Consider the following 55,679-nt stretch of genomic DNA (forward strand, 5'->3'; position numbering starts at 1 on the left):
GCACTGCTCGGCCAAACCTGTGCGTTATGTGCTGGAGATGAACGTGGGCTGGTTCGCCAAAAAGGGCATCAAGGCGGGCAGCAAACTCGGCGGCAAGCCGTTTGAGGCAGCCCCATAAAAAAAGCCCGTCCAAGACGGGCTTTTTTAGAAGCTTTGGAACTTAGGCGAAGTTCTTTTCTGCGAATTCCCAGTTCACCAGCTTGTCCAGGAAGGTTTCGACAAACTTGGGGCGCATATTGCGGTAGTCGATGTAGTAGGCGTGTTCCCACACGTCCACGGTCAACAGGGCCTTGTCGGCGGTGGTCAGGGGCGTGCCGGCAGCGCCGGTGTTGACGATGTCTACCGAGCCGTCCGGCTTCTTCACCAGCCAGGTCCAGCCGGAGCCAAAGTTACCCACAGCCGACTTGACGAAAGCCGCCTTGAATTCAGCGTAGGAGCCGAACTTGGCGTTGATGGCAGCCGCCAGCGCGCCGGTGGGTTCGCCGCCGCCTTGGGGCTTCATGCAGTTCCAGAAGAAAGTGTGGTTCCAGATCTGGGCCGAATTGTTGTAGATGCCGCCGCTGGACTTCTTGATGATTTCTTCCAGCGTCAGCGCTTCAAACTCGGTGCCCTTTTGCAGGTTGTTGAGGTTGACCACGTAGGCGTTGTGGTGCTTGCCGTGGTGGTATTCCAGGGTTTCTTGCGAGTACGCGGGGGCCAAAGCGTCGATCGCGTAAGGCAGTGCTGGCAGGGTATGTTCCATATTTTTCCTCGTGGGGTTGGTGGTGGTTTGGTATCTAGCCGGGCAATTGTAGAAACTAATTGCGGCGCGTCTGTAGGACATGGAGATCAACCTCACCGTCGGCCAGGACGGCCGTGGCAGCCTGCCCTGGCACTGCCTGCGCCACGCTGGTCAGGGGCGCGCCCTGAGCCGTGCGCAGCAGGGCGTAGCCGCGTTGCAGCACCAGCAGCGGGTCGAGCAATGCCAGGCTGCGGTCGGCCCGCGCCAGGCGCGCGTGCTGCTGCTCCAGGGCGGCTTTGATCTTTTGCGGAAAAACAGCCTCTACCGCTCTATGGGTGGACTTCTTCCGCTCTACATTCGATAGCGCGGCATAGCGCAGCCGCTGCGCCTGCTGGCCCAGCTTCCACTGCTGGCGCGCCACCAGGCCCGACGGGCGGCCCAGGCGCTGCGCGGCGCTGTCCAGCCGCTGGGCCTGGGTGTCGAGCTGGCGCGTCACGGCATCCTGCAGGCGCTGTCCCACCAGGCCCAGGGCCCCCAGCCAGACATCGCGCGGCTGGGCCGCCAGCTCCGCTGCCGCCGTGGGCGTGGGGGCGCGCAGGTCGGCCACAAAGTCGGCGATGGTGAAGTCGGTCTCGTGCCCCACGCCACTGATGATGGGCACCGGGCTGCGGGCCAGGGTGCGGGCCAGTTGCTCGTCGTTGAAGGCCCACAGATCCTCCAGCGAACCGCCGCCGCGCACCAGCAGAATCAGGTCGATCTGCACATTTTTAGCCAAATCGGCCTCTGGCCCAGTATTACTAGGCGTGAGCAGATATAGTTTTGATAGCGCCTGGACAATCTCGCCAGGAGCCGCTGCGCCCTGCACCGAGGCCGGGGCCAGCACCACCGGGATGTGCGGCACGCGGCGTTGCAGGGCCGCCACCACATCATGCAAAGCTGCGGCACCCAGGGAGGTCACCACGCCAATCCCGCGCGGCAACAGCGGCAGCGGGCGCTTGCGGGCGGGGTCGAACAGGCCCTCGGATTCCAGCTGCGCCTTGAGCCGCAGGAACTGCTCGAACAAGGCCCCCTGCCCGGCCCGGCCCATGCTTTCCACAATGAGCTGCAAATCCCCGCGAGGCTCATACACGCCCAGGCGGCCCCGCACCTCCACCAGCTCGCCGTCGCGCGGCGCGAAGTCCAGCAAACTGGCCGCGCGGCGGAACATGGCACAGCGGATTTGGCCTTGCCCGTCCTTGAGGTTGAAGTAGCAATGCCCGCTGGACGCGCGCGAGAAGCCCGAAATCTCCCCGCGCACCGCCACCGGATTGAAGCGCGCCTCCAAAGTGTCAGCAATGGCGCGGCACAGCGCGCCAACTGGCCAGATTTGCGGCACCAATGCTGGGTTTGGGTGGCCCAGCATCAGGTTTGGCGCGGCAAAACGCAACGTTTGGATACGCAACGCTCCACAGGCGCGGGCCTTGTCTCTGAGGTGCCAAAAATAGGGCCAGCGATTGTCAACCGGCCTGATTTACTGTGGTAAGTGGTTGATTTCAATTGTAATTTTTCTGCTTAATTTTTCATCGAAGTGTCACAAGCCCGCATGGGCGCTGGATTTCCAGCGATCCCAGACAAGTTCTTCACAAAGTTATCCACAGGAAATGTGGGTGAAAGCCAGACGGCATGGGCACACCGAACAAAGCAGCGGGCAGATAGGCGGCTAAGCCATAATCAGCACGCATCTATCAACTTGAAACAACTTGTTGGCACCGCTGGCAGCCCGCCAGCAACGCCCCAGGTTCGTGCGGAGAGCTATATTGTTTTCGATCATACAAGCCGCAGGCTGGCCGATTTGGCCCTTGGTTGCCTGCTCCATCCTGGCCGTGGCCCTGGTCATTGAACGCTTTCTGAGCCTCAAAACCGCCAAAATCGTGCCGCCCAAGCTCCTCAACGAGGTGCTGACGGTATCGCAAACCAGCATCCCCGCCCCCGGCATCGTCAACCAGCTGGCGCAAAATTCCAGCCTGGGCGAGGTGCTGGCCAGTGGCCTGCGGGTGCTCAACACCCACCCCCAGTGCAGCGACGACGATGTGCGTGCCGCCATGGAAAGCGCGGGCCGCGCGGTCGCCCACAAGCTGGAGAAATACCTCAGCGCCCTGGCCACCATCGCCTCGGCCGCGCCCTTGCTGGGCCTGCTGGGCACGGTGATCGGCATGATCGAGATCTTTGGCTCGCAGGGCAACGGCGGCAGCGTGGGCGGCAACCCGGCGCAGCTAGCGCACGGCATCTCGATTGCGCTGTACAACACCGCGTTTGGACTGATCGTGGCCATTCCCGCGCTGATCTTCTGGCGCTACTTCCGGGCGCGGGTTGATGAATACCTGCTGACGCTGGAGCTGGCCGCCGACCAGTTTGCCCGCCACCTGAACGCCGTGCGCAAACGGGTCTAGGGGGCTGTCCATGAACTTTCGCCACCGCTCCCGCGAAGAGCCCGAAATCAACCTCATCCCGTTCATTGACGTGCTGCTAGTGGTGCTGATCTTTCTGATGCTGTCCACCACCTACAGCAAGTTCACCGAGTTGCAGATCACCCTGCCCGTGGCCAACACCGATGCCCAGCGCGACTACCCCAAGGAAATCATCGTGGCGGTCAGCAGCGATGGCCGCTACGCCATCAACAAGGGCGCGGTCGATGGGCGCAGCATCGAAGCCCTGTCGCTGGCCCTGGTCAACGCGGCCCAAGGTGGCAAAGACATGGTGGTCATCATCAGTGCCGATGCCAGCGCCACCCACCAGTCGGTCATCACCGTGATGGAAGCCGCCCGCCGCGCGAACCTGAACCAGATCACGTTTGCCACCCAGTCCACCCCCAAATAGGCTAGCCCGTAGCATGGAGCAGGCCCTGCTGCGCACCTGGCAGCGGCGCGGCTGGCAGGCCTGGCTGCTGTGGCCCTTGTCGCTGCTGTACGGCCTATTGGCCGGACTGCGCCGACTGTTGTACCGCATGCACCTCAAGAAGTCTGGCCGCGTGCCGGTGCCGGTCATCGTGGTCGGCAATGTGGTGGCGGGCGGCTCGGGCAAGACCCCGGTGGTGATGGCCCTGGTGCAACACTGGACGGCGCGCGGCGTGAAGGTTGGCGTGGTGTCCCGCGGCTATGGCCGCAGCAGCACGGATTGCAGGGAGGTGCGGCCCGACAGCCTGCCCGCCGACGTAGGCGACGAGCCCGCCCTTATCCAGCGCAGTTGTGGCGTGCCGGTGTTCGTCGCCAGCCAACGCCTGCAGGCCGCCCAAGCCCTGCTGGCCGCCTACCCCGCCACCCAGCTCATCGTCTGCGACGATGGCCTGCAGCACCACGCCCTGCACCGCGACCTGGAGATTTGCATCTTTGACGACCGCGGCGTGGGCAACGGCTTTTTGCTGCCCGCCGGGCCGCTGCGCGAAGCCTGGCCGCGACCGGTGGATCTGGTGCTGCACAGCGGTGCGAACCCCGCCTTCGCCGGTTGGCGCGCCCAGCGCACGCTGGCCGACGATGCCGTGCGGTTGGATGGCACCCGCGTGCCGCTGGCCACGCTGCGCGGCACCTCGGTGCTGGCCGTGGCCGCCATCGCCCAGCCGGAAAGCTTTTTCAGCATGCTGCGCGCGGCAGGCCTAACGCTGGCAGAAACCCGGGCTCTGCCGGATCACTACAACTTTAATAGCTGGTTACGCCCATCGGATAAGCACGGGAGCGTGATTTGTACCGAAAAAGATGCGGCCAAACTCTGGCAACACCAGCCCAACGCGCTGGCCGTGCCCCTGGTGCTGGCCATCGACTCCGGCTTCTGGGCCGCCCTGGACCAGCGCGTCGATCCCTGGCTATCATCCACACCCCACACCGACTGAGATTTCCCCATGGATAGCAAACTTCTGGAACTGCTGGTCTGCCCCGTGACCAAGGGCCCGCTGCAGTACGACCGCGAACGCCAAGAACTCACCTCGCGCAGCGCCCGCCTGGCCTACCCGGTGCGCGACGGTATTCCGGTGCTGCTGGAAAACGAAGCCCGTACCCTGAGCGACGAAGAACTCGGCCTGTAAACCCATGCACTTCACCGTCCTGATCCCCGCCCGCCTGGCCTCCACCCGCCTGCCCAACAAACCGCTGGCCCTGCTGGGCGGCGTGCCCATGGTGGTCCGCACAGCCCAGCGCGCCCGCCTGTCCCAGGCGCAGCGCAGCGTGGTGGTCACCGACAGCACCGCCATCCTGGAAGCCTGCGCCGCCCACGGCATCGAGGCCGTCATGACCCGCGCCGACCACCCCTCTGGCAGCGACCGCCTGGCCGAAGCCTGCACCCTGCTGGGCCTGGACGGCGACGACCTGGTGGTCAACGTGCAGGGCGACGAGCCGCTGATCGACCCCGCGCTGATCAACGACGTAGCCACCCTGCTGGAGCAACGCCCCGGTGCCAGCATGGCCACCGCCGCCCACGCCATCGCCAGCCTGGCCGACTTCACCAACCCCAATGTGGTCAAGGTGGTGCTGGACGCGCAGCAGCACGCCCTGTACTTCAGCCGTGCGCCCATCCCCTGGTGGCGCGACGGGGCCACGGCCAACAAAAGTTTCCAAAGCCTGCCCAGCCCGGCCCCACTGCGCCACATCGGCATTTACGCCTACCGCGCCGGGTTTTTGCGCCTGTTTCCCACCCTGCCACAGGCCCCGATCGAGGTCAGCGAAGCGCTGGAACAGCTGCGCGCCCAATGGCACGGCTACCGCATCGCGGTGCACACAAGTGCGCATGCACCGGGTGCAGGTGTGGACACGCCGGAAGACCTGGAACGTGTAAGCAAACTGTACTAAAGCCTCTGGTATCCTCACCCGCTATGAAGCGTTGCGGCTAGCACATCTGGGCCAGCAACGCCGCGCAGTTTTAAACACTTCGAGGACTTTTCCATGAGACTGATTTTGTTGGGTGCACCTGGTGCCGGCAAAGGCACGCAAGCCACTTTTATCTGCCAGAAGTACGGCATCCCGCAAATCTCTACCGGTGACATGCTGCGCGCAGCCGTCAAGGCTGGTACGCCGCTGGGCCTGCAGGCCGACGCGGTGATGAAGTCCGGTGGTCTGGTCAGCGACGACCTGATCATCAACCTGGTCAAGGAACGCCTGACCCAGCCCGACTGCGCCAACGGCTGCCTGTTCGACGGCTTCCCCCGCACCCTGCCGCAAGCCGATGCCATGAAGGCCGCCGGGGTCCAACTCGACTACGTGCTGGAAATCGACGTTCCCTTCGACTCCATCATCGAACGCATGAGCGGTCGCCGCTCGCACCCCGCCTCGGGCCGCACCTACCACGTCAAATTCAACCCGCCCAAAGTCGAAGGCCTGGACGACATCACCGGCGAGCCCCTGGTGCAGCGCCCCGATGACCAGGAAGAAACCGTGCGCAAGCGCCTGGAGGTGTACAGCGCCCAGACCCGCCCGCTGGTGGATTACTACTCCAGCTGGGCCCGCAATGAGCCTAGCGCCGCCCCCAAATACCGCGCCATCAGCGGCACCGGCAGCGTCGAGGAAATCACCGCCCGGGCCTTTGCCGCATTGGCAGCCTGAGTATTTTTGCTTTGGATCCAAGCCGCCCGATGGGGCGGCTTTTTTACGCCTGCAGCGCCAGTAGGTCCAGCAGCAGGCCGATCCGCGCCTTGACCGGCGACAAGCCTTGCGCATCGGGAATCGCGTCCGCCGCTGTGCCCTGCACCCGGCCAAACACACAGCGCGTAGAGCGCAGCACCCGCATCCCTTGCGCCATGGCCCGCAGCAGGGCCGCCTGCAGGTCCACATGCAGCGTGCCATTGCCCGTGCCGGCCACCACGATGCCCTGCACCCCCTGGGCCACCAGCGCGTCCACCAGCAAACCACTGGCCCCGGCGTAGTTCAGCACGATCTCCACCCGCGGCCACCCGCTGGCAGGCACCTTACCCAACACTATATTTTTAATAGCTGCTTGTGCTGATTGGATAAGCGCCAGAGGCCGATTTTCCTCATAAAAATCTACCGCCGACGGCCAAGGCCGCAGCAGGCGCACCCGGCCCTCCTCCACCAGCCCGACCAGCCCCGCGTCGCCCGAGGCAAACGCATCCACCTGGTAGCTGTGCACCTTTTGCACATCGCGTGCGCTGTGGACCTTGCCAGCACACACCGCCACCACGCCGCGTGCGCCCGGGGTGGCAGCCACCGCCACGGCATCCAGCAGGTTCTGCGGCCCGTCGGGCACCAGGGCCGTGGCCGGGCGCATGGCGCAGGTCAGCACCACCGGCTTGGCCGGGTCCAGCACCGCCTGTAGGAAGTACGCGGTTTCCTCCAGCGTGTCGGTGCCGTGGGTGATGACGATGCCCGCCACGTCGGCCTGCGCCAGCCAGTGCTCGCAGCGCGCCGCCAACTGCTGCCAAAGCGCAAAACCCATGTCCTTGCTGTCCACCTGCGCCACCTGCTCGGCCACCAGGTCTATTCCCGCAGCAAAGCCCCCTAGCGACTCCAGTAACTGCGCCACGCCCACTTCGCCAGCCGTATAGCCCAGGTTGTCGCCCGCGCGGCTGGCGCGGCCTGCAATCGTGCCGCCGGTGCCCAGCACCACGATCTTCGAAGAACTTGAATTCAACGCCATGCTTGCAAACTTTCAAAAACTGGTTAAAAATACAGTCACTGGATATTAAAACAGCCAACCACTTAGTTTCCGCCTAGGAGCCACCCATGGATCTGCCACTGTTCCCCGCCAAACTCACCGCCCGCCAGCAGCAGATTCTGGAGCTGATCCAGTCCGCCATCGCCCGCACCGGCGCGCCGCCCACCCGGGCCGAAATCGCCAACACCCTGGGCTTCAAGTCGGCCAACGCCGCCGAAGAGCACCTGCAGGCCCTGGCCCGCAAAGGCGCCATCGAGCTGGTCAGCGGCACCTCGCGCGGCATCCGCCTCAAAAGCGACACCCTGCGCTCCATCAACGAGTCGCGCCTGCACAACGTACTCACCCAGCTGGCCCTGCCCCTGATTGGCCGGGTGGCTGCGGGCTCCCCGATTTTGGCGCAGGAACACGTAGACCAAACCTACCACGTGGAAGCCAGCATGTTCCGCCACAAGCCCGACTACCTGCTCAAGGTGCGCGGCATGTCCATGCGCGACATCGGCATCCTCGACGGCGACCTGCTGGCCGTGCAGTCCGCCACCGATGCCAAGAGCGGCCAGATCGTGGTGGCACGCCTGGGCGACGATGTCACCGTCAAACGCTTGCGCCGCACCAAAAACCTGATCGAACTGCTGCCCGAGAACCCCGACTACCCCACCATCGTGGTCGACCCGGAAGAAAGCTTCGCCATCGAAGGCCTGGCGGTTGGGCTCATCCGCAACACCTTGCTGATGTAGCCCCGGCCCGCCCCCTACGCCAAGCTACGCCACGCCAAGCCACGCCGCTGTGCCAACCTAAGTTCAGGTAAAGCGCAGCAGGCTGCGGGAGCGCCCCGCCACCACCACTGTCCGGGTAAATCCAGGTTTACAGCCACCGTTTCGTCCGTATTCAACACGCTTGTTGGGGAGGTCCTATGGGAATCGCATCGTTTTCGCCCACCGGTTTACTGGGTTCGGTCCAGGGTTTGATGGGCTGGATGGGTTGGCTTACCGCCAGCGCGCCGAGCCCCCAGCGCACAGCACGCACACCCCTCGCAGCGCGGCCCGCCACGGCCTGGGCACCCGGCTGCAACAACCGCCCCAACCCGACCCCCGCCTGGACGGCCCGCCCCGGCTGCAGCACGCCGCCACCCGTCGCGCCGCGCCGCCCGGTGCGGGTGCTGCGGGTCATCGACACGCCCCAGTCCACCGCCAGCGCCGGGCGCATGCGCATCTCGGGCCGCATGGCCGATGTCTGCGCCGAGCTGGACCGCCTGGCTGCACTGGAGTCTGCGCCCCGAAGCAGCACCAGCGCCTTGCTGCAGTAAACCCGGCACAGCTATGGCGGTGACAGCCCTGCGGCCATAACGCTTTTGCACAGCGGCGGCGCAGTAGCCGCTGGCGCCAAGGCACAATCAGGGGATGAACATTGTGATCCTCGACGACTACCAAGATGCCGTGCGCAAACTCGACTGCGCCACCAAGCTGGAACCCTACGCCGCCAAGGTCTACACCAACACCGTCAAGGGCCTGGGCCAGTTGTCGGTGCGGCTCAAGGATGCCGACATCATCGTGCTGATCCGCGAGCGCACCCAGCTCAACCGCGCGGTGATCGAAAAGCTGCCCCGCCTGAAGATGATTGCCCAGACCGGGCGCATCGGTGCGCACGTGGACGTCACCGCCTGTACCGAGCGCGGCATCGCCGTGGCCGAAGGTGTGGGCTCGCCCACCGCCCCGGCCGAGCTGACCTGGGCGCTGATTTTGGCCGCGTCACGGCGCTTGCCGCAGTACATCAGCAACCTCAAGCACGGGGTCTGGCAGCAGTCGGGCATGAAAACCGCGTCCATGCCGCCCAACTTCGGCATGGGCACGGTGCTCAAGGGCAAAACCATGGGCATCTGGGGCTATGGCCGCATCGGCCAGATCGTCACCACCTACGCCCGCGCCTTCGGCATGAAGGTGCTGGTCTGGGGCCGCGAGACCTCGCGCACCCGGGCGCTGGCCGACGGCGTGGAGGTGGTAGACAGCAAGGAAGCCCTGTTTGCGCAGTCGGATGTGCTGTCGCTGCACCTGCGGCTGAACGAGGAAACCCGCGGCATCGTCACCCTGGAAGACCTGTCGCGCATGAAGCCCACGTCCCTGCTGGTCAACACCTCGCGTGCCGAGCTGATCGAGCCCGATGCCTTGCTGGCCGGGCTGAACCGCGGCCACCCGGGTATGGCCGCCATCGACGTGTTCGAGAGCGAACCCATCCTGCAAGGCCATGCCCTGCTGCGGCTGGAGAACTGCATCTGCACCCCGCACATCGGCTATGTGGAGCAAAACAGCTACGAGCTGTACTTCAATGCGGCCTTTGACAATGTGCTGAACTTCATCCAGGGCACGCCCACCAACATCATCAACCCCGGTGCCTTGCAGGTACGGCGCTGAACGCCTATTGCTATCAAATTTGTAAATAATTTGATAGCTGCTCGTACCCATGGCATAAGCACAAACGGCCTAGAAACCAATGGTTTCTGGGCCGTTTTTTATGGGCTTGGCGAGATCAGATTTTCTTCGGTGAAATCTTGGCCTCGATGCTGGGGTCGAACAGATCAAACTCCAGCATATTGCTGTCCACCACCGGAATCACCGGCGGCGCCACGGGAGCGGGTGCCGCCGCCGGGCCGGGCAATCCCAGGTCCAGATCCAGGTCGAAGTCCAGATCCAGGGGCGCAGGTGCGGGTGGCTTGGCCGGCGTCACCGCAGCGGGTACCGCGGGCAACTCCTGCATGGCCATGAGTTCGGAATTCGAGAAGTCCAGGTTCAGGTCCAGATCCAGGTCCAACGGCGGACGGTGTGCGGGGGCCAGCGGCTCGGGATGGGTGTCCTGGGCTTCCAGCGGGGCCATTTCCGACATCAGCAGCATCGGCTGGGTAAACACCGTTTCACGCGGGGCCGAGGCTTCCGACGGCTCAGGCTGCGAGATGTCCAACTCCAGGTCCTGGGGACGGCTGGCGCGGGCAGTGCGCGCCCGGGCCATGGCACCCTGCAAGGAGCCATCTGCCTGGCGCACGGTGCCTTGGGCCATGGCATAGAGCAACAGCAGTTCGCGGTAGGCAGCCAGATCGAAGGGCTTGCCCGCAGCGGTGTCGCGGAACAGGCAGGCCTCGATGGTATCCAGCACCTTGGGCGTAGCCCATTGGCTTTCGATACTGCTCAGCACGGCGGGATAAGCCTCCAGCGTCTGGCCCTCTTGGGTGAACGCGGGGAATGCGGGAATCTCGCTGTTGAAGATGCGGTTGAAGGCATCGCGCTGCTGCTGGAATTCGGCCTGGCGGCCCAGCGTGTGGTAGATCTTGAGCAGTTCCAGGTAGGCCAGGGGGCTGGACTCGGAGGTGCCGTGGAGACTCTTTTTCAGCACGTCAATCGCCTGGTCGTACTGGCCCAGCGAGACGAAGAAGTCTGCATGCTGCTGCACGTCCAGAAAATCTTCCGGGTAGATGCTGCGGGCCGGCATGGCCGTGACCGCAGAGCGCGGCGCGGCGGTAACCGGCGCGGTCGGCTTGGTGGGCAGGGTCGCAGCCGTCAGCTTCTTCAGGTCTTCAAACAGCGACTCGTCCACATCGGCATCGTGGTTGGGGCCGGGCAAGGTGTTGGGCGGCAACTGCGAGCCCAGCGGTGCCGGGCGGCTCAATGGCGGGGCACGGAGTTCTTCGGCGGTGGGTTCGCCATGGTGCGACCAGTCGGTGGTGGCCGTGGTGAGACGCTGGCGGGCGCGGTTCCAGAAGAAGGCGGCAGCCGCAATGGCGGCCAGCAGCAGGCCCAGCAGGCTGTAGACGAAGTTCTCGTCGTAGCGGTTGCTCTCCAGCCGGTCCAGGCGCAGTTTGAAGTCGGCTTCGTTCTTGGCCAGCAGGGCCTTGAGGGTCTTGGACTCGGCCTCCAGGGCCAGCAGGCGCTGCTTTTCCTGGGGGTTTTCCGCTGGCAGGTTGTTCAGCTCGCGCCAGGCAGCGGCGGCGGCTTCGCGCTTTTGCGGGTCGTCGGTGGGCGCCAGGACCACATCGCTGGCGGGTTTGAGCTGTACCAGGCGCTCGTCGGGGGTCTCGGGCGACTCCAGCTTCAGGCGGGGCTTGTTGTCGGGTACTTCCGCTTTGGCCTCGACCTTGGGTTCAACTTTGGGTTCGGCCTTGGCTTCTGCTTTGGGCACCACCGGCTTCGGCGCGACCACCTTGGGCTCTTTGGCCACAATCGGCTTGGACACCGGGGCCGGTCGGGGCGCACGCACCACGGGCACGGGGTTGGCAGCGCGGATGGGCGCGGAGCGCGGCGCGGCGACGGGCGCAGGGGCCGGGGCGGCCATGGGTGCATCCATCACGGGGGCCGGGGCGGCACTGGGCGCGGTGACGGTGGCCGGGATGATGGCAGGCACCGCTGCGGCCTGCATTTCCACCGGGAAGTCGGTGAGGAAATCGTAACGGCGCGAGGCTTTCTGGCTGCACACCGAGCGCAGGACCACTCCCACAATCGGTTCGTCCACCACGGCCGAAGAGCGGATCCGCACCACGGCATCCTGCCCTTGTGCACCCGACACCACGATGACCCGCACCCGGTTGGCGGCCACCTGCCCGTCACCATGGAACACGTCGGCTTCAAAACAGGCACTGGCGTTGTCATCGGCGGAATCGAGTCGGACATCGACCGCCAGGTCCAGCGGCTGACCCAACACCACTGCGCCCCTGGCACGTCCAAGAGACAGGGCTGAGCTACCAAATGCGGCCACCAACAGGGTGGAGCCAAGAAGGGTGTTGCGTAGTTTCACTGCAATTTTTTACGTGTGGAGGGGATTCGGACACACCATACCATTGGATTTCAGCATGTGATCATTTAAACAGCGGCAATTATCGGGCCATCTGGGAGGATTGTGGGTGCGAAGACACAGGCCCGGAAAACCCGGGCATGAGCCCAACCAGACACCCAGGCGACATATTTTGTGTGTTTGTGCGTCGCCTGCGTGACCGTGGCATGACAATGTGCGGCTCATCAGCCCACCCGAGACAGCCCATGGACGAACCCATCCTGACCATTGAAGAACGCGCCGCCATCAATGCCGGGCACTGGTTTGCATCCCTTTCGCCGTCGTTGCGGCACGACATCCTGCGCTGCGCCTATGTCAAGCGCTACCAGGACAACGGCCTGATTGCAGCCCGCGGCGAGCCGCCCGAAGAATGGGTGGCCTGTGCCCGGGGCGCGGTGCGGGTGAGTTCCACCTCGCTCTCGGGCAAGCAGATCACCCTGACCTATATGGAGCCCGGCACCTGGTTTGGCGACATTGCCATTTTTGACGGCGACCGGCGCACCCACGATGCCTATGCCCACGGCGAAACCACCCTGCTGTGCGTGGCCAAGGCCGACTTCAAGAAGATACTGGCCACGCATACCGAGCTGTACGAGGCCATGCTGCGCCTGCAGGCCCGGCGCATCCGCCAGCTGTTTGGCCTGGTCGAAGACCTGAACACCCTGCCCTTGCGGGCCCGGTTGGCCAAGCAACTGCTGCACCTGGCGCGCAGCTACGGCATCCCCAACCTGGCCAACCCCAACGAGATCCGCATCAGCCTGCAACTGGCACAGGAAGAGCTGGCGCAGTTGCTGGGCGCATCGCGCCAGCGCGTCAACCAGGAGCTCAAGGCCATGGAGCGCGACGATGTGATTGCCATCGAAACCGCGGGTTTGATGATCCGCGACCGCACAGCGCTGCTGCGCATCGTGGACGCGGACAAATAACCGACAGTTCAGCCGTTGTCCAACAGCTGGGCCGACACGCAGGCCTGGGTAAACACCGCCACCGCATGCCGCAGCGTGGGCACATCGGAATGCGGGTACTCCATGCGCAGGTAAACCCGTCCGCGTTGAACTTGCAGGATGAACGGCGTGTCCTGCTGCACCGCGCTGGTCGGCCAGGCTTGCAGCAGGTCCATCAAGGGGCCGTCCAGCCACTGCTGGGCCTGGGCGCGGTTGTCGGCCACCAGGGCGTAATGGTCCCAAAACTCCAGGGGTGCGGTGTTCCAGCCCACCTGGTCGTACAGCGCCAGCCAACGGGCTTCTTCGGGCAACGCCACATCCACCGTGGTCTGTACGCCGTGGGTGGCCTGCTCGTAGGCACGCTTTTCCAATGACTCTTTCAGCGGGCGGTTGATCAGCATGATGGCCAGGTGCTCGGGCAAACCCAGCTCGGCCCGGGCGCGCAGCTCGGCACCGACGATGAAGTCCCGACCCGCCGGGCTGCGCTCCAGCCGCCAGGGCCGCCCACCGACCGCGCCAATCACCGCAAAGCCACCGGCATCGTCCAGGCGGTCAAACGCCAGACCTTGCGAATCTGCCCAGCCACTGAAGGCATCCAGATCGGCATGGCTATGTCCCAGGCTGGTCGCCCGTCCTACCCAGTTTTTGATGCGCTTGAGCATGCGCGCCTGCTTTCTTTGGAGGGGCTGGTAGTGTGCTGCAGCCCGAAAGGAATAAGGGCAATTGCTACATAAAATATAGCTGCTTACGCTGATGGAATGAGCGCTAGAGACCGATTTAATGCCTAAAATAAGCCACTAAACAGAGTTGCGCTATGGTCTACCCGACAGGGATCGAACCTGTGACCCTCAGCTTAGAAGGCTGATGCTCTATCCAACTGAGCTACGGGTAGCAAGCTTAAGATTCTAACCTTACGCTTTCTCGACCTGCCTCTTTTGAAGACCTTGCCATGCCATCCCTGCACGCCAACATCCTGACCCCCAGCGGCTTCGTCACCGGAGACATCGCCTTCAGCCCCGAAGGCCGCATCGCCTTTATTACCGGCAGCCCGGTGCCCACCGCCAGCGTGCGCGATGCAGGCCTGCCACTGGTGCTGCCCGGCTTCATCGACCTGCATGTGCACGGCGGCGCGGGCCACGACATCATGGAAGGCGGCGATGCCGTGCAGCACGTGACCCGGCTGCACGCCCGGCACGGCACCACGTCGCTGCTGGCCACCACCATGACCGCGCCCATGGCTGACCTGGAAGCCGCGTTCAGCGCGCTGGGCCCGGTCTGCCGACAGCGCCCGGCAGGTGCGGCCCGCGTGATGGGCGTGCACCTGGAAGGCCCCTACATCAGCGAAGCCAAGCTGGGTGCGCAGCCGCCGTTTGCCCGGCCCGTAAGCCACGCCGAAATCCACCAGCTGCACGCCCTGGCCCCGATCCGCCTGATCACCCTGGCCCCCGAAGTGGGCGGCAATCTGGACATAATCGCCAAGCTATGTGCCGACGGCTACAAGGTGCAGCTCGGCCATACCACCGGCAGCTACGAAGACGGCGTGGCCGCGCTGCGCCAGGGGGCCACCGGCTTCACCCATTTGTTCAACGCCATGTCGGCCTTGCACCACCGCGAGCCGGGCATGGTGGGCGCGGCGCTGGCGCACGCCCGCTTTGCCGAGATCATTCCCGACCTGCTGCACGTGCACCCCGGGGCCATCCGCGCCGCGCTGCGGGCCATTCCCTGTCTGTACTGCGTGACCGATTCCACCTCGGCTGCAGGCATGCCCGACGGCGAATACACGCTGGGCCGCCACAAGGTGTTCAAGTGCCTGGGCGGCGTGCGGCTGGAGGACGGTACCTTGGCCGGATCCTCGCTGGCCATGGACCAGGCCCTGCGCAACCTCGTAGACAGCGTGGGGCTGGACCTGGCGGACGCTTCCAACCGCGTCTCGCGCTTCGCCGCCGAGCACCTGGGCCTCACCGACCGGGGCCAGTTGGTTGCCGGTGCCTGGGCCGATGTGGTGGTGCTGGACCGCGACCTGGCCCTGCAGGCGGTCTACGTGGAAGGCGAAGCCATCCCTCTCTAGTCGGTCGCCTGGGGGATGGCGGGCAGCAGCACCGTCACCACCAGCCCGCATTCGGCGTGGTTGTGCAGCCGGATTTCGCCGCCATGCGCCTGGATAATGTTGCGGGCAATACCCAGGCCCAGGCCGGTGCCGGTGCGGTTGTTCTGCTGGCCGTGGCCCAGGCGCACATGCGGCTCGAAAGCCGCCGACATGGAGGCCTGCGCAATGCCGGGGCCGAAGTCGCGCACCTCCACCACCGCCAGCGCCCCCCGGTGGCCCAGGCGCAACTGCACCCGTTCGCCGTACAGCACGGCGTTGTCCAGCAAATTGCTCAGGGCCCGCTCCAGCGCCAGCGGCTTGCCCTGCACGCTCACCGGTTCGGAAACAAATTCGATGCTGGCGTTGGGGTGGATGGGCCGCTTGGCCAGCCGGGCCAGCAGGGTGTCGAGCCGCACGGGGGTCAGGTTCTCGTGGATGTCGGTGTCTTTGACGCTTTGCAGCGCGGCCTTGACCATCACGTCCAGGTCGTCCAGGTCTTCGTGGAAGTCGGCCTGCAGGGCCTCGTCGTCCAGCAGCTCGGTGCGCAGCTTGAGCCGCATGATGGGCGTTTTTAGCCCGTGGGAGATACCCAGAAACAACCGCTCGCGGTCCACCAGGTAGCGCTGGATGCGGGCCTGCATTTCGTTGAAGGCGCGGGCGGTGCGGCGCAGCTCGGCAGTGCCGGTTTCGGGCACGGGCTCGGGCGCGCTGTCGCTGCCAAAGGCGTTGGCCGCCGAAGCGATGCGGTTCAGCGGGCGGATCAGGCCGCGCACCAGCAACACCGCCAGCACCAGCACCGTCAGCAGCGTCACCAGTTGCAGCGCCACCCGGTCCAGGGTCAGCGGGTTGGCGTTGTCCAGAAAATACGGGTCGGGCATGGGGGCGGCCAGGTACAGCCAGCGCCCGGGCTCAAATTCAGACTGGATCACCAGCACCGGCGCGGGGCGGGGGCGCAGCAGCAAGGTGGCCTCGACCCAGGACTCGGGCAGGTCGTTCACCGTGCGGCCATCGTCCGACACCCGCAGGCCATCGGGCCAGGCAAAGGCCACATCCGGGGCCTGGGCGGGGCGCAGATTGGCCACCAGGTCGTCACGCACCACGGTCACTACCGCGTCCACCAGAGCGTTGCCGCCCAGCGGGGTGATGGGCACGCGCTCGCGGTTCACATTGACGAAAAACCGCGTGCCGCCCATGGTGCGCAACTGCTCGATCAGGATGGGCCGGTATTTGGGTGGCAGGTCGCGGAAAAAGCGCAGCGTGCCCGCCGCATTCACCGCCAGGTGGTGGGCCGCGCCCAGGGCCTCGGTGCGGGCGCTTTCGCGCAACTGGCGCGCCCACAGCAAGGTACCCACCAGCTGCGCACTGACCACGCCCAGCGCCAGCACCAGCACGATGCGGCCCAGCAGGCTGTCGGGCAGCCAGCGCCATATCCCGGATGGTCTAAGCATCCGCGGCCACCACGTCGGCCGAGAACACATAGCCGCTGCCACGTACTGTCTTGATCAGCAGCGGCTGCTTGCCGTCGTCGCTCAGGCGCTGGCGCAGGCGGCTGACCTGCACGTCCAGCGAGCGGTCCAGCGGCCCCAGGTCGCGGCCCCGGGTTTGCTCCATCAGGCGGCCCCGGTCCAGGGTTTCGCCCGCGTGCTCGGCCAAAAAGCGCAGCAGGTTGAAGTCCATGCTGGTCAGCACCACCAGGGCACCTGTCGCGTCCATCAGCTGGCGCTCCAGCAGGTCCATGGTGAAACCGGCAAAGCGCAGAAAGCGTACCGCCGCTGCCCCACCACCCAGTTGCATGCGGCGGTGGATGGCCTTGATGCGGGCCAGCAGCTCGCGCGGGTTGTAGGGCTTGGCGATGTAGTCGTCAGCCCCCAGCTCCAGGCCGACGATGCGGTCGGTGTCGTCGGCGCTGGCGGTCAGCATGATGATGGGCACGGGCGACTGGCGGCGCACGGTCTGGCACAGGGTGAAGCCGTCGGTGTCGGGCAGCATCACGTCCAGGATCACCAGGCTCAGCAGGTCGCGGAAACGCTCGAACTCGGCCAGAAAGCTGGCCCCGTCGTGTGCCACACGCACCTCGTACTGGTGCTTTTCCAGGTAGGTTTTGAGCAGGTTGCGGGTTTTTTGGTCGTCGTCGACGACCAGGATGGTTCTATTCATGATTTACGGTGCATTGCTGGGGGCGCGGATCACTGCGGCCAGGCGGCGCTGCGCCTCGGCGGGCTCCATGCGCGGTTCGCTCAGGTAGCGCCATAGGGTCTGGGCCACTGCGTCCTTGATGGATTCGTCGGCGGCCATGCGGTGGGCCAGGCTGGGCACGCGGGCGGTGCGCGGGTCGGCAAAGCTGGCCCAGGAGTCGCGGGCGCAACTGTCCAGGCTGGCCACGTCCATATCGCGCTGCACCGGTACCGAGCCTTTGGTGCGGTTGTAGGCCAGTTGGGTGGACGCATTAAACACCAGCTCGGCCACCTTTTCCTGCGTGGCATCGCGGTGGTGGCCGTTGGCCAGCATGGCCAGGGTGTCGATGCTGTAGAGGTGGGTGTTCTCGGTGCCTGGCAGCACCACGCAGCCAAAGTCTTTGCCCGGGCTGGCCCCCCAAGCGATCAGCTCGCCCTTGGCCCAGTCGCCCATCACCAGCATGGCGGCTTTGCCCGCCAGCAGCTCGCGGGTGGCATCGGTCCAGGGCTTTTCGCGCGGGGGTTCCCCGTTGGTATTGCGTAGCCAGCGCAACCGGGTCAGGGCGCGCTCCACCCGAGAGTCCAGCCAGGCGCTGCTCTTGCGCTGCACGATCAGCTCGCGGTACAGCGCCGGGCCCGCATCGCTGAGCAGCACCGCCTCGAACACGGTGGCGATCTGCCAGGGCTCGTCGCTCCAGGCCAGTGGCTGGATGCCCTGTGCCGACAGCTTGCGCACCGCCAGCTCAAATTCTGCCCAGGTAGTGGGCGGTGGCAGGCCGACGCGGGCAAACAGGCGGCGGTTGTACAGCAAGGTGTTGATGCGGTGGATGCCCAGCGGCGCGGCGATCACCATGCCGTTGTAACTGACTAGGTCCATCACCGTAGGAAACAGGTTTTGCGCCCAGCGCTGGCGGGTGGCCACGGCGTTCAGCGGCAGCACCAGGCCCACATCAGCCCATTCGGTGAGGGTGGTGCCTATGAGTTGCGCCACGTCGGGTGCGTCGCCCATCAGTACCCGGCTCTTGAGGACCTTGACCGCCGCCATGCCGCCACCGCCGGGTATGGCCGCGTCGCGCCACTGCACGCCGTTGGCCGCCAGGATGGCGCTGAGCTGGTTGGCGGCGCGGCGCTCGCTGGCCGAGGTCAGCCAGTGCAGTACATCCACCGGCTGGGCAGGTGCTTGCGCCCAGCCGGGCACCGCCAGCGCGGCCCACCCCAGTAACAAGACGGCAAGAGCTTTCATTTCCTATCGAAATGTAATGTTATCTATCAGGGGCCCACAGGCTGCCACAGAGCCTGCCCACGTGCCGCATCGGCAACGTAATGAAACGTAATGCAGGCGCACCAACGATAGATTTAAATTCAACAAAATCAAGCACTTAGAAGATTACGGTGGCCGGGCGGGAGCGGTTTGATATTACAGGTGGCACAGCATAACCTCCGGCCCATTGAAGGCCAGCACATCCCGTTCTGGATTCAAGCCACCCCCAGGAGACCACCGTCCATGCGCATCCCATTCCACCTCACGGCCACCGCCCTTGCCCTGGTTTGCAGCGGTTTTGCCCACGCGGGCAACCTCACCATTGAAAGCTGGCGGGTGGACGACAAATCCCTGTGGGAAGAGGTTTTGTTGCCCGCCTTTAACAAGACCCACCCCGGCATCACCGTCAAGTTCTCGCCCACCTCGCCGCCCGAATACGACTCGGCTCTGAACACCCGCCTGACCGCAGGCACCGCAGGCGACCTGATCACCTGCCGCCCCTTCGATGTGTCGCTGGACCTGGCCAAAAAGGGCCACCTCGAAAAGCTCAACGGCATTGCGGGCCTGAAGAACTTCCCCGAATCGGCCCAGGTGGCCTGGCAGTCGGACGATGGCAAAAGCACCCACTGCATGCCTATGGCCTCGGTGATCCATGGTTTCTTCTACAACAAGAAAATCTTTGCCGACCTGGGCCTGGCCGTGCCCGTGACCGAGGCCGATTTCTTCGCCGTTCTAGACAAGATCAAGGCCGCCGGTAAAACCACGCCGCTGGCCCTGGGCACCGCCGACCAGTGGGAAACCAACCAGATCGTCTTTACCGGCATCGGCCCCAACCACTGGAAGGGCGAAGAAGGCCGCAAGGGCCTGATCAGCGGGAAACAGAAGTTCACCGACCCGGCCTTCGTCAGCACCTGGGAAACCATGGCCAAGTGGGCCCCCTACCTGTCCAAGGGCTACCAGGCGCAGACCTATGGCGATTCGCAAAACCTGTTCGGCGCGGGCCGGGCTGCCATCTACCCCACCGGCTCGTGGGACATCTCGTACTTCGAGCAAAACAGCAAGATCGACTTCGGCGCATTCAAGCCCCCGGTGCAAAAAGCCGGTGATCCTTGCTACATCTCTGACCACACCGACATCGGCATGGGCATCAACAGCAAGAGCAAGAACAAGGCCGACGCGCAGACCTTCCTGAACTGGCTGGCCAGCAAAGAGTTTGCCGACCTCTACACCAACAAGGCCACCGGCTTCTTCTCGCTGTCGAGCCACGCCATCGAGGTGAAGAACCCCGTGGCCAAGGAAATGATCAGTTGGCGCGGCCAGTGCAAGAGCACCATCCGCCTGAACGCGCAAATCATGAACCGTGGCACGCCCAGCATGGAAAACGAGCTCTGGAACGTCAGCTCGCAAGTCATGAACCTGAAGATGGCCCCCAAGGATGCCGCGAAGCAAATCCAGACCGGGTTTGCCAAGTGGTACGCCCCCGCCAAGTAAAGCAGCCTGCGGCAGGCCCTGGGGGCTTGCCGCCGCCTGACTGCCACCACAAAGGTTCATGATGAAACAAGGTTTTTCCTGGCGGGTGCTGGTGTTTATCACCCCGGCCCTGCTGGTCTACGCAGTGTTCAGCGCCCTGCCGCTGCTCGACACCCTGCGCCTGGGGCTGTACAGCACCGATGAAAACGGCCTGCGCAGCTTCTCGGGCCTGGCCAACTACGCCACCATCCTGCACGACCCGCAGTGGTCGGCCAGCTTCTGGAACGCCATGCTGAACAACCTGAAGTTCTTCGGCATCCACATGCTGGTGCAAAACCCGATTGGCCTGCTGCTGGCGGCCCTGCTGTCGCTGCCCAGGCTGCGCGGTGCCACGCTGTACCGCACGGTGTTCTTTCTGCCCACGCTGTTGTCGGTGGTGGTGGTGGGTTTTGTGTGGCAACTGATTTTGTCGCCGCTATGGGGCGTGTCCGAGCGGTTGCTGGGCTGGGTGGGGCTGGAGAGCTGGTTTGCCCCCTGGCTGGGGCTGGAGACATCGGCGCTGAACACCTTGTCGCTGATGTCGGTGTGGCAGTTCGTGGGCATGCCCATGATGCTGATCTACGCCGCCATGATCGCCATCCCCGAGGACGTGATCGAAGCCGCGGTGGTCGAGGGGGCCTCACCCTGGCGCATCTTTTATGAGATCCGCCTGCCGCTGATTTTGCCCACCCTGGGCCTGGTGACCATCCTTACCTTTGTGGCTAATTTCAATGCGTTTGATTTGATCTACACCGTCAAGGGCGGGCTGGCCGGGCCCAACTACAGCACCGATATTTTGGGCACGCTGTTCTACCGCACCTTCTTTGGTTACCAGTCGCAGGTGGCCAGCCCGACCATGGGCGCGGCGGTGGCCACGCTGATGTTTCTGGTGATCCTGCTGGGCGTGGGTGGCTACTTTTTGGTGGTGCAGCGCCGCCTGCAACGCTTTGCCCTGTGAGCACATGATGGCCAAACCACTCTCCCCCATTGCCCCCAGCCGCGTGTTTGTGCACGCCACCCTGCTGGGCTACCTGCTGCTGGCGATGGCGCCCATCCTGCTGGTGTTCATGAACTCGTTCAAAGAGCGCACCGCCATCTTTGACGACCCGCTGGCCTGGCCCACGCCCGAAACCTTTTCGCTGGTGGGCTACCACAAAGTGCTGGGCCGCTCCGAGGTATGGCTGTACTTTGGCAACAGCTTCACCGTGACGGTGGCCGCGCTGTTTTTCATTCTGCTGTTTGGCGCGATGGCGGCCTGGGCGCTCACCGAGTACAAGTTCCAGGGCAGCCGCTGGCTCAAACTGTTTTTTGCCTTCGGCATCATGGTGCCGATCCGGCTGGGCACGGTGTCGATTCTGCAAACCATGGTCAGCTTGGGCCTGGTCAACACCCTGACCGCCCTGGTGCTGGTGTACGTGGCCCAGGGCCTGCCGCTGGCCATCATGATCCTGTCGGAGTTCATGGGCCAGGTGCCCAGCGAGCTGAAAGACGCGGCGCGCTGCGACGGCATCGACGAGTTCCGCATCTTTTTCCAGGTGGTGGTGCCGCTGATCCGCCCGGCCATTGCCACGGTGGCCGTGTTCACCATGGTGCCGATCTGGAACGACCTGTGGTTTCCGCTGATCCTGGCACCGTCGGAAAAAACCCAGACCATCACCCTCGGCATCCAGCAGTTTGTGGGCCAGTACGCCACCGACTGGAACGCCGTGCTCGCCGCCCTGGCCCTGGCCATCATCCCCGTGGTCGTGCTCTACGCCCTGTTTTCACGCCAACTGATCCGCGGCATCACCGCCGGTGCAGTCAAATAATCACAGGACTTACGCAAGACCCTCTGGGTGCCCGGAGGGCGACCCAGAGGGCGCTGCGTAATTCCTAACCCGTTCAAACATCATGGCAAAAGTATCCCTTCAAAACATCTCCAAATCCTTTGGCAGCACGCCAGTGCTGCAGGATGTCAGCCTGGACATCGAGCACGGCGAGCTGGTCGTGCTGGTGGGCCCCAGCGGCTGCGGCAAGTCCACCCTGCTGCGCGTACTGTGCGGGCTGGAGAGCATCGACAGCGGCACGCTGCGCATAGGCGACGACGTGGTCAACAGCATGCCCCCGGCGGAGCGCGGCATTGCCATGGTGTTCCAGAGCTATGCGCTCTACCCGCACATGACAGTGCGCCGCAACATGGCCTTCGGCTTGCGCATCCACGGTGCCGACAAGGCCGAAATCGACCGCCGTGTGATGGAGGCCGCCAAGGTGCTGCACATCGACCACCTGCTGGAGCGCCTGCCGCGCGAACTCTCTGGCGGCCAGCGCCAGCGCGTGGCGATTGGCCGCGCCATCGTGCGTGAGCCCCGGCTGTTTTTGTTCGACGAACCCCTGTCCAACCTGGACGCCGCCCTGCGCGCCAAGACCCGCATCGAGCTGGCCCGTCTGCACCGCGACCTGGCGGCCACCATGGTCTACGTGACGCACGACCAGATCGAGGCCATGACCCTCGGCGACAAGATCGTGGTGCTGCACGAGGGCCGGGTGCAGCAGGCGGGCACGCCGCTCACCCTGTACCAGCAGCCCGCCAACCGTTTTGTGGCCACCTTCATCGGCTCACCCACCATCAACCTGCTGCCTGCGCGGGTGGTCGAGCTGGCCGAACAAGGTGTGCGGGTACAGCTGGGCAACGGCTGCAAGTTCCTGGCCACCGTAGACCCCACCGGCCTGCAGATCGGCGAATCGGTGGAAGTGGGCCTGCGCCCCGAGCACTGCGAAGTGCTCGCCGATGGCCGCGCCCCGCGCGAGGACGATGCCGCGCTGGATGCCGAAATCACCCTGGTCGAGCACCTGGGCGAATCGAACCTGCTGTACCTGAAGACCGACGACGGCCAGGAGCTCATCGTGCGCGGCGACGGCAATGCCGCCGTGCGCCTGGGCGACTCGGTGATCGTCCGCGCCGTACCCGAAGCCATGTACCTGTTCCGCGCCGACGGCAGCGCCTGCCCGCGCCTGCGCCCCGGCAATATGCGATCGGCCCACGCACTATGACGCTACCCAAAGACATCCTGTACCGGGTGGGTGTAGACGGCGGCGGCAGCAGCACCCGCGCCCGCATCACCCTGGCCGATGGCACACCCCTGGGCGAAGGCAAGGCCGGTGCCTCGGGCCTGATGCAAGGTATTCCGCAAGCCTGGCGAAATATTGAATGGGCCATGGACCGCGCAGCGCAGGCCATGGCCGCCACCGACCTGCCGCCGCCCGACCGGCACAACTGCGCGCTCGGCATCGGCGTGGCGGGCTTTAACAACCCGCAGTGGCGCAACGCCTTTCTGGCCGCCAACCCCGGCTACACCCACCTGGCCGTGGATACCGACGTATTCACCGCACTGCTGGGGGCCCACCAGGGCCAGCCCGGTGCGCTGGTGATCGCGGGCACCGGCACCGTGGCCCAGGCGCGCCATGCCGATGGCCGGCGCATGGCGGCGGGTGGCTGGGGCTTTCCCTCGGGCGACGAGGGCGGCGGTGCCGTGCTGGGCTTGCAGGCAGTGCACCTGGCGCAACAGGCCGCCGATGGTCGGCGCGCGCCCAACCCTTTGACCACCGCCGTGCTACAGGCCATAGGCCCCGATGCCGAGAGCCTGCTGGCCTGGTGCTGCACCGCCAACCAGGCAGCCTTCGCCACCCTGGCCCCGCTAGTGTTCGACTGCGAATCCCACGACCCCGCCGCCGCGCGGTTGCTGGCCGATGCGGTCCAGGCGCTGGAGGCACTGGTAGCCGCCGTCGATCCGCAAGGGCAGCTGCCGCTGGTGGTCTGGGGCAGCGTGGGCCAGCGCCTGGCCCCGCGCTTCGCACCTGCGGTGCAGGCCCGCCTGGTGCCGCCGCGCACCGATGCCCTGCAGGGCGCGCTGCAGCTGCTGGCACTGCAATTTCCTTGAACCTCCAACCGTGCTCTACCCCACCATGACTACCACTACGCACATGTACGCCGAGGCGATGGCCTCGGCGCGCCAAGTCCAGCTGCAACTCGCCGCCGACCAGGACCGCTACGCCGCTCTCGGTGCCACCCTGCGCGCCCGACCGCCGCGCGGCACCGTCACCATCGCCCGGGGCAGCTCCGACCACGCCGCCGCCTACCTGGCCTACCTCATCATGGCGCGCAGCGGCCAGTTGGTGACATCGCTGCCCATGTCGCTGCTGACGCTGTACCAGGCCCCGCTGCCGCTGGCCGACATGCTGGCCATCTCGGTGTCGCAGTCGGGCCGCAGCCCGGACCTGGTCGAGCCCATGCAGCGCTTCCAGCAGGCCGGAGCCACCACTGTCGCCCTGGTCAACGATGCCGCCTCGCCACTGGCCGCAGCGGTGGACTGGACCCTGCCCCTGCACGCCGGCCCCGAGCACAGCGTGGCTGCCACCAAAAGCTTCATCTGCAGCCTGGTCGCCGGAGCCCGCCTGGCCGCCGCCTGGACCGACAACGCGGATTTCACCGCCCGACTGGCCGACCTGCCCGCCGCGCTGGACCAGGCCTGCGCCCAGGACTGGTCGGCCGCCATCGCCCCGCTGCTGCAGGCCGAGCGCCTGATGGTCATCGGCCGCGGCCCCGGCCTGGCGGTTGCGTTTGAAGCCGCGCTCAAGTTCAAGGAAACCTGCGCCATCCAGGCCGAAGCCTTCAGCGGGGCCGAAGTGCAGCACGGCCCCATGGCCCTGGTGGATGAGGCCTACCCCATGCTGATCTTCGCGCCGCGCGGCCCGGCCCAGCCCGGCCTGGTCGCCCTGGCCGCCGCCATGCGCCAGCGCGGTGCCCACGTGCTGCTGGCCGCCCCGGCCGATGTGCCCAGCCGCGACCTGACCCTGGCCACCGCCCCGCACGAAGACCTGGACCCCATCACCGCCATCCAGAGCTTTTACCTGCTGGTCGAAGCCGTGGCCCGCGCCCGCGGCCAGGACCCGGACAAGCCGCGCCATTTGTCCAAGGTGACGCGTACGCGCTGATCCCAGAGATCCGCAGAAATTTCTGCATTTTCACTATCGAATACATAGCTTCTTGTGCTTATAAGATAAGCGCTAGAGGCTATTTTGTTGTGCAGAATTTAAAGCGATTTCTATAGCATGCGCAGACTGCCCTCCCACTTTGTTGGTGGGGCATGCTGAAACAGGCGCATGGCGATACAATTTACAACTTGTATCTCAAATGGTGCCCGCCATGCCTATTTCCCTTCGTCTCCCTCCCGACACTGAAAACCAGATCGCTGAGTTCGGCGCGCGCCAGGGCCTGAGCAAATCGGCGGTGATCGTGCGCAGCATCCAGGAATTTTTGAGCAAACACGCCCAACCCTCCTCGCTTGACCTGTATGAGGCGGCGATGCGCGGCGTGCCACAAGACCCCAGCGCCGACGCAGTGCGCGAAGCCGCAGAGCAACGCCCCCACAAGCGCCAGGCCCGCGATGCCCTGCGCCAGAAACACGCCGAACGCTCCGCCCGTGCCCGCGGCGCACTCGGCCAGCCGCCCCATGAAACCGGCATAAAGCCGGTATGAACATCCTGGCCGACTCGGGCTATTTCATCGCGCTGTTCAGTCCCAAAGACCACCACCACGCGCGCTGCAAAGCCTTCTTTGCCAGCTACCTGGGCCAGACCACCACCACCTGGGCGGTATTCACCGAAGTCTGCGCCCTGCTGACCCACCACCAGCAAAAAGCCTTCTTCACCTGGGCCGCCCAAGCGCAGGCCCTGGGCCATCTGCGCATCGAATCCCCGCCCGCCGATGCCATCGCCGCCCTCTGGGAGATGGTGGACCGTTACGAAGACCTACCCATGGACTTCTGCGATGCCAGCCTGGTCTACCTGGCCGTCCACCTGAAAATCCACCGCATCGCCACCACCGATGTGCGCGACTTCTCGGTGTACCGGCTGCCGGGTAATCAGCGGTTTGTGCATGTGTTGGATGACTGAATATTTTAAAAAAATCCTAAAAATATAATAATTACATATTATCGTTTAAATATAATAAACAATTTCAATTCGATATTCATCCTAACCACCTCGAAACCATGCTCCAGAACAATTTAAATAAACGCGTAAAGCATGCATTAGTTGCACTTGACACTGCCGAACCGCTACTAACAGTTTTAAATACTCTTAATTCAGCAAACCATCACATTGACACCAATCTACTGGGAATTGCAAGTGACAACGGCAACAAATTTGGAGAGCTAGCCTCTGCAGTACATACTCAGTTCTCATCACTCTCTGGACTTATCAAGGAATTTAGTGCGAGGCAATTATTTAGAGACATCGAAACATTAGAAAACAGCTTAAAAACCTCACTTAGCGAAGGCTTAGACGAGTCAGATTTAATTATTAATTTTTTAAAACAATTGGATGCATTTGCAGAAACCTACAACACGTACGTAGCAAATCAAACTGGAAAAAATGCATACCATCTTTTATTTACCTCTCGCAATTTAAAAACTCATATATTAAACCTCCGCGCGTTTCTAGAATATACATACAAAAATACATCAAATCAATTAAACCTACAAGAAGGCGAATCCGAATTCACTCTCACCTTAGTAAATATTAAAAATATAAATGATTTTTCAGAAAAACTAAAAGAATTGCAGTCTTTTTATTTTGAGCTTTGTAATTTACTTAATATCTCAAATGCTTCGCATCCGCTCAGAATTGGGGAAATTGAGTACGGAAGTCTTTGGACTCGACTTTTCGGCGATACACGGGTTGTCAGTTTGATGGCAAATTTTTTAGAGGAATCAGCACGGTACCTTTATCGAAATTATACAAAAGAGGGAAAGCTTACATCCATACCCAAAAAGCTTGATTCACTTGAAGCAATCCTCAACTTTTCGAATCGTCTAAAAGAAAGCGGTGTCGATGTCTCTCTGGTTCAAGAAGAGCTAGCTAAAAGTGCGGTTATTATAGCGAACTCTTTGAATACCCTTATTTCGGACCAGCCATGTGTAGAAATTAACGGTCAAAAAATCTCCTTAAGCTACGAAGCTCAAAAAGCACTTCTCGAGCAATCAGTCACTACAAAAATTGAATACACGCAGTCGCCAGGTACAACACCCGCACTCAACCCACCTTCTAAAATGTGAAAGTGCCATCAAAGCTTTAGAATTTTCTATGTCTTATAGAACTGTACATATCAATAAAATTTTCGCAAAAAATTAATTTTTTTCTGAGTTTTTAATTATTTTGATAGCACACACTGCCGGACAATCGCATCTGCCAAATGTCAGACTATCAAAAAGCATATCGGGTTTAATGGGTTTAGGGTTATCGGAGTGTTGGATTGCAGAGCTCCGGAAGCTGCTGTAAAAACAAGACTTGACCCGATAACCTACCCGGCTCGTAGCCACGCAGCTACAACTGGGCACGTACTCGCTGATCCCGCTGCCCGAATTCGACGCGTGGTTGAACGGTGTGAAGGACAAGCTCACCCGGACCCGCCTCATCAAACGCCTGGTACGGGTCGCTGCTGGCAACCTGGGTGACGTGCAGCCGGTCGGCGATGGCGTGTACGAGATGCGTGAATTCTTTGGCCCTGGCTGGCGCATGTATTCAAAGCGATATTGAAGCGGCCAAACGCCTTGCCGCAAACCTGGACATGGGCGACCAACCTAATGCATAAACCATGACCCCCAAGACCCCCATTGCAAACTTGCCGGTATTCGATGCCGCCAACTACCTGCGAGACGATGAAGAGATGGCGCCGTACCTGAGCGTCACGCTGGAAGACGGCAGCCCGGCAGAAATCGCCGGTGCGCTGGGTGCCATTGCCCGTGCACGTGGCATGGGCAAGCTGGCCGAAGACACCGGCCTGTCCCGGGAGAGCTTGTACAAAAGCCTGTCCGGCGAGCGCGCGCCCAGCAGCGACACGTTGTTGAAGGTCATACGGGCTCTGGGCTTCAAGCTGTCCGTGCAAACTGCCGTAGTAAACGCTTGAAGGAGGTTTGGGCGATGGGGCCACACTATCGCCACACTCCCAAAATAATAGCTACTCACGCTTACAGTACAAGCACAGAGGGCACTTTTTCCTCTTGAGAAACGAGCACACCCCCGCGCGGCACAATCCCACCATGCCGCGCCCGAATCCCCCGCCCCCCAGCCACGCCGTCGCCGCCTGGGTGGATGCGCTGCGCAACCAGGCGGACGCGGCGACGCTGAAGGGCTTGCCCACCCTGGCGGATGCCGATGCGGCGCGGGTGATGGCTTTGCTGCGGATGGACGCGGTGCAGGAGGAAACTGCACCGGTGCCTGAACCAGAGGCCGACACCGTCCCCGGCCACTTCCGCCCACGCATCACACTCCTCACCCTGGGCCGGGGCGACGGGCTGCTGGGGCTTAAACCGCAAGGCAAGCTGGGCCCGCGCGGCGACAGCGTGACACTGGCGCAGATAGCCTGGACCTACCGCACCGACGGCGGCCACCGCTGGTCTACGCCCGCCCCCACCTCCATCCTGAACAACCGCCCCGCCGCGGTGCAGGAGCTGTTCGACACCGGCGGCCCGGTGGTGCGCATGCAGCGCGACCTGGCGGCCGAGGCCGATGCCATCGATGTGGTGTGGGAGATGGGCCTGGTGCCGGTGGCCGCGCACAGCTTCCAGTGGCGCAGCCGGGATGACCGCCCGGACCTGGGCCCCGTGTGGACGCTGGCGCAAGAGGCCTTCTTTGGCGACTTCTGGGCCGACCAGGTGCCGCGCCTGCAAGCCAAGGGCTGGGCAGTAGCCGTGCAACCCGGCTTTGCGCATGAAAGCGTGCCGGTGCAGCGCTGGAAGCTTTTGGTCCACCCCGACACTGGCGAGATCGCCTCCAAAGAACTGGCCGAGCCCCTGGTGCCGCCCGCGCGCGGGGTGCAAAAGCTGCGCCTGCCCGAGCGCGAAGGCGCGTGGCTGCTGAGTCTGGGTATCGAGATCGACGGCGAAACCCTGGACCTGGCCCCCATGCTGGCCAACCTGCTGCAGCGCGACAGCCGCTGGCTGCACGCAGACCAGATCGCCGCCATTGACGACCAAGCGGTGATCAGCCTGCGCGCGCCGGGGGGCCGCCGCATCGACGCACCGGCAGCACCGCTGAAAGCCATCATCGGCGCCATGGTCGACCTCCTCACCGACCCGCTGCGCAACCAGAACAACGGCCTGCTACGCCTGGGCGCTTGGGAGGCGCGGCGGTTGGAGGCCCTGCGCGCCGGGCTGCTGGACGCGCACCGCATAAAACCGTACAACGCCTGGCAGCTAGAGGGCGACCTGGGCCTGGCCAGCCTGGCGAAGCGACTGAAAGCATTGGGCGCACCCCAGCCGGTGGCCGCACCCGAGGGCCTGCAGGTGCAGTTGCGCCCCTACCAGCTCGAAGGCCTGGCCTGGCTGCAGTACCTGCGCACCCACAGCCTGGGCGGCATCCTGGCCGACGACATGGGCCTGGGCAAAACCGCGCAGGCCCTGGCGCACGTGCTGGTGGAAAAGCAGGCTGGTCGCCTGGACCAGCCCGCGCTGGTGGTGCTGCCCACTTCGCTGATCTTCAACTGGCAGGCCGAGGCCCGCCGCATGGCACCCGGCCTGCGCCTGCTGACGCTGCAGGGGCCGGAGCGCGCCACGCTGTTTGCGCAGATGCCGCAACACGACCTGGTGCTGACCACCTACCCGCTGCTGTGGCGCGACATGGATGCGCTGGCGGCACAGCACTTCCACCTGGTGATCCTGGACGAAGCGCAAATGGTCAAAAACGCCGGCAGCCGCAGCGCCCGCGCCCTGCGCCGTCTGCAGACCCGCCACAGCCTGTGCCTCACCGGCACGCCGCTGGAAAACCACCTGGGCGAGCTGTGGGCGCAGTTCGACTGGCTGATGCCCGGCTTTCTGGGCGATGCGCGCCAGTTTGCCGCCCGCTGGCGCAAGCCTATCGAAGAAAACGGCGAAACCCTGCGTGCCGCCCTGCTGGCCCAGCGCGTGCGCCCCTTCATCCTGCGCCGCCGCAAGCAAGACGTGGCCAGCGAACTGCCCCCGCGCACCGAGGTGATCCAGCGCGTGCAGCTGCAAGGCCAGCAGCGCGAGCTGTACGAGGGCGTGCGGGCGGCCGCCGACCTGCAGGTGCGCCGCGTGCTGGAGCGGCAAAGCTTCAACGGCGCACAGGTCACCATCCTCGATGCCCTGCTGAAGCTGCGCCAGGTCTGCTGCGACCCGCATTTATTGAAAGGCAAAAAACCCGCCAAAACCATGGAGCGCGCCAAACTCGCGCTGCTGGCCGACATGCTGCCCGAGATGGTGGCCGAGGGGCGGCGGGTGCTGGTGTTTTCGCAGTTCACCGAACTGCTGGCGCTGGTGGCAGAGCAATTGACCTTGCTGGAGCTGCCGTTTCTGAGCCTCACCGGCAAAACCCCACCCAAAGAGCGCGGCAGCGTGGTGCGGCGCTTCCAGGCGCAAGAGGTGCCCGTGCTGTTGCTGAGTTTGAAAGCCGGTGGCGTGGGCCTGAACCTCACCGCCGCCGATACCGTCATCCACATGGACCCCTGGTGGAACCCCGCCGTGGAAGAGCAGGCCACCGCCCGCGCCCACCGCATCGGCCAGGACCAGCCGGTGTTCGTCTACAAGCTGGTGGTGGAAGGCAGCATCGAAGAGCGCATGCTGGAGCTGCAGGCCCGCAAACTGGCTCTGGCCCACAGCGTGCTGGGCGTTGATGCGCAGGGCGGGTTGAAGTTTGACGCGGCTGACCTGGATGCGCTGCTGGCCCCTTTGGGCAGCCTGACCGCCGCGCAGTCTCCAGAGCAAGCCGCACGCCGCTGGGGTCGCACAGGCAGCCGGGCATAAGCCGTACTATCAAAAAAGTAGCTACTCCCGCCCAATCTATCAGCGCGGGAGCCGTATTTTTTATAAACAGGACTGACGCAAGCTCCCCCTGTAAGCCCGAAGGGCGATACAGGGGCGATGCGTAAGTCCCAATAAGTTTTGGCTTACTTGGTGCGCCAGAGCTGGATGTTGGATTCGACCATTTTCTTCATCACGCCCTGCTTGGCCAGGCTGTACATCGCCTTGGCCAATGCCGCGCGCACTTCGCTGGTGTTGCAGGGGGACTTGTGCGAGAGCGTCAGGTACAGGCTTTCATTGCTGACCGCCGGGTTGGCGGGCACCAGCCCGGCGATGGCAAATTTGGCGATGTACGCCAGCCCCGGGTCTTCCTCGTAGACCAGGTAGTCCACGCGTCCCAGTTGCAGGATCTTGAAGGCCTGGTCCAGGCTGGGCACGGTGTTGATGGTCAGGTTTCTTTTGGCGTAGCGGTCGAAGTCCTCGCCAAAGCTGTTGTTGATCACCGTCATGCCCGACAGACTTTTTAAGTCCGACCACTGCCGGTACTTCAGCGGCGCGGCCTGCCGCCCCCAGACCACCGAGCGGGTCTCGCGAAACGCCGGGTACACATAGTCCATGTAGGCCAGCCGGTCCACGGTAAAAAATGCCCCGGCGATCAGGTCGATGCGGCCCAGCCGCGCCTCTTCCTGCACCCGGGCCCAGGAGCCCACATAGCGCACCTCGATGGGGATGCCGATCTCTTTGGCCACCATCTGTACCAGATCGGCATTGGCCCCCACCAGGCGGCTGCCCTCGGCCCCGTCGCGCCACAGGTATGGGGGGTATTCGGGGTTGCCCGTGGCAACCAGCTGTTTGCAGGCTTCTACCGCCCCCACCGTATGGGCAAGGCAAGCCAGGATGGCGGCAAGCAGCAGGCGTGGCAACAATGACCCGGGGATACGCATGAACGTCCTTTCAGCCCGCCGCAAATGGCCAAACGGACAAACCGGTGGTGGGTGCGCTGTGCACGACTGCCGTGTAACCGACTGTATCCCTTCCGGGACATCCGGGTGGCTTTCCATATCCAAAAAAAGCCAGGAGCCCGGACCCGGACCGTAGGCTCAGTGCGGCATGGCACTACCCACCATCGCCGCCACCATGTCGGCGGTGACGGCAGACAGCGTCAGCCCCAGATGGCCGTGGCCGGTGTTGTAGAACACGCCGGGCCGCTTGCCGGGGCCCACGCGCGGCATCAGATTGGGCATCATGGGGCGCAGCCCGGCCCAGGGCACCACGCTCTCGGTGCGCACGCCGGGGAAGCACTGCTGCACCCATTCCACCAGCGGGCGGATGCGGTCGGCCCGAATGTCGCGGTTGTAGCCGTTGAATTCGGCCGTGCCCGCCACCCGAAAGCGCCCCCGCCCCAGGCGGCTGCTGACCAGCTTGGTTTCGTCGTCCAGCAAACTCACCATGGGGGCCGATGCCTGGCTGTGCGCGTCGTCCAGGTTCACGGTGATGGAATAGCCCTTGACCGGGTAGATGTTGACCCTGTCCCCCAGCTGGGCGGCAATGTCGCGGCTGGCCGTGCCCGCGCAAACCACCACGCCGTCGAACACGCTGGTGTGGGTGTGGTCGCCGTCTTGCGCGGTGATGGTCACGGTCTTGCCATCGCTCTTGACCGTCTGGATCGCATGGCCGTAGCGGGTTTGCACGCCCAGGCGCTCGGCAGCAGCGGCGATGCCGGTGCTGAACTTGTGGATGTCGCCGGTGGTGTCGCTCTCGGTGAAATAGCCGCCGTAGTAGTCGCCCGCCAGCGTGGGCTCGATGGCGCGCATCTCCTGCGGGGTGACGGCGCGGCGGTCCAACCCGCCCTGGGCCAGCAGCTTGGAGACCTTGCCCGCGTGCTCGAAGTTGCCCTTGTCGCGGTAGATGTGCAGGATGCCTTCACGCTGGTGGTCAAAGTCCAGGCCCTCTTCGGCGGCCCAGGCATTGAGGTGCTGGCGCGCGGCCATCGCCAGGCGGGTGGTTTCGATGGTGTTTTTCTCGTACTGCGGGATGGCGGCGATGAACTCGGCAAACCAGGCCATCTTGTGCCAGCTGGGCTTGGGGTTGACCAGCAGCGGCGCATCGCTGCGCAGCATCCACTTCACGCCCTTGAGCACGGTAGACCAGTGGTTCCACACCTCGGCATTGGACACCGAAAACTGCCCGCCATTGGCAAACGAGGTTTCCATGGCGGCGTAGCGGTGTTTTTCGAACAAGGTGACGGCGTAACCGCGTTTGGCCAAGGCGTAGGCCGTGGTGACACCCGTGATACCACCGCCGATAACGGCAAAATTTTTCATGATGAGACTTCCAAAACGTCAACAGGGGGATAGCAACAAACGTGCGCAGCTATCGCCCCCTCTGTTTTGGACCTGAGAGATTCGCGGCTGGCGTGTTACCAGTCGCTTGCTCCTGCGGTGAGCCGGGTGACGAAACCCAACTGCTCTTCAGATGTGTGTGGTGTGGATACCGGTCCTTTTGCCTGAAAGTTTCCGGGGCGGTTGCTCCTTCGGCGCTGATTTCCTGAACGAATTCAGGGGGGAGCAGTCTCTCCCGGTATCGACTTGGATTATCGCACTGGTATCACAGCACCTTCACCGCACGGCCAATAAACTGGATCGGGCCGGTGGGTCTATCGATGGGCGAGCCGTTCACTGGCTCCAGGGTCAGCTCAAACAACTGGTTGGGTTGCAGCGGCGGCAGCTTGTCCAGCGGGATGGTGATGGTCTGCCCCGGCTTGACCAGGCCCAGCGACACCGGGCCCTTCCAGTCCTCGCCCTTGGTCCAGAACTGCAGGGATTTTTCGGCGGGCACCGCTACCGGGCCCAGGGCCGTAAGGCTGAGTTGCCGGGAGTCGCTGGCCTGGATGACCCAGCCCGGTGCCTTGTCTTGCGGCGCGACCAGCACCACCATGTACTGCGGCCCGGTGGGTAGCACGCCCTGGCGGGTCACCAGCACCGAGGCCAGGATGGCGGCAGTGGCAAAACCCGCACCGGCCAAGCCGCGCCACAGGCCCAGGCGGTCCCACCACGGTGGCGGTGCGGGTGGCATAGCAGCGCGGCGCGGTGCCTCGGCGTGGGCCACGCTGCGGTCTATGCGCTGCCACAGCTCGGCAGACGGCTCCACCGGCTCGGCCAGGGCGGCCAGCGGCAGCAACTGCTCTTGCCAGCGCTGCACGGCGGCCTGCAGGGCGGCATCGGTGGGCAGGCGCTGCTCCACCATGCGGCGGCGGTTAGCAGAGAGCGTGCCCAGCACGTATTCGGCGGCCAACTCGTCTGGCGATAGATTGTTTGGTTGCGTGCTCATGCCATGCACTCCCGCAGGCTGCCCATGCTGCGTTTGATCCAGGCCTTGACGGTGCCCAGGGGCGTTTGGGTGCGCTCGGCAATTTCGCCGTGCGAGCAGCCGTCCACATAGGCGTACAGGATGCAGTTGCGCCGGGCGGGCTCCAGCCGGGCCAGGCAGTCGTTGAGCTTGCCCAGGCTGACGCGCAGATCAAACGCATCAGCGATCTCGGCATGGGCTTGCAGGGAATGCTGGGCATCCAGGGCCTCGGCGGTTTCTTCGTCCACCGGCACCTCGCGCGCGCCGTTGCGCACCGCGTTGAGCGCCAGGTTGCGCACCACGCTGTAGATCCAGCCCCGCCCCGAGCCGCGCTGGGCATCGAAGCTGGCGGCCTGGGTCCAGATGTTCATGAAGGCATCGTGCACCACGTCCTCGGCTTGCTGGCGCTGGCGCACGATACGCAGGGCCACGCCCAGCAGGTGGCGGCTGTCTTGCCGGTAGATGTCCTGCAGGGCTTGGCGCTCGCCACGGGCGCAACCCACCAGGGCGCGCTCGTAGTCAAAATCATCGGGGGCAGTCGTCAAGGGCGTTCCATCGAGAGAATGTATGTCTCTCGATGGTAGTCGCCAAACTTAGGCGGCTTTCCAGAAGATGTAGTCGGCCTGGTACTTGACGATTTCCTTGGCACCCTTGTTGGCCGGGCTGCACAGCGTGGCCGGGGCGACACCGCCCATGGTGGCCACGCGCTGGATGTGGGTCACACCGGCCATGGCACCCATGCCCATGGCGGGGTTGGCCTTGACCAGCTGGTAGGGGATATTGCCTGCGCCTGCGGGGGCCACGGCGAGCTGGGTGGCGGTGAGCTTGGAGCCGTCCATGGATTCCCAGGTGGCGGGCGGGCCGTAGTACTTGCCCACCTGTTTGCCGCTGCGGTCGTTCAGGGCGGCGTTGGGGCCCACAAAGACCCACTCGGTCATGCCGGGGGCGTTGGCCTTGTCGCGGCATTCGTAGGTGATCTCGCCCACGCCCACGGTTTCCATCGCCACCTTGTTGCCCATGGGCACCTTCACAGCCTCGGGCAGGCTGTCCTGGCTGAACATGGGTTTCATGGGGGCCATGGAGCCGCAGGCGCTCAGTACGGCAGCGGCGGAGACGATGGCAAGCAGCGAAAGGGATTTGATCGGCATGAAAGTGCTCCAAAAAAAGGTTTAGCGGATAAGGACAACAGGCAGCTTTTGTGCGCTGCTACAGGTACTACACGCCAGACCCGGTTTTGGATGCAGCAGATTTGCATTATTTTTGAACCCATTCCGCATTTGCTACGAAATAAGTAGCTTCTCCCGCCCATTCCATAAGCACGGGAGACCTATTTCCCTTAAAGAATAAAAATCAGGATTTCAGCAGTGCGGGGGCCGGATGGGCGGCCCAGAAGGCCTCAAAGTCGGCCGCCGGCACCGGGCGCGAGAACCAGTAGCCCTGACCGTAGTCGCAGCCCATGGCCATCAGCAGGTCGCGCTGCTGGGCGGTTTCCACGCCTTCGGCCACCACCTGCATGCCCAGCGCGTGGGCCATCACCACCATGGCTTTGCACAAAGCCAGGTCGGTGGAGTCGGGCACCAGGTGGCGCACGAACGACTGGTCGATCTTGATGAAGTCGATGTCAAAGCGCTGCAGGTACGACAGCGCCGAATAGCCGGTACCAAAGTCGTCCAGCGCCACCTGGATGCCCGCATCGGCCAGTTCCAGCAGGTGGTCACTAACCCGGCTGCTGGTATCGAGCAACAGGCCTTCGGTGATCTCCACCACCATGCTGGAGCCGGGCAGGCCCAGGGCCTGGAGCTGTGCGGCCCAGGGCTGCTTGCCCTCGCCTTCGTGGTGGAACTGCACCGGCGACTTGTTGATGCTGATCTGGAAACCCGGGTGCAGATGTTTGCGCCAGGCCTGCACCTGCAGCGCCGCCTGCTGGAATACCCACTCCCCAATGTCCACAATCAGGCCGCTGGATTCGGCGATCGGGATGAACTGGGCCGGGCTGATCAGCCCGCGCGTGGGGTGCTGCCAGCGGATCAGCGCTTCGGCCTTGTGCACCGCCCCGGTGGCCAGCTGCACAATGGGCTGGTAGACCAGCCGGAACTGCTGCTCCTGCAGGCCCGAGCGCAGGTCGTTGGCCAGGCGGACCCGGGTTTGCGCCGCCTCCTGCAGCGCCGGGGTGAAAAAGCTGAAGCGGTTGCGCCCGGCGCCCTTGGCCACATACAGCGCCTGGTCGGCGTTCTTGAACAGGTCTTCGATGTCCTTGGCATCCAGCGGATACAGGGTGATGCCGATGCTGGCCGACACAAACACCTGCTCGTTGCCGAGCTGAAACACCTGCTCCATGGCCCGCAAAATCTTTTGCAGGGTGGGCTCCAGGCGGTGGACGTCGGCCACTTCGGTCAGCACCACCGTGAACTCGTCGCCGCCCATGCGGGCCACGGTATCGGCCTCGCGCACGCAGGCCTGGATACGCCGGGCCGCCTCCATCAGCAGCAGGTCGCCATTGCCATGGCCCAGGGTGTCGTTGACCTCTTTGAAGTGGTCCAGGTCGATGAACAAAATGGCCAGTTGCTGCGCGTCGCGTTTGCAGCGTTTGATTTCCTGCTCCAGCCGGTCGCGCAGCATGCGCCGGTTGGGCAGGCCGGTCAGGGTGTCGAAAAAAGCCTGCTGGCGGATCAGCGCCTCGGCGGCCTTGCGGTCGGTGATGTCGGTGTGGGTGCCTATCATGCGCAAGGGTTGGCCCTGCGCGTCGCGGGTGATCACCATGCCCCGGCTCAGCACCCACTTCCAGCGGCCGTCTTTGCAGCGCACCCGGTGTTCGTTGGCGTAGCTGGGGGTGCGGCCCGCAAAGTGGTCATCGCGGTCGCGGTCCATCTGCGGCAGGTCGTCAGGGTGGGTGCGCCGGTCCAGCTCGGTGGGCAGATCGGGGATTTCGCCTTCTGCAAAGCCGTACATCTCGACCAGGCGCTTGGAGAGGTGCTCCACCCCGGTCTGGATATGCCAGTCCCACACGCCGTCGCCAGTGCTCTCCAATGCCAGCCGCCAGCGGTTCTCGGTTTCTTGCAGCGCCATCTGGGCCTGTTTGCGCTCGGTGATGTTTTGCAGCACCGAGGTGCGCGACAGCAGCCGCCCGTTGTCCCAGGTAGTGGTGCCCCTGGCATGCACCCAGATGGGCGCGCCCCGGAAAGTGGTGGCTTGCAGCTCGTAGTCATGGGTGCTGGAGTGGGTGCCGGCATGTGGAAGCAAAACATCGTAGGAAGCACGGATGGTGGCCACGGCCTGTGGCGTGAACACCCGTTCGACCGTCTCCATGGCGGTGGTGGGGGTGTACTCCTCGGGTGTGGTCTGGAAGATGCGGTACACACCCTCGGTCCAGAAGACGCGGTCGCGCACCCCATCCACCTCCCAACCGCCCACCTGCGCCAGCGCCTGGGTGGCGGTCAGCAACTGGTCGAGCCGCTGGCGCGCGGCCTGGGCCTGCACGTAGTCGGACACATCGGCAAAGGTGCGCACCATGCCACCGTGGGGCAGAGTCTGGGTTTTGACCTCCAGCGTGTGACCCGCCAGAGTCACGCGAAGAAAATGGGCGGGCACCTGGGCATGGCCGCCTGCCAGCACGTAGCCGCGGGCCCCCGGGTCCACCCACTGGGCCTGGGGGCCAAAGTCGCCACGTTCGAGCTGAAAATTGCTGATCTGCTCCAGCGTGGGGCGCGCGGCCAAAAAGCTGTCGCTCAGGTTCAGCAACTCGCACACACGCCGGTTGAACGAGATCAAACGCATCCCGGCATCGAACACAAAAATACCTTGGCTGATGCTGGCCGTAGTGGCTTGCAGCAGCCGGGTTTGCTCCAGCAACTGGGCATGCGATGCCCGCAACCCGGCCTCGGCCTGCTTGCGCGCACTGATGTCGGTGTGGGTGCCAATCATGCGCAAGGGGCTACCGTCGGCAGCACGGCTGACCACCATGCCGCTGGCCATGATCCAGACCCAGTGCCCGTGCTTGTGGCGCATGCGCAAGTCCATGCTGTAGTCCGGTGCCGAACCGTCCAGATAGGCCGCTACCGCCGCCTGCATGGGGGCGATGTCGTCCGGGTGTACGCGGGTCGTGAACTCTTCAAAGCCCGGGGCCGATTCGCCGCTGGCAAAGCCCAGCATCTCGTCCCAGCGCGGGGAATAGGTTTGGCGACCGGTGCCTAAATCCCAGTCCCACACGCCCACGCCCGAGCCCTCCAGGGCGAGCTTCCAGGGGTTGGTGGCATCGCCATGTTCCAGCGCACGGGTCCAGTCCTGCGGCGCAAGCAAATGGGGTGGGACGGAGCGATGGTTCAAGATCAAGAGGCCAAAAGCTGAATAAGCGGGTAATGGCCGATTCTAAAACCATGCAGGTATACAGACTATGTACGCACATTTGGGCGCGGGGGACTTGGGGGATAAGCCGGGGCTGGAGCGACCGTTGAACCAGTTCAGCGAACAGGCCCGCCCAGCCGCTTGAACAAATCACTATCAAATCAATAGCTACCAGGGATTATTCCATCGGCACAGAGGCCTGATTTCTCTCACAAAATAACCATCAGCTTGCCAGCAGTGCCGGTGGCGGGTTGGCGGCCCAGAAGGCCTCGAAGTCGGCCGCCGGTACCGGGCGCGAGAACAGATAGCCCTGGCCGTAGTCGCAGCCCATGGCGGCCAACAGGTCACGCTGCTGGGCGGTTTCCACGCCTTCGGCCACCACCTTCATGCCCAGGGCGTGGGCCATGGCCACCATGGCCTTGCACAGGGCCAGGTCGGTGGAGTCGGGCACCAGGTGGCGCACAAACGACTGGTCGATCTTGATGAAGTCGATGGCAAAGCGCTGCAGGTACGACAGCGCCGAATAGCCGGTGCCAAAGTCGTCCAACGAGGCCTGGATGCCCGCGGCGGCCAGTTCCAGCAGGTGGTCGCTGACCCGGCTGCTGGTGTCCAGCAGCAGGCCTTCGGTGATCTCCACCACCACGCTGCAGCCGGGCAGGCCCAGGGCCTGCAGCTGTGCGGCCCAGGGCAGTCGGCCCTGGCCCTCGTGGTGGAACTGCACCGGCGACTTGTTGATGCTGATCTGAAACTGGGGGTGCAACTGGCCGCGCCAGGCCCGCACCTGCAGCGCCGCCTGCTGGAACACCCATTCGCCGATCTCCACGATCAGGCCGCTGGACTCGGCGATCGGGATGAACTGGGCCGGGCTGACCATGCCGCGCACCGGGTGGTGCCAGCGCAGCAGCGCTTCGGCCTTGTGCACCGCCCCGGTGGCCAGTTCGACGATGGGCTGGTAGACCAGCCGGAACTGCTGCTCCTGCAGGCCCGAGCGCAGGTCGTTGGCCAGGCGGACCCGGGTTTGCGCCGCCTCCTGCAGCGCCGGGGTGAAAAAGCTGAAGCGGTTGCGCCCGGCCCCCTTGGCCACATACAGCGCCTGGTCGGCGTTTTTGAACAGGTCGCCGATCTCCCGGCCATCCATCGGGTACAGGGTGATGCCGATGCTGGCCGACACAAACACCTGCTCGTTGCCGAGCTGGAACACCTGCTCCACCGTGCGCAGAATCTTCTGCAGCATGGGCTCCAGGCGGCTGGCATCGGCCACTTCGGGCAGGATCACGGTGAACTCGTCACCGCCCATACGGGCCACGGTGTCGGCCTCGCGCACGCAAGCCTGGATGCGCCGGGCCGCCTCCACCAGCAGCAGGTCGCCATGGCCGTGGCCCAAGGTGTCATTGACTTCCTTGAAATGGTCCAGGTCGATGAACAAAATGGCCAGTTGGTGGGTTTCGCGCTTGCAGCGCTTGATTTCCTGCTCCAGCCGGTCGCGCAGCATGCGGCGGTTGGGCAGGCCGGTCAGGGTGTCAAAAAACGCCTGCTGGCGGATCAGCGCCTCGGCGGTTTTGCGGTCGGTGATGTCGGTGTGGGTGCCTATCATGCGCAGGGGCTGGCCCTGCGCGTCGCGGCTGACCACCATGCCCCGGCTCAGCACCCACTTCCAGCTGCCGTCCTTGCAGCGCACCCGGTGTTCGTTGGCGTAGCTGGGGGTGAGACCGGCCAGGTGGGCATCGCGGTCGCGCTCTTTCTGGGGCAGGTCGTCGGGGTGGGTGCGCTGGTCCAGCATGCTGGGCAGGTTGGGAACCTCGCCCTCTTCAAAGCCATACATCTCGACCAGGCGGTGCGAGAAGTGTTCTTGCCCGCGCTGGATGTGCCAGTCCCACACGCCGTCGCCAGTGCTCTCCATGGCCAGCCGCCAGCGGTCTTCGGTGGCCTGCAGTGCCAGGTGGGCCTGCTTGCTTTCGGTGATGTTTTGCAACACCAAAGTGCGCAACACCAGTTGCCCCTCTTCCCAGGTCGACGACCCCGTGGCATGCACCCAGATGGTCTCGCCCCGCAAGGTGGTGGCCTCCAGCTCCAGGTCGTGGCTGCAGGTGTGCAGTGCCACCATGCCGAAGGCATCGCGGATCCTGGCCATGGAGGATGGGGTGAACAGCCGCCCGGCCGTTGCCATGGCGGTGGTGGGCTTGAATTCGCGCGGGCTGGTCTGGAAGATGCGGTACACCCCCTCGGTCCAGTAGACGCGGTCGCGCACGCCGTCTTCCTCCCACCCGCCCACCTGGGCCAGCGTCTGCATGGTGGTCAGCAGCTGGTCCAGCCGTTTGCGCTCGGTCTGCGCCTGCACGTAGGTGGAGACATCGGCAAAGGTGCGCACCATGCCGCCGTCAGGCAGCGTCTGGGTTTTCACCTCCAGCGTCTGGCCTGCCACGGTGACGCGCAGGTAGTAGTTTGGTACCTCGGCGTAAGCCCCCTCCAGCACGTAGTGGCGGGCCGTGGGCTCCACCCATTGCGCCTGGGGGCCGAAGTCGCCGCGCTCCAGCTGGAGGGCGGTGATGTCGCCCAGCAGGGGCCTGGTCGCCAAAAAGTCTTCCGGCAGGTCCAGCAACTCGCACACCCGGCGGTTGAACGAGATCAGGCGCATCTCGCCACTGAACACAAAAATGCCCTGGCTGACGCTGGCCAAGGTTGTCTGCAGCAGCCGGGTTTGCTCCAGCAACTGGGCATGGGATGCGCGCAACTCGGCCTCGGCCTGCTTGCGCGCGCTGATGTCGGTGTGGGTGCCAATCATGCGCAAAGGGCTGCCGTCCAGCGCCCGGTGCACCACCATGCCGCTGGACGCAATCCACACCCAGTGCCCGTTCTTGTGGCGCATGCGCAAGTCCACGCTGTAGCCTGGGGCCGAGCCGTCCAGGTAGGCCGCCATCGCCGCTTGCATGGGGGCGAGGTCATCCGGGTGTACGCGGCTGGCGAAATCGGCAAAACCGGGTGTCACCTCACCGCTGGCAAAACCCAGCATCTCCTCCCAGCGCGGGGAATAGGTTTGAGTGTCGGTGCGCAGATCCCAGTCCCACACGCCTACGCCCGAACCCTCCAGGGCGAGCTTCCAGGGGTTGGTGGCATCACCGTGCTCCGGCGAACGGGTCCAAGCCTGCGGCGCAGGCGGGAGGGGTGGATCGGGGCGGTGGTTCACGATCAGTACAGCCAGTAGTTTTGTGATACTACCTTCAAAAACCATCGTGTGTACAGCCCGCGTACGCACGAAATAAAACCATCTACCGCCCCGTGTTACGGGCAGAAATCGGGGCTGTTCAGCCCCACAAGGCCGGTGGCGGCGGCTGGATCAGACCCTTGTCGTACTGCATGGCTGCGGCCCGGTCTTGCTGTTGCAGCAAGGGGCCGTCCAGATCCACATAGGCACAGCGCTGGGCCAGCAAGAAAGCCGGGGCCATCGCCAGCGAGGTGCCGCACATATTGCCCACCATCAAACCCAGGCCTTGCCGCGTGGCCTCGGCGGCCAGGGCGAGTGCCTCGGTCAGGCCGCCGCATTTGTCGAGCTTGATATTGGCGTACTGGTAGCGCCCCACCAGCGCCGCCAGCGAGGCCCGGTCAGTGCAAGACTCGTCCGCAGCCAACGGAATCGGCGACTGCAGGCCTTCCAGCGCGGCATCCTGGCCGCGCGCCAGAGGTTGTTCGACCAGTTCGACCCCGGCCTGGGCCAGCAGTGGCAACAGTTCGTGCAGCAGCCCGGGTGACCAGGCCTGGTTGGCATCCACCACGATGCGGGCGGTTGGGTGTTCTTCGCGAACCATGCGCACCACGTCCAGGTGCCGCTGCGCATCCACCTTGAGCTTGAGCAGCGGGTAGTGCCGTGCCGCCCGCGCCTTGCGTCGGGTGGTGGCCTCGTCGCCCAGGCCGATGGTGTAGGCGGTGGTGACAGGCTGCCACCGTGGCAACCCGGCGGCTTGCCACACCGGCACGCCGGTTTGCTTGGCGCGCAGATCCCACAGGGCGCAGTCCAGCGCATTGCGCGCACCGCCTGCGGGCAGGATCTGCAACAGCTCGGCCCCGGTGAGGCCGTCGTGCAGGTACGGCAGCACAGCGGCTACTTGCGCGGCCATGCTGGCGGGGGTTTCGCCGTCGTAGTCCACCCCGGCGGCTTCGGCCTGGCCGGTGTGGCCTGCCGCGTCGGACAGGGTCAGCAGCAGCACCGGCTGGTGGGTGATGACCTCGCGGGCGATCTCGAAGGGTTCATGCATCGCCCACTGTTCGATGCGGGTGTGGCAGCGGATCATGCTTGCAGCAAGGCGGTAGCCAGCGCCTCCACGCCGCCGCGCATCGGGTCCACCACCGGCAACTGCAGCTCACGGGCGATGCGGTGGGCGTAGGCATCCCATGCGGCATCCGACAGGCTGGACGAATTGATGCTGATGCCCACGCAGCGCACCGCCGGGTTGGTCAGGCGGCCCGCCTCCACATAGCGGTCGATAGCGACCTGCAGGTCGGGAATCGGAAAGCCGGGGTAGCCCTCGATGCAGTCGCGCGACGGGTCGTGGCACAGCACCAGCGCATCCGGCTGCGAGCCGTGCAGCAGGCCCAGCGTCACGCCCGCATAGGCCGGGTGGAACAGCGCGCCCTGCCCTTCGATCACGTCCCAGTGGTTAGGGGCGTTGTCGGGCGACAGCTGCTCGGCGGCACCGGCCACAAAGTCGGAGATCACCGCGTCGATAGCCACGCCCTCGCCCGCAATCATCACCCCGGTCTGGCCGGTGGCGCGGAAGGTGGCGGCCACACCCCGGCGCTGCAGCGCCTGGGCCAGGGCTAGGGCGGTGTATTTTTTGCCCAGCGCGCAGTCGGTGCCCACGGTCAGCACCCGCTGGCCCGTGCGCTTGCGGCCTGTGCCCGCGGGGAAACTCTGGTCGGAATGCCGCACATCGATCAGGCGCGCACCGCTGCGCTCGGCGGCTTGCACCAGGCGCGGGAAGGAGCTCAAACGCGAGTGCTGGCCGCTGACGATGTCCAGGCCCGCGTCCAGCGCGGCTTCCAGCTCGGCCAGCCAGTGTTCGGGCAGCGCGCCGCCCACGGCGGCCACGCCCACCACCAGCGAGCCCGCGCCTTCCTGCGCTGCTTGCTGCGGCGACAGGCGGGGCAGGCCCAGGCTGACAGTGGCGGTGGGCAGGCTCCATTCGCCCAGGACATCGTCGGCACACCAGTCGCGCAGGCCAAAAGCGGTTTTGGCATCGGATTTGAGCGTCACATCGCCCAGAAACAACAGATAGGGTTTACGGAGTTGGTGCATGGTTTTGGATTCGGTTCAGGTGGCCTGTCATCGCACAGCCGGTCGCGCGCCAAAGGCTTTGGCAGGCCGGAGCGTAAGCCGGTTTGCTGCCCCAAAACCGTCCGTCGTGCAGGCAGTACACCCACAGGGATAGGCCCGGCCCAGCCGCGCAAAACGGCGCTATCCCTCTGGGGGTAGAGGCCATTTACCACCCGGTAAATCGCCGTATTCTTGCGCCGCGTTTGCACCCATTCAACCCTGCAGGAACCCCTATGAAACTGAACTCTTTACTTGCTCTAGTCTGCCTGTCGCTAGGCCTGTCGGCCCAGGCAGCGGACACCAAAGATCTGCGCATCGGCACCGATGCCACCTACGAGCCTTTCGAGTACAAAGCCCCCGACGGCAAGCTGGTGGGCTTCGAGATCGACCTGGGCCACGCCATCTGCGCCGAGATGAAGCGCCGCTGCGTGTTTGTAGAGTCGCCCTGGGATGCACTGGTGCCGTCCCTGCAGGCGCGCAAGTTCGAGATGATCATGTCCGGCATGACGGTGACCGACGACCGCCGCAAAACCGTGGCTTTCAGCGACAAGATCACCGACATTCCCTACCGCGTGATCATCAAGCACGGCAGCGGCCTGGACGGCTCACCCGCCGCCCTCAAAGGCAAAAAGGTGGGTGTTCTCAAGGGCTCGACCGAGGCCGACTACGCCGAAAAATACTACGCCAAGGCCGGGGCCACGGTGCTGCGTTACGAGTCCACCCAGGACTCGTACCTGGACATTGCCTCGGGCCGGCTCGACGCCATCATCGGCAACCTGGTGGAGATGAAGATGGGCTTTCTGGCCAAGCCCGAAGGCAAGCCGTTTGAGTTTGCCAGCTATGAACTCAAAGATCCGGCCGTGCTGGGCTACGGCACCGGGGTGGCCATGCGCAAACAAGACACCCAGCTCAAGACCGAATTCAACGCCGCACTCAAGGCCGTGCACGCCAGCGGCACCTACCAAAAGATTGCCAGCAAGTACTTCGATTTCGACGTGTACGGCAAGTAATCAGCCGCTACTGGGCCCGGCCTCCAGCAGCGTCTTGCAGCGGCTGGTGGCGGGCGCGCTCTGGTACACCGCCAGCGGGTCCACCGCCGCATCGGGCTCGGCAAACGGAATGCACTGGATGAACAGCGAAAACAACTCCGCCTGCGAGCCGATATCGAGCTTGCGGTGGATGTTCTTGCGGTGGATTTTGATCGTGCCCTCAGTGGTCTTCAGCCGCTGGGCCGTCAGCGCCGAGGAATAGCCGCTGATCATGTAGAACAGCACCTGGCGCTCGCGCTGGGTGAGCAGCGAGCTGGCAAAGTTTTCCACCGTGCTTTGCACCTTGCGGTGGGTCAGCCGGTCGCTGTGGCGCTCGGCGGCGGCGGCCGTCAGGGCGTGGTGCTTGGCGGTGGCCGCAATCACGATGGGGGCCAGCGTGCGGATCGCCAGCAGATCGGTGGCCTGGAACGGCGTGTGGCGGATGCTGCGCTCGATGAAGATGTTCAGCGCCGTGTCCTCGTTGATACGCCACAGCAGGTCCACCGAGTCCGACAAACCGATCTGCGAATAAAACACCCGGTAGTACTCGGAGTCGTAGAAATCGTCCGGCGCAATATCGCGCAGCCAGTACACGCCGCTAGGGCAGCCCTGCAAGAACAGCTGGTAGTTCGGGTCCAGCACATAGGGGCCGGACAAAAAGGCATCTTCCGGCAGGCTGCGCTCCTGCGGGTTAAAGCGGTGCAGAATGCGGCGCGGCTGCTGGTGGCGGTGGAACAGCATGGCACCGCCTGAGTCCACGGCGCACACTTTGCCCAGCACATTCAGCACGGTATCGAACCAGTCGGGGCTGCCAATGGCCTCGACCATGGTGGCCAGCGCGGCGACCAGGTCGGTATCCAGCGGCAAACACAGGCGGGTGGCGTGGGGATTATCCATGGGTGCTAGTGTCGCAGACACTAAACCATCTGGTTTTTTAGAAATGAATATCTCTATTTAGCTGCTTTTTCAGGATGGTTTGTGGGCTAGTATCGCGGGCACATCAACTCGTTTTTGCTGGAGAACACATGAAAAAATTACTTTCCCTGCTGGCTGTGGTCATGGCCCTGGGCATGTCCACGGTCGCGACCGACGCGGAAGCCGCAAAACGCATGGGCGCAGGCAAATCGCTTGGCATGCAGCGCGACACCACGCCGAACAAGGCCCCCACGGCCGCTCCAGCACAAACGAACGCAGCCAACCCTGCGGCCGCTGCTGCACCCGCTGCCGCCGCGCCCAAACGCTCGTGGATGGGCCCGCTGGCCGGTATCGCCGCCGGCCTGGGCCTGGCCGCATTGGCATCGCACTTCGGCTTTGGTGACGAACTGGCTTCCATGATGATGATGGGCCTGCTGGCCGCCGCCATCATGCTGGCCGTGGGCTTCTTCCTGCGCAAACGCGCTGCGGCCAAGGCCGGTGCTACCGGTGCTACCGGTGGCATGCAGTACGCCGGAGCAGGTGCCCCCACCCACCTGTCGCCCGCTGCGCCTGCCTACAAGATGGAAATGCCCGGCACTTCCAGCCATGTGACCGGTTCCAGCATCGGCTCCAGCATTGGTTCCGGCATCGGTGGCAGCGTTCCTGTGCGCTCGGCCATCCCTGCGGACTTCGATGTGGCCAGCTTTGTGCGCAACGCCAAGGTCAATTTCATCCGCCTGCAAGCCGCCAACGATGCCGGTAACCTGGACGACATCCGCCAGTTCACCACGCCGGAAATGTTTGCCCAGCTGAAGATGGACCTGAGCGACCGTGGTGCCGCTGCGCAGCAAACCGATGTGGTCAACATCGACGGCGATGTGCTGGAAGTGGCTGAAGAAAATGGCTACTACGTGGTGAGCGTGCGCTTCACCGGCCTGATCCGCGAAGAGGCTACGGCACCGTCCGAGCCGTTCGACGAAGTCTGGCATTTGACCAAGCCGCTGCAAGGCGCGGGTGGTTGGGTGCTGTCGGGCATCCAGCAGATGTAAGAACTGCAGTCCCTGCACAAAGCCCCGGCCCCACAGCCGGGGCTTTTTTTATGGTGCGCGGTACACCAGCACCTTCAGCGCCCGCTCATCCGACACATCGGCAAACGCCGCCGGGTTGGCCAGCCGCTCCACAAACACCAGCTCCGGGGCCAGTTCGCGCATCTGGTCTTGCAAAAACGCCATGCCCAGCTCGGGCGCGTTCAGGCACAGCAGCACATGGCCGCCGTGCATCAGCAGATCGGGCAGGCGGCGCATCAGGCGGGCGTAGTCCTTGGTGGCCACAAAGCTGCCGCGCTGGAAGCTGGGCGGGTCGACGATCACCAGGTCGTACGGCCCGCCGCGGTTGATCTTGCCCCAGGTGGTGAAGATGTCGTGCGGCAAAAAGCTGGCCCCGGTGACCAGGCCGTTGAGCCGGTGGTTCTGTTGCCCGATGGCGATGGCCCCCTGCCCCATGTCCACATTCACCACATGCTTGGCCCCGGCCTGCAAGGCCACCACCGAGAACGCGCAAGTGTAGGCAAACAGGTTCAGCACCCGGTATTCCGCGCGGCCCGGCACCTGGGCCAAGGCCTCCACATGCTGGCGCACCCAGCGCCGCCCCTCGGCCATGTCTAGAAACAGGCCGTGGTTCTGCCCCTTGAGCACATGCAGCTTGTAGCGCGCGCCCTGCTCGGTGACCACATGCGGGTCGGGCACGGCACCGGCCATCAGCCGGGTCTCGGTGCGGCCATCGAAGCGGCACTGGTAGACCCAGTTCAGCGGCTGGTCGGGCGCCAGTTGCTGCCAGCGCGCAGCCAGGGCCGCGCCGATGGTGGCCAGCTCTTCGTCGGCTGCGGGCTGGAAGCTGGTCAACACCCACACCGGCGGGAACGCGTCCAGCGCCCACTGTTCGCAGCCCGGGTACAAACCACCCCGGCCATGGAATATGCGCTGCGCATCGGTGCGCAGGTCCATCGTGGCGATGGCGTTGAGCAGGGCTTGCATCAGGATAAAACTTGGTATTTATGGATGAAATTGGCACCCACCGCTGATGGAATGGGCGTGAATAGCTATTGAATCTGTAGCACTTGGATTGTAAGCCAAGCCGGTGTGGCGACCTGGCAGACTTGCTGCTGCCCTCTATGCAGATCAAACGGAGATGGTTCGCGCGGCATGTAGATCCGCCTCATGCCAACACCACCAGCAATATGAAAATATTGCCAAAATTGGTTTGGGATACCAACATATTGGTGGCAGCCACACGCAATCGGCATGGGCCCTCGTTCGCTTTGGTGCAACTCGTCCGGCTTGGCAATGTCACCATGTGCTGTAGTCCAGCACTTTTTTTAGAGTACGAGCATGTGCTCAAGCGCCCTAACCAGTTCGGCGCGTCGGGGCTTCTGGCGAGTGACATCGATGCCATTTTGAATGAGCTTGCGGGACTGATTACGCCGGTGAGCACGCATTACCAATGGCGGCCCCAGCTGCGTGACCCCGCAGATGAAATGGTGCTGGAAGCAGCCGCCAATGCCCAGGCGGATGCCCTGGTGACCTACAACCTGCGGAATTTCCAGCCCGCTAAACTTTTTGGCATACCGGTACTCAACCCTGAGCAGGCTTTTAAGCAATTCAAACTTGCCGTTCAACGGAGTTCACACCCATGAGCAATTACGCCCTGCGCCTACCCGAGTCCCTCAAGCTTGCTGCCAAGCGAATTGCCGCTGCCGATGACACCACCATGAACCAGTTCTTCGTGGTGGCCATTGCCGAAAAAATCAGTGCCATGGAGACGGCCAAATTCTTTGAGAAACGGGCGGCAGCGAACAGCCGTGAATTGGCCCAAGTCGCCTGGAACAAGGTAGGCGACAAAGCGCCCATCGCAGAAGACCGCTGGACCGAGTAGCCCGGCACGCCGCTCTCAAAAATATAGCTACTTGCACCCATCCGATGGGCGGTAAGTGCGGTTTTTATGCATAACCAGCCAGGCCTCAGTGCAGTGCCCGCACCGCCCAGCGCAACTTGGCCGACGAGGAACGGGGGTTGCTGCGCTGCTCTTCATACGAGGCGCGGATCGGGTCTGGGGCCACGCTGCTGAAGGTGCCGTTGCGCTCGCCGGTTTGAAAGCACTTTTTCACCCGCCGGTCTTCGCCGGAGTGAAAGCTCAGAATCGCCACGCGCCCGCCCGGCTTCAGGCAGGCGGGCAGGTTCAGCAACATCGTGTCGAGCACGCCAAACTCGTCATTCACCTCGATGCGCAACGCCTGGAAGGTGCGCTGCAGCACCTTTTTGGTCTCGGCCAGGCGTTCTTCTGCGGGCATGCTGCGCTTGTACGCCAGCTCCATGGTGGCGCGCACCAGGTCGGCGAGCTGCACGGTGGTTTCCAGGTACTGGCCTTGCAGGGCGGCGGCCAATGGCAGGGCAAAAGGCTCGTCGGAATTGTCGGTGAGCAAGTCGCGCAGCCGGTGCCGGGTCACGCACAGCAGCAGCTCGCTGGCCGACTGGCCGCTGGTCGGGTCCAGCCGCAAATCCAAAGGCCCGTCGGCCCGGAAACTGAAGCCCCGTGCCGGGTTGTCGATTTGCATGGACGACACGCCCAGGTCGGCCAGCGCAAAGTCGAAACCGCCACCCGCTTGCGGCAGCAAAGTGGCCAGTTCGCTGAAGTTAGCGCGGTGCACGATCAGCGCCTCGTCACCAAAGCCCAGGGCACGCAGACGCGCCGTGGTGCGGGGCAGCTCGATCGGGTCCACATCCATGCCAAACATACGCCCCCCCGGCTGCACCAGCGGCAGCATGGCCAGCATGTGGCCACCAAAACCCAGGGTCAGGTCCACCCCGGTTTCGCCGGGCACAGGTTTCAGGATGGCGAGGATTTCGTCCACACAAATCGAACGGTGCATGCCCGCAGGCGTTTGCCCGCGCAGCATGACCTTGTCCACCTCCGCCGCATGGCGCGTGGGGTCCAACTCTTTGTACTTTTCTTCAAACTGGCGGGGATGGGTGCCCGCGTAACGTACGCGGCGCTTGTGGGGAGGGGTGGGGTCTGTCATCGGCCATTATGCGGCCCGGGTGGGTTGGCCAGTCCGACTCCCGGCTCTTTCAGAAATTCATTGTGCTTAACCAGCGTGGTAGCCCAGAGGGTCTTGACCCGTTTTTTGGCGGAGTCCGATCAGGTTTCGTCTTCTTCACACAGTTTTTTTTGGGCCTCAATCTCTTCTCTGTCACGCTGCAGTTCCAGCCGCAGTTCTTCCTCACTGGGCAGTACCAAACGGTATTTGCTGGCAAAGAGCTGCTCACTGTCGTTGAGCACGGAGTAGCGCACGATTGACTGGTCTTTGCTGCCGCACAGCAGGATGCCCACCGTAGGGTTGTCACCCTCGCCCCGGCGCAGGTCGTCGTACATGCGCACATACATGTCCATCTGCCCCACGTCTTGGTGCGTGAGCGGCCCGGTTTTCAGGTCGATCAGCACAAAGCACTTGAGCAGGTAGTTGTAAAACACCAAGTCGATATAGAAGTCTTGCGTTTCGGTGCTAATGCGCTGTTGGCGGGCCACAAAGGCAAAGCCCTTGCCCAGCTCCATCAAAAACTGTTGCAGCTTGTCCATCAAGGCCGTCTCCAGCTTGGCTTCCAGCAGTCGGCCCGTGTCAGGCAGGCCCAAGAATTCCAGCATCACCGGATCGCGCACGAAAGCGCGAGGCGATTGCTCCAGCTCACTCAGCTTGGTTTGTGCTTCGGATGTCACGCCAGCCTTATCTTGGCTCAACAAGAGTCGTTCGAAATACAGGCTACCAATTTGCCGTTCCAGCGCGCGCGTGCTCCAGTTCTGGGCCGCCGCCTCTTGCACATACCACTTTCGAGCCTCGGCGCTGTCCACCCGCAGCAGCAGGCGGTAGTGCGTCCAGCTCAATTCGCGACGCAGTGCGTCGCGAATTGGAAAGGCCTGGTAGAACCCCCGCATATGCCGCAAATTGGTGGCGTCGAAGCCCCGCCCAAACTCTGCCGCCAGCGCCTGCCCCAACTGGGGCAGCAAACGCTGCCCATAGGCTGCCCGTTGCGCCCCGCCCTGCTCGAACTCCACGATGTGCTGCACAATGCGCCAATAGGTTTACACCTGCACCACATCCACCGCCCGCAACACCTGCTGGCGCGAGTCGGTAATGAGCTGGCGCAAAGCGCCGAGCAAAGGTGTGAAACCTTCGGGAGCAATGATCTCGGCGGTCTTCTTGCCTTTGGGTTTAGGGGGTTGCGCTGTCATGGTGGGCCTTCTCTGCATTCATCAACTCCCGGGTAGTCCCCGGTCTTGCCTCAAGGATCACGCACGATTGTGACTGCTTGACCTGGAATGCCAACGCCGAGCCTACACATCCTCCGCCCACGCAGCAAAAAGCCCGAACCGTCGCCGGTCCGGGTCTTTTTCATGGGGACTTGGATTCGGCTCTACTTCTTCGCAGGCGGCAAGTCTGTGCAGCCACCATGCGCCGTTTCTGCGGTCAGACTGTACGCAAAGCACTGCGAAGCTGGCAATGCGGTCCAGTACATCACCCCAAAATACTCTGCGTCGCCAATTTGCTTTTGCCGCTCAAACGCATGGCGGCCAGCGCCGTGCGCGTGGGGTTGGGCAACGCGAGGTGGTGCGCCAGCTTCAACTCCAGCAGCAGTTCCAACAGCGGTGCCAGGTCTTTACGGGGCGCTTCGGGTTGGACGGCCACCATGGCACAGAGCAGCGAAAACACCGGTGCGGGCATGGCAGCATCGGCATGCGCCGCTGCGGCCAAGCTTTTGCCGTAACGCGGACCCTTTACCAAGGGCGTGGCCCACAGGCGCGCAAGCAAATTACCCATGGCGGTAATGTCCAGGCGACCGTCTTGCACACTGCTTACCAGAGCATCTACCGCCAGCGCCGTTTGGCCGGGCTCCTTACCCGCCAGGGCCAGGCCCAGCGCCAGGCAGGCCATGGGGGCCATGGCGGTCGTAGGTTCCAGCAACACGTCGAGATAGACACGGTTTTGCCATTGGGCTTCCCACCAGTCCAGGTTATTGCCGAGTGCCTTCGCTGCCTCGGCGAAGAAGGGCTCCAGGTCGCCTGGCTGTAAGCTGGCGGCAAAACGGATGTGGGATGCGTCGTGCTCGGTCCCCCAGCGCCCACCCGCCAAATGTTTGATGAACAGCAACGCGGCAAAGTCCTGGTCGTGCAAGGGCTGCGGCTGGGGGTTGGCGACTACATGCAAGGTGTGGAACACATAGCCACCTTCCGAAGGATCGCTGCTGGTGACGTGCCACTCAAATGCCGCCAGGACCTGGCCTGGGGCCGACGGCACGGTACGCATCTGCGCAAAAGTGCGTTCGGCTGTAGCAATACCAACACCCGCTTTTGTATAGGTGGCAATACGTGCAGCCAGTTGCCGGGGGTCGATAAAGCCGCCACGGTGTGTGGGCGTGGACAGCGGCGGCAGCCCCGCACCCGTACGCGCCTGCGCGATGAGGCTGAGCGTGCGCCAGGCGATGAAGTGCGCCGATGTCACATCCGCATCGGGCCTTAAATGCAGGGCATCAGCAGACGTGTCTTCACCGTCCACCGCGCAGGCCATCAGCCGGGCGAGCGCAAAGCCCAAGGGTTTTGTGTGCCAGTCGAAGCGCTTGGCACGCTTCTTCAAGGCCAAAAACGCTGCGCGGTCGGTTGCTGGTATCGGGGCCATGCGCACCAAGGCTTCGGCCACCCGCTCCCACTGGTCCACGTCGTCCGGGTTCTCCAGCACATAGGCCATGCCCTCGACCAGATCGGGTATCTGGGTCAAAGGCTGCAGCGCACGGCCAGGGTCCAGTGGCGATAGCCTCCCGGACGTGGCTGTTGTGCACGCATTCGCAATGACGGGAGCTTGGGGCTGGGCTTCGCCCCCTAGCAACGCGCCCAGTGCCACTTGGTTCACGGCAGCCACCCCGCACGAGCTCCTGGGTTGTCGCATCCATTCCCCAGGACTGCAACGCAGCGATGGCCTTCTTTTGCACATCGGCAGCGGTGTGGCCCAGGGCATGCACGGCGATAGCGCTGGCGGTGCAGCCTCGCTGCGGTGACTTTTTCACTACCTGGCCCAATAGATCAAGCGCGGACACCACCCGGCCCTTGACCGCCGAGGAAATAACCGGCTGCATAGCCTCGCACAGTGGCCCGTCGGCCACTTTTCCCGCTTTGTACAACAAGGTAATGGCATCCATGGCCAGGCTCACTGTCGGCGCGATGCGGCTATGGCACAGCGCCAGGTAGCGCTGCACAAAGGGAGCCATTTCATCGACCTTGGGGGCCAGAATCTCGTGAAACCGCGAGAACCAGCCAGACTTGAACTGGGGCCAGTCACAGGCCAGCGCCCCCAGGGTCTTGTCCAGGAGTTGCATGCGGGTGTAAGTGCCTCGCTCGCACAAGGCCATGAAGGCGTAGCTCCAGTAGAGCTCTGGGTCGTGGCAATATTTTTCCCGGGCGGCGAAGCTGCCGTCAGACGTACCCTCGCGTTCAAACAGTTGAAGCAGATGAGGTGCCAGGCCTGGGTCCGCGTCTACATGCTTCAGGATGACGTTGGACTCTGCGCGCAAATCGCCAAAAAACAAAGCATCCACATACTCTTCGCTCTGCGGACGCTCCACCAGACCCGCAATGACGGCCCGGTGGATGTGGTGTGGGTAATGCCAGTTGTGCTCGCCGCGCAACTGCTTCTCGATAGGCTGCTGAGATGGTGCGGGCTGGTAGCGCTGCTTGAAAGTGGCAATATCCTCCACGCCGATGTGCATCCAGTAGTCTGATCGAGGGTGCTCGGCGGAGCACATGAAGCGGGCCAGGTCGATGGCGCGAAACAGGCGATTAGTCTGGGCCTTGTCGCTACCCTGGCGCATGCGCCACCGGCTGGACATTAGGTCCTGTACAGCAAGCAGGCTGGTCGCCTTTTCTGCAGCGTCCATGGCATCGACCACGTCCATCACTCCCTGCACATCACCGGCAAGTATGCGTGCTTCCAGTGGTGGGTAGCAAGTCGGTTCGGGTTCAGTATTCGGCATACGGTAATGGGGACTACGAGGGGTTGGAATAGGCTGCGGCCTGCGCGGCCAGCACATGCTTGCATGGACCGCGCTCGCCCTCGTGCTTGGCAAACCAGGGGCAAGTGCAGTGCATCTGGCCGTCCCGTTCGCGCACGTGGTAGCGCACATCCGCACTCTGCACCTGCGCCTCCAGCGGCATGGCGGATATCAGGCTCACGGCACCATCCCGCAACAAAGCCCGTGCATCGGCCAGGCGGGGATGCATATCCTCCAGCAGGGCCAGGTCAAATGGCAGGACGCGGTGGAAATAAGCGCTCTGGAGCAAATCAAAACCCACCAGGCCCGATATGCCCAGCACCTGCAAGGCGCGGTCAATCTCATCCACTGGCCGATGCAGCTTTTCGGCCAGCGCACCAGTGCGCAGCATGTCTTGCCAGTTGAGCTGAGCGCGCACGGCGGAAATGGAGTGATCACCATCAGCCGATACCAGCGCAGACAGCGCTTGCCCTTCGCCCGAAAACCCACGCCAGACTTCGGCACTGAGCACCAGCGTCAGGCGCATGGGGCCAAAGTCCAGACACCAGGCGCTGGCTTGCTGCTGGGGGTCGGCATACAGCGTCAAGGCCTTGGCTTTGGGCAACAGGCTTTCCAGCACCCGCAGGCGACGGCTGTCGGTAAAACGCACGCCACTGCCGTCACTCTGTGCAGTGGTACGCAAACCTTGCGGGCCCGCAACAACCCACAAGGGTGTCTTGCTGGTCGATGCCTTGGGCAGGCTACGCAAAAAGCGCAGGGCCGCCACGGCTCCCACCTCAAACACTTTATGCATGGCTGCCTGGTAAGCCTGCACGGCCACCATGCCGCGCAACCAGCGCAGCGGCAGCTCTACTTTCTTTTCCACCACCGATGCGTCGGCTGAGTGCAACACAAATTCCGTGCTGCCCACCGACAGACCCAAACCATCCGCGTCGCGCACCTTGGCCAAGGCTTCGCGCATAGGGGCATTGAAATCGATATTGGTGGTGCCCTTGCCGACGATATCGCCCGCATAGGCTTGCGGCTCAATATCCACCCGGATGTAGCTGCTGCAGCAGGCCGAAAACCCCTCCAGGCGCAACATGCCGCCACCGGATGTGACCACCGGGTCCGCCAGCGCAATCGCCAGACCCACGCTATTGGCCGGTGTAAAAAATCGCGAACCCACCAGGAGATGCACCGCGCTGAGCAATTGGGCGCAGAGCTGGGGCTGGTGGAGTACGCCCTCGAAGAAGTGCGGGTGGGGGTTGGACCCAGGAGAAGAGGTGGCCAGTCGGATGCGTGCACCACCGCCAAAGTCCAGCACCGAAGGTTGGACGTAGCGGTAGGTATGGGCAAAGTGAGCCATGCAGAGGAAAGGGCGTGTGTCGTTGAATAGTATTCAGAAACCGTCGGCAGATCGGCGCCTTGTTTCAAAAAAATACATGAAAAAGCCGCGCAGTCCTTTCGGAACCAGCGCGGCCAGCTACTGAATCAGTAGCAATTCAATAACTTACTTCTTCGCAGGCGGCAAATCCGTGCAGCTGCCATGCGCCACTTCTGCCGCCATGCCGATGCTTTCGCCCAGCGTGGGGTGGGGGTGGATGGTCTTGCCGATGTCCACCACATCCGCGCCCATCTCGATGGCCAGGGCGATTTCGCCGATCATGTCACCTGCATGCGTGCCGACCATGCCGCCGCCGAGGATCTTGCCGTGGCCGTGGGCTTCGGGGCTGT

At 63.8% G+C, this 55,679-nt stretch carries 54 protein-coding genes, 1 tRNA gene, 1 pseudogene and 1 riboswitch (2 of these 57 cut by a window edge); of the genes and pseudogenes, 28 read left to right on the forward strand and 28 right to left on the reverse strand.

Annotation, left to right across the window (positions count from 1 at the left end; all coding sequences use genetic code 11):
* Positions 1–118: the 3' end of a DUF192 domain-containing protein gene (locus AC097O_RS20700; protein WP_479594740.1), read on the forward strand. Its footprint begins 338 nt before the window's first position; 118 of the gene's 456 nt are visible here — the last part of the coding sequence; its start codon lies beyond the left edge, outside the window; the stop codon is at positions 116–118.
* A 42-nt stretch (positions 119–160) separates the two neighbouring features.
* On the opposite strand, the gene AC097O_RS20705 is transcribed toward AC097O_RS20700, so the two are convergent.
* Positions 161–742 (reverse strand): Fe-Mn family superoxide dismutase, encoded by a 582-nt coding sequence (locus AC097O_RS20705; protein ID WP_315202862.1) that lies wholly within the window; start codon positions 740–742, stop codon positions 161–163.
* Between the two features lie 55 nt (positions 743–797).
* Complete coding sequence (xseA, locus tag AC097O_RS20710) at positions 798–2,123, reverse strand: exodeoxyribonuclease VII large subunit (RefSeq protein ID WP_479594742.1); 1,326 nt, start codon at positions 2,121–2,123, stop codon at positions 798–800.
* Between the two features lie 394 nt (positions 2,124–2,517).
* On the opposite strand from xseA, the gene AC097O_RS20715 reads away from it, so the two are divergent.
* The 6 genes from AC097O_RS20715 to adk all read left to right on the forward strand — a co-directional run bounded on the left by AC097O_RS20715 (position 2,518) and on the right by adk (position 6,285).
* Positions 2,518–3,150, forward strand: coding sequence for a MotA/TolQ/ExbB proton channel family protein (locus AC097O_RS20715; RefSeq protein WP_479594743.1), 633 nt, complete (start codon positions 2,518–2,520; stop codon positions 3,148–3,150).
* 10 nt (positions 3,151–3,160) lie between these two features.
* Positions 3,161–3,577, forward strand: a complete 417-nt coding sequence (locus tag AC097O_RS20720) for a biopolymer transporter ExbD (RefSeq protein ID WP_315187780.1) — start codon at positions 3,161–3,163, stop codon at positions 3,575–3,577.
* A 13-nt stretch (positions 3,578–3,590) separates the two neighbouring features.
* Entirely contained in the window at positions 3,591–4,583 is a 993-nt protein-coding gene (gene lpxK, locus AC097O_RS20725; RefSeq protein ID WP_479594744.1) for a tetraacyldisaccharide 4'-kinase, read from the forward strand.
* A gap of 9 nt (positions 4,584–4,592) precedes the next feature.
* Positions 4,593–4,775, forward strand: a complete 183-nt coding sequence (locus AC097O_RS20730; RefSeq protein ID WP_295954268.1) for a Trm112 family protein — start codon at positions 4,593–4,595, stop codon at positions 4,773–4,775.
* A 4-nt stretch (positions 4,776–4,779) separates the two neighbouring features.
* Positions 4,780–5,535 (forward strand): 3-deoxy-manno-octulosonate cytidylyltransferase, encoded by a 756-nt coding sequence (kdsB, locus tag AC097O_RS20735; RefSeq protein ID WP_479594745.1) that lies wholly within the window; start codon positions 4,780–4,782, stop codon positions 5,533–5,535.
* 93 nt (positions 5,536–5,628) lie between these two features.
* The gene (adk, locus tag AC097O_RS20740) at positions 5,629–6,285 is read left to right on the forward strand and encodes an adenylate kinase (protein ID WP_479594746.1); all 657 of its coding nucleotides are present in this window, start codon (positions 5,629–5,631) and stop codon (positions 6,283–6,285) included.
* A 43-nt stretch (positions 6,286–6,328) separates the two neighbouring features.
* On the opposite strand, the gene AC097O_RS20745 is transcribed toward adk, so the two are convergent.
* Positions 6,329–7,336 (reverse strand): asparaginase, encoded by a 1,008-nt coding sequence (locus AC097O_RS20745; protein ID WP_479594747.1) that lies wholly within the window; start codon positions 7,334–7,336, stop codon positions 6,329–6,331.
* Positions 7,337–7,422: 86 nt separating this feature from the next.
* On the opposite strand from AC097O_RS20745, the gene lexA reads away from it, so the two are divergent.
* The 3 genes from lexA to AC097O_RS20760 all read left to right on the forward strand — a co-directional run bounded on the left by lexA (position 7,423) and on the right by AC097O_RS20760 (position 9,759).
* Positions 7,423–8,088, forward strand: a complete 666-nt coding sequence (gene lexA / locus AC097O_RS20750; protein WP_479594748.1) for a transcriptional repressor LexA — start codon at positions 7,423–7,425, stop codon at positions 8,086–8,088.
* A 176-nt stretch (positions 8,089–8,264) separates the two neighbouring features.
* A complete protein-coding gene (locus AC097O_RS20755) occupies positions 8,265–8,657 on the forward strand; it encodes a hypothetical protein (RefSeq protein ID WP_479594749.1) in 393 nt (130 codons plus the stop codon).
* Between the two features lie 94 nt (positions 8,658–8,751).
* A complete protein-coding gene (locus tag AC097O_RS20760; RefSeq protein ID WP_315241815.1) occupies positions 8,752–9,759 on the forward strand; it encodes a D-2-hydroxyacid dehydrogenase family protein in 1,008 nt (335 codons plus the stop codon).
* A gap of 115 nt (positions 9,760–9,874) precedes the next feature.
* Here AC097O_RS20760 and AC097O_RS20765 read toward each other — a convergent pair whose 3' ends face one another.
* Entirely contained in the window at positions 9,875–12,127 is a 2,253-nt protein-coding gene (locus tag AC097O_RS20765) for a type IV pilus assembly protein FimV (RefSeq protein ID WP_479594751.1), read from the reverse strand.
* A gap of 242 nt (positions 12,128–12,369) precedes the next feature.
* Here AC097O_RS20765 and AC097O_RS20770 point away from each other — a divergent pair, with 242 nt between their 5' ends.
* Positions 12,370–13,089 carry a Crp/Fnr family transcriptional regulator gene (locus AC097O_RS20770; protein ID WP_315187751.1) on the forward strand — a complete coding sequence of 240 codons (720 nt, stop codon included), beginning with the start codon at positions 12,370–12,372 and terminating at the stop codon, positions 13,087–13,089.
* 8 nt (positions 13,090–13,097) lie between these two features.
* On the opposite strand, the gene AC097O_RS20775 is transcribed toward AC097O_RS20770, so the two are convergent.
* Together AC097O_RS20775 and AC097O_RS20780 are read right to left on the reverse strand one after the other, a co-directional pair.
* Positions 13,098–13,769, reverse strand: a complete 672-nt coding sequence (locus AC097O_RS20775; RefSeq protein WP_315187748.1) for a hypothetical protein — start codon at positions 13,767–13,769, stop codon at positions 13,098–13,100.
* Positions 13,770–13,922: 153 nt separating this feature from the next.
* A tRNA-Arg gene (locus tag AC097O_RS20780) sits at positions 13,923–13,999 on the reverse strand.
* 57 nt (positions 14,000–14,056) lie between these two features.
* On the opposite strand from AC097O_RS20780, the gene nagA reads away from it, so the two are divergent.
* Positions 14,057–15,175 carry an N-acetylglucosamine-6-phosphate deacetylase gene (gene nagA / locus AC097O_RS20785; protein WP_479594752.1) on the forward strand — a complete coding sequence of 373 codons (1,119 nt, stop codon included), beginning with the start codon at positions 14,057–14,059 and terminating at the stop codon, positions 15,173–15,175.
* On the opposite strand, the gene AC097O_RS20790 is transcribed toward nagA, so the two are convergent.
* Genes AC097O_RS20790 through AC097O_RS20800 form a run of 3 tightly spaced genes read right to left on the reverse strand, consistent with a single transcriptional unit; the run spans position 15,172 to position 18,610 of the window.
* Positions 15,172–16,641, reverse strand: coding sequence for an ATP-binding protein (locus tag AC097O_RS20790; RefSeq protein ID WP_479594753.1), 1,470 nt, complete (start codon positions 16,639–16,641; stop codon positions 15,172–15,174). The genes nagA and AC097O_RS20790 overlap by 4 nt on opposite strands.
* The gene (locus tag AC097O_RS20795; protein WP_479594754.1) at positions 16,634–17,350 is read right to left on the reverse strand and encodes a response regulator; all 717 of its coding nucleotides are present in this window, start codon (positions 17,348–17,350) and stop codon (positions 16,634–16,636) included. Before AC097O_RS20795 ends, AC097O_RS20790 begins: the two co-directional genes overlap by 8 nt.
* A 3-nt stretch (positions 17,351–17,353) precedes the next feature.
* On the reverse strand, positions 17,354–18,610 hold the full coding sequence (locus tag AC097O_RS20800) for an ABC transporter substrate-binding protein (protein WP_479594756.1): 1,257 nt from the start codon (positions 18,608–18,610) through the stop codon (positions 17,354–17,356).
* 261 nt (positions 18,611–18,871) lie between these two features.
* Here AC097O_RS20800 and AC097O_RS20805 point away from each other — a divergent pair, with 261 nt between their 5' ends.
* The 12 genes from AC097O_RS20805 to AC097O_RS20860 all read left to right on the forward strand — a co-directional run bounded on the left by AC097O_RS20805 (position 18,872) and on the right by AC097O_RS20860 (position 30,936).
* Positions 18,872–20,119, forward strand: coding sequence for an ABC transporter substrate-binding protein (locus tag AC097O_RS20805; protein ID WP_479594757.1), 1,248 nt, complete (start codon positions 18,872–18,874; stop codon positions 20,117–20,119).
* A 61-nt stretch (positions 20,120–20,180) separates the two neighbouring features.
* Entirely contained in the window at positions 20,181–21,095 is a 915-nt protein-coding gene (locus tag AC097O_RS20810) for a carbohydrate ABC transporter permease (RefSeq protein WP_479594759.1), read from the forward strand.
* Between the two features lie 7 nt (positions 21,096–21,102).
* Positions 21,103–21,945: a carbohydrate ABC transporter permease gene (locus AC097O_RS20815; RefSeq protein WP_479594761.1), complete on the forward strand. Its 843-nt coding sequence runs from the start codon at positions 21,103–21,105 to the stop codon at positions 21,943–21,945.
* An 82-nt stretch (positions 21,946–22,027) separates the two neighbouring features.
* Complete coding sequence (locus AC097O_RS20820; RefSeq protein ID WP_479594764.1) at positions 22,028–23,167, forward strand: ABC transporter ATP-binding protein; 1,140 nt, start codon at positions 22,028–22,030, stop codon at positions 23,165–23,167.
* Positions 23,164–24,054, forward strand: a complete 891-nt coding sequence (locus tag AC097O_RS20825; RefSeq protein ID WP_479594766.1) for a glucosamine kinase nucleotide-binding domain-containing protein — start codon at positions 23,164–23,166, stop codon at positions 24,052–24,054. Before AC097O_RS20820 ends, AC097O_RS20825 begins: the two co-directional genes overlap by 4 nt.
* A 25-nt stretch (positions 24,055–24,079) precedes the next feature.
* On the forward strand, positions 24,080–25,108 hold the full coding sequence (locus tag AC097O_RS20830) for an SIS domain-containing protein (RefSeq protein ID WP_479594769.1): 1,029 nt from the start codon (positions 24,080–24,082) through the stop codon (positions 25,106–25,108).
* Positions 25,109–25,319: 211 nt separating this feature from the next.
* Entirely contained in the window at positions 25,320–25,652 is a 333-nt protein-coding gene (locus tag AC097O_RS20835; RefSeq protein WP_479589585.1) for a hypothetical protein, read from the forward strand.
* A complete protein-coding gene (locus tag AC097O_RS20840) occupies positions 25,649–26,068 on the forward strand; it encodes a type II toxin-antitoxin system VapC family toxin (RefSeq protein WP_479594772.1) in 420 nt (139 codons plus the stop codon). Before AC097O_RS20835 ends, AC097O_RS20840 begins: the two co-directional genes overlap by 4 nt.
* 98 nt (positions 26,069–26,166) lie before the next feature.
* Positions 26,167–27,231 carry a hypothetical protein gene (locus tag AC097O_RS20845; protein WP_479594775.1) on the forward strand — a complete coding sequence of 355 codons (1,065 nt, stop codon included), beginning with the start codon at positions 26,167–26,169 and terminating at the stop codon, positions 27,229–27,231.
* Between the two features lie 298 nt (positions 27,232–27,529).
* The gene (locus AC097O_RS20850; RefSeq protein ID WP_479594856.1) at positions 27,530–27,712 is read left to right on the forward strand and encodes a type II toxin-antitoxin system RelE/ParE family toxin; all 183 of its coding nucleotides are present in this window, start codon (positions 27,530–27,532) and stop codon (positions 27,710–27,712) included.
* A gap of 58 nt (positions 27,713–27,770) precedes the next feature.
* Positions 27,771–28,082, forward strand: a complete 312-nt coding sequence (locus AC097O_RS20855) for an addiction module antidote protein (RefSeq protein ID WP_479594778.1) — start codon at positions 27,771–27,773, stop codon at positions 28,080–28,082.
* Positions 28,083–28,215: 133 nt separating this feature from the next.
* On the forward strand, positions 28,216–30,936 hold the full coding sequence (locus AC097O_RS20860) for a DEAD/DEAH box helicase (protein ID WP_479594782.1): 2,721 nt from the start codon (positions 28,216–28,218) through the stop codon (positions 30,934–30,936).
* Between the two features lie 143 nt (positions 30,937–31,079).
* On the opposite strand, the gene AC097O_RS20865 is transcribed toward AC097O_RS20860, so the two are convergent.
* The 9 genes from AC097O_RS20865 to AC097O_RS20905 all read right to left on the reverse strand — a co-directional run bounded on the left by AC097O_RS20865 (position 31,080) and on the right by AC097O_RS20905 (position 43,912).
* Positions 31,080–31,877: a substrate-binding periplasmic protein gene (locus AC097O_RS20865; protein WP_479594785.1), complete on the reverse strand. Its 798-nt coding sequence runs from the start codon at positions 31,875–31,877 to the stop codon at positions 31,080–31,082.
* Positions 31,878–32,033: 156 nt separating this feature from the next.
* Complete coding sequence (locus AC097O_RS20870) at positions 32,034–33,257, reverse strand: D-amino acid dehydrogenase (RefSeq protein ID WP_479594786.1); 1,224 nt, start codon at positions 33,255–33,257, stop codon at positions 32,034–32,036.
* 160 nt (positions 33,258–33,417) lie between these two features.
* Positions 33,418–33,523, reverse strand: a riboswitch (glycine riboswitch).
* A 17-nt stretch (positions 33,524–33,540) separates the two neighbouring features.
* Positions 33,541–34,263, reverse strand: coding sequence for an anti-sigma factor (locus tag AC097O_RS20875; RefSeq protein WP_479594788.1), 723 nt, complete (start codon positions 34,261–34,263; stop codon positions 33,541–33,543).
* Positions 34,260–34,826 (reverse strand): sigma-70 family RNA polymerase sigma factor, encoded by a 567-nt coding sequence (locus tag AC097O_RS20880; RefSeq protein WP_479594789.1) that lies wholly within the window; start codon positions 34,824–34,826, stop codon positions 34,260–34,262. Before AC097O_RS20880 ends, AC097O_RS20875 begins: the two co-directional genes overlap by 4 nt.
* 48 nt (positions 34,827–34,874) lie before the next feature.
* The gene (locus AC097O_RS20885; protein WP_479594791.1) at positions 34,875–35,429 is read right to left on the reverse strand and encodes a DUF3455 domain-containing protein; all 555 of its coding nucleotides are present in this window, start codon (positions 35,427–35,429) and stop codon (positions 34,875–34,877) included.
* Between the two features lie 202 nt (positions 35,430–35,631).
* Positions 35,632–38,604, reverse strand: a complete 2,973-nt coding sequence (locus tag AC097O_RS20890; protein WP_479594793.1) for an EAL domain-containing protein — start codon at positions 38,602–38,604, stop codon at positions 35,632–35,634.
* Between the two features lie 241 nt (positions 38,605–38,845).
* Entirely contained in the window at positions 38,846–41,806 is a 2,961-nt protein-coding gene (locus AC097O_RS20895) for an EAL domain-containing protein (protein WP_479594795.1), read from the reverse strand.
* A gap of 118 nt (positions 41,807–41,924) precedes the next feature.
* A complete protein-coding gene (gene dgcA, locus AC097O_RS20900; protein ID WP_479594797.1) occupies positions 41,925–42,908 on the reverse strand; it encodes an N-acetyl-D-Glu racemase DgcA in 984 nt (327 codons plus the stop codon).
* Complete coding sequence (locus tag AC097O_RS20905) at positions 42,905–43,912, reverse strand: N-acetyltransferase DgcN family protein (RefSeq protein WP_479594799.1); 1,008 nt, start codon at positions 43,910–43,912, stop codon at positions 42,905–42,907. The genes dgcA and AC097O_RS20905 overlap by 4 nt, the downstream gene beginning before the upstream one ends.
* A 251-nt stretch (positions 43,913–44,163) precedes the next feature.
* On the opposite strand from AC097O_RS20905, the gene AC097O_RS20910 reads away from it, so the two are divergent.
* A complete protein-coding gene (locus AC097O_RS20910) occupies positions 44,164–44,940 on the forward strand; it encodes a transporter substrate-binding domain-containing protein (protein ID WP_479594801.1) in 777 nt (258 codons plus the stop codon).
* On the opposite strand, the gene AC097O_RS20915 is transcribed toward AC097O_RS20910, so the two are convergent.
* Positions 44,941–45,855: a helix-turn-helix transcriptional regulator gene (locus AC097O_RS20915; RefSeq protein WP_479594804.1), complete on the reverse strand. Its 915-nt coding sequence runs from the start codon at positions 45,853–45,855 to the stop codon at positions 44,941–44,943.
* A 128-nt stretch (positions 45,856–45,983) separates the two neighbouring features.
* Here AC097O_RS20915 and AC097O_RS20920 point away from each other — a divergent pair, with 128 nt between their 5' ends.
* Positions 45,984–46,922 carry a Tim44 domain-containing protein gene (locus AC097O_RS20920; protein ID WP_479594806.1) on the forward strand — a complete coding sequence of 313 codons (939 nt, stop codon included), beginning with the start codon at positions 45,984–45,986 and terminating at the stop codon, positions 46,920–46,922.
* Positions 46,923–46,970: 48 nt separating this feature from the next.
* Here the strand turns inward: AC097O_RS20920 and AC097O_RS20925 are convergent, their stop codons facing one another.
* On the reverse strand, positions 46,971–47,906 hold the full coding sequence (locus tag AC097O_RS20925) for a class I SAM-dependent methyltransferase (protein WP_479594808.1): 936 nt from the start codon (positions 47,904–47,906) through the stop codon (positions 46,971–46,973).
* A 137-nt stretch (positions 47,907–48,043) separates the two neighbouring features.
* Here AC097O_RS20925 and AC097O_RS20930 point away from each other — a divergent pair, with 137 nt between their 5' ends.
* Together AC097O_RS20930 and AC097O_RS20935 are read left to right on the forward strand one after the other, a co-directional pair.
* Positions 48,044–48,565 (forward strand): putative toxin-antitoxin system toxin component, PIN family, encoded by a 522-nt coding sequence (locus AC097O_RS20930; protein WP_479594811.1) that lies wholly within the window; start codon positions 48,044–48,046, stop codon positions 48,563–48,565.
* Positions 48,562–48,804 (forward strand): hypothetical protein, encoded by a 243-nt coding sequence (locus AC097O_RS20935; protein ID WP_479594814.1) that lies wholly within the window; start codon positions 48,562–48,564, stop codon positions 48,802–48,804. The genes AC097O_RS20930 and AC097O_RS20935 overlap by 4 nt, the downstream gene beginning before the upstream one ends.
* An 85-nt stretch (positions 48,805–48,889) precedes the next feature.
* Here AC097O_RS20935 and rsmH read toward each other — a convergent pair whose 3' ends face one another.
* The 8 genes and pseudogenes from rsmH to lpdA all read right to left on the reverse strand — a co-directional run.
* Entirely contained in the window at positions 48,890–49,948 is a 1,059-nt protein-coding gene (rsmH, locus tag AC097O_RS20940) for a 16S rRNA (cytosine(1402)-N(4))-methyltransferase RsmH (RefSeq protein ID WP_479594816.1), read from the reverse strand.
* Positions 49,949–50,067: 119 nt separating this feature from the next.
* Positions 50,068–50,994, reverse strand: coding sequence for a PDDEXK nuclease domain-containing protein (locus AC097O_RS20945; protein ID WP_479594858.1), 927 nt, complete (start codon positions 50,992–50,994; stop codon positions 50,068–50,070).
* A gap of 12 nt (positions 50,995–51,006) precedes the next feature.
* The gene (locus AC097O_RS20950; protein WP_479594818.1) at positions 51,007–51,156 is read right to left on the reverse strand and encodes a hypothetical protein; all 150 of its coding nucleotides are present in this window, start codon (positions 51,154–51,156) and stop codon (positions 51,007–51,009) included.
* Positions 51,157–51,439: 283 nt separating this feature from the next.
* Positions 51,440–52,228 carry a DUF7825 domain-containing protein gene (locus tag AC097O_RS20955; RefSeq protein WP_479594860.1) on the reverse strand — a complete coding sequence of 263 codons (789 nt, stop codon included), beginning with the start codon at positions 52,226–52,228 and terminating at the stop codon, positions 51,440–51,442.
* Positions 52,229–52,291: 63 nt separating this feature from the next.
* A pseudogene (locus AC097O_RS20960) lies at positions 52,292–52,579 on the reverse strand (hypothetical protein); the annotation flags it as partial.
* The gene (locus tag AC097O_RS20965; protein ID WP_479594820.1) at positions 52,467–54,002 is read right to left on the reverse strand and encodes a DUF6493 family protein; all 1,536 of its coding nucleotides are present in this window, start codon (positions 54,000–54,002) and stop codon (positions 52,467–52,469) included. The gene AC097O_RS20965 and the pseudogene AC097O_RS20960, both read right to left, overlap by 113 nt.
* Positions 53,959–55,311: an SWIM zinc finger family protein gene (locus AC097O_RS20970; RefSeq protein ID WP_479594822.1), complete on the reverse strand. Its 1,353-nt coding sequence runs from the start codon at positions 55,309–55,311 to the stop codon at positions 53,959–53,961. Before AC097O_RS20970 ends, AC097O_RS20965 begins: the two co-directional genes overlap by 44 nt.
* A 144-nt stretch (positions 55,312–55,455) precedes the next feature.
* Positions 55,456–55,679, reverse strand: partial view of a dihydrolipoyl dehydrogenase gene (gene lpdA, locus AC097O_RS20975; RefSeq protein WP_479594824.1) — the end only. Its footprint extends 1,609 nt past the window's final position; the window shows 224 of its 1,833 coding nt (coding positions 1,610–1,833); its start codon lies beyond the right edge, outside the window — the gene reads right to left on this strand; its stop codon occupies positions 55,456–55,458.

The organism is Rhodoferax sp. LS1P39 (genome assembly GCF_056521425.1).

Excerpts from the sequence above, each read along its gene's own strand:
- AC097O_RS20865 (WP_479594785.1), bottom strand. The coding sequence starts at position 31,877 with ATGCGTATCCCCGGGTCATTGTTGCCACGCCTGCTGCTTGCCGCCATC.
- AC097O_RS20770 (WP_315187751.1), top strand. The coding sequence starts at position 12,370 with ATGGACGAACCCATCCTGACCATTGAAGAACGCGCCGCCATCAATGCC.
- AC097O_RS20925 (WP_479594808.1), bottom strand. The coding sequence starts at position 47,906 with ATGCAAGCCCTGCTCAACGCCATCGCCACGATGGACCTGCGCACCGAT.
- adk (WP_479594746.1), top strand. The coding sequence starts at position 5,629 with ATGAGACTGATTTTGTTGGGTGCACCTGGTGCCGGCAAAGGCACGCAA.
- AC097O_RS20885 (WP_479594791.1), bottom strand. The coding sequence starts at position 35,429 with ATGCCGATCAAATCCCTTTCGCTGCTTGCCATCGTCTCCGCCGCTGCC.
- AC097O_RS20855 (WP_479594778.1), top strand. The coding sequence starts at position 27,771 with ATGACCCCCAAGACCCCCATTGCAAACTTGCCGGTATTCGATGCCGCC.
- AC097O_RS20760 (WP_315241815.1), top strand. The coding sequence starts at position 8,752 with ATGAACATTGTGATCCTCGACGACTACCAAGATGCCGTGCGCAAACTC.
- nagA (WP_479594752.1), top strand. The coding sequence starts at position 14,057 with ATGCCATCCCTGCACGCCAACATCCTGACCCCCAGCGGCTTCGTCACC.
- AC097O_RS20815 (WP_479594761.1), top strand. The coding sequence starts at position 21,103 with ATGGCCAAACCACTCTCCCCCATTGCCCCCAGCCGCGTGTTTGTGCAC.
- AC097O_RS20875 (WP_479594788.1), bottom strand. The coding sequence starts at position 34,263 with ATGAGCACGCAACCAAACAATCTATCGCCAGACGAGTTGGCCGCCGAA.
- AC097O_RS20840 (WP_479594772.1), top strand. The coding sequence starts at position 25,649 with ATGAACATCCTGGCCGACTCGGGCTATTTCATCGCGCTGTTCAGTCCC.
- AC097O_RS20835 (WP_479589585.1), top strand. The coding sequence starts at position 25,320 with ATGCCTATTTCCCTTCGTCTCCCTCCCGACACTGAAAACCAGATCGCT.
- AC097O_RS20790 (WP_479594753.1), bottom strand. The coding sequence starts at position 16,641 with ATGCTTAGACCATCCGGGATATGGCGCTGGCTGCCCGACAGCCTGCTG.
- AC097O_RS20970 (WP_479594822.1), bottom strand. The coding sequence starts at position 55,311 with ATGGCTCACTTTGCCCATACCTACCGCTACGTCCAACCTTCGGTGCTG.
- AC097O_RS20845 (WP_479594775.1), top strand. The coding sequence starts at position 26,167 with ATGCTCCAGAACAATTTAAATAAACGCGTAAAGCATGCATTAGTTGCA.
- AC097O_RS20965 (WP_479594820.1), bottom strand. The coding sequence starts at position 54,002 with ATGTGCTGGCCGCGCAGGCCGCAGCCTATTCCAACCCCTCGTAGTCCC.
- AC097O_RS20870 (WP_479594786.1), bottom strand. The coding sequence starts at position 33,257 with ATGAAAAATTTTGCCGTTATCGGCGGTGGTATCACGGGTGTCACCACG.
- AC097O_RS20950 (WP_479594818.1), bottom strand. The coding sequence starts at position 51,156 with ATGACAGCGCAACCCCCTAAACCCAAAGGCAAGAAGACCGCCGAGATC.
- AC097O_RS20720 (WP_315187780.1), top strand. The coding sequence starts at position 3,161 with ATGAACTTTCGCCACCGCTCCCGCGAAGAGCCCGAAATCAACCTCATC.
- AC097O_RS20955 (WP_479594860.1), bottom strand. The coding sequence starts at position 52,228 with ATGCGTACCGTGCCGTCGGCCCCAGGCCAGGTCCTGGCGGCATTTGAG.
- AC097O_RS20755 (WP_479594749.1), top strand. The coding sequence starts at position 8,265 with ATGGGAATCGCATCGTTTTCGCCCACCGGTTTACTGGGTTCGGTCCAG.
- AC097O_RS20805 (WP_479594757.1), top strand. The coding sequence starts at position 18,872 with ATGCGCATCCCATTCCACCTCACGGCCACCGCCCTTGCCCTGGTTTGC.
- AC097O_RS20820 (WP_479594764.1), top strand. The coding sequence starts at position 22,028 with ATGGCAAAAGTATCCCTTCAAAACATCTCCAAATCCTTTGGCAGCACG.
- AC097O_RS20810 (WP_479594759.1), top strand. The coding sequence starts at position 20,181 with ATGAAACAAGGTTTTTCCTGGCGGGTGCTGGTGTTTATCACCCCGGCC.
- AC097O_RS20920 (WP_479594806.1), top strand. The coding sequence starts at position 45,984 with ATGAAAAAATTACTTTCCCTGCTGGCTGTGGTCATGGCCCTGGGCATG.
- lpxK (WP_479594744.1), top strand. The coding sequence starts at position 3,591 with ATGGAGCAGGCCCTGCTGCGCACCTGGCAGCGGCGCGGCTGGCAGGCC.
- AC097O_RS20930 (WP_479594811.1), top strand. The coding sequence starts at position 48,044 with ATGCAGATCAAACGGAGATGGTTCGCGCGGCATGTAGATCCGCCTCAT.
- AC097O_RS20730 (WP_295954268.1), top strand. The coding sequence starts at position 4,593 with ATGGATAGCAAACTTCTGGAACTGCTGGTCTGCCCCGTGACCAAGGGC.
- lexA (WP_479594748.1), top strand. The coding sequence starts at position 7,423 with ATGGATCTGCCACTGTTCCCCGCCAAACTCACCGCCCGCCAGCAGCAG.
- AC097O_RS20800 (WP_479594756.1), bottom strand. The coding sequence starts at position 18,610 with ATGAAAGCTCTTGCCGTCTTGTTACTGGGGTGGGCCGCGCTGGCGGTG.
- dgcA (WP_479594797.1), bottom strand. The coding sequence starts at position 42,908 with ATGATCCGCTGCCACACCCGCATCGAACAGTGGGCGATGCATGAACCC.
- AC097O_RS20860 (WP_479594782.1), top strand. The coding sequence starts at position 28,216 with ATGCCGCGCCCGAATCCCCCGCCCCCCAGCCACGCCGTCGCCGCCTGG.
- kdsB (WP_479594745.1), top strand. The coding sequence starts at position 4,780 with ATGCACTTCACCGTCCTGATCCCCGCCCGCCTGGCCTCCACCCGCCTG.
- rsmH (WP_479594816.1), bottom strand. The coding sequence starts at position 49,948 with ATGACAGACCCCACCCCTCCCCACAAGCGCCGCGTACGTTACGCGGGC.
- AC097O_RS20905 (WP_479594799.1), bottom strand. The coding sequence starts at position 43,912 with ATGCACCAACTCCGTAAACCCTATCTGTTGTTTCTGGGCGATGTGACG.
- AC097O_RS20825 (WP_479594766.1), top strand. The coding sequence starts at position 23,164 with ATGACGCTACCCAAAGACATCCTGTACCGGGTGGGTGTAGACGGCGGC.
- xseA (WP_479594742.1), bottom strand. The coding sequence starts at position 2,123 with ATGCTGGGCCACCCAAACCCAGCATTGGTGCCGCAAATCTGGCCAGTT.
- AC097O_RS20745 (WP_479594747.1), bottom strand. The coding sequence starts at position 7,336 with ATGGCGTTGAATTCAAGTTCTTCGAAGATCGTGGTGCTGGGCACCGGC.
- AC097O_RS20705 (WP_315202862.1), bottom strand. The coding sequence starts at position 742 with ATGGAACATACCCTGCCAGCACTGCCTTACGCGATCGACGCTTTGGCC.
- AC097O_RS20935 (WP_479594814.1), top strand. The coding sequence starts at position 48,562 with ATGAGCAATTACGCCCTGCGCCTACCCGAGTCCCTCAAGCTTGCTGCC.
- AC097O_RS20910 (WP_479594801.1), top strand. The coding sequence starts at position 44,164 with ATGAAACTGAACTCTTTACTTGCTCTAGTCTGCCTGTCGCTAGGCCTG.
- AC097O_RS20830 (WP_479594769.1), top strand. The coding sequence starts at position 24,080 with ATGACTACCACTACGCACATGTACGCCGAGGCGATGGCCTCGGCGCGC.
- AC097O_RS20795 (WP_479594754.1), bottom strand. The coding sequence starts at position 17,350 with ATGAATAGAACCATCCTGGTCGTCGACGACGACCAAAAAACCCGCAAC.
- AC097O_RS20915 (WP_479594804.1), bottom strand. The coding sequence starts at position 45,855 with ATGGATAATCCCCACGCCACCCGCCTGTGTTTGCCGCTGGATACCGAC.
- AC097O_RS20775 (WP_315187748.1), bottom strand. The coding sequence starts at position 13,769 with ATGCTCAAGCGCATCAAAAACTGGGTAGGACGGGCGACCAGCCTGGGA.